This is a genomic window from Flavobacterium panici (assembly GCF_903819335.1).
Classification (GTDB): Bacteria; Bacteroidota; Bacteroidia; order Flavobacteriales; family Flavobacteriaceae; genus Flavobacterium; species Flavobacterium panici.
On record NZ_CAIJDE010000060.1, the window covers coordinates 1 to 57,671 of the forward strand.

47 protein-coding genes (1 of these 47 running past the window's edge) are annotated in these 57,671 nt (G+C 33.7%); 34 read left to right on the top strand and 13 right to left on the bottom strand.

Annotation, left to right across the window (positions count from 1 at the left end):
• From FLAPXU55_RS19490 to FLAPXU55_RS19510, 5 genes are all read right to left on the bottom strand, one after another.
• Positions 1 to 1,524: HAMP domain-containing protein (locus tag FLAPXU55_RS19490; RefSeq protein WP_180860442.1), on the bottom strand; the 1,524-nt coding region annotated here is incomplete at its 3' end.
• 117 nt (positions 1,525 to 1,641) lie between these two features.
• A complete protein-coding gene (locus tag FLAPXU55_RS19495; RefSeq protein ID WP_180860445.1) occupies positions 1,642 to 2,073 on the bottom strand; it encodes a response regulator in 432 nt (143 codons plus the stop codon).
• Positions 2,070 to 3,521 (bottom strand): sensor histidine kinase, encoded by a 1,452-nt coding sequence (locus FLAPXU55_RS19500; protein WP_180860448.1) that lies wholly within the window; start codon positions 3,519 to 3,521, stop codon positions 2,070 to 2,072. The genes FLAPXU55_RS19495 and FLAPXU55_RS19500 overlap by 4 nt, the downstream gene beginning before the upstream one ends.
• Before the next feature lie 109 nt (positions 3,522 to 3,630).
• Positions 3,631 to 4,008, bottom strand: a complete 378-nt coding sequence (locus FLAPXU55_RS19505; protein ID WP_053472714.1) for a response regulator — start codon at positions 4,006 to 4,008, stop codon at positions 3,631 to 3,633.
• A 155-nt stretch (positions 4,009 to 4,163) separates the two neighbouring features.
• On the bottom strand, positions 4,164 to 4,316 hold the full coding sequence (locus FLAPXU55_RS19510; RefSeq protein ID WP_165590693.1) for a hypothetical protein: 153 nt from the start codon (positions 4,314 to 4,316) through the stop codon (positions 4,164 to 4,166).
• 138 nt (positions 4,317 to 4,454) lie between these two features.
• Here FLAPXU55_RS19510 and FLAPXU55_RS19515 point away from each other — a divergent pair, with 138 nt between their 5' ends.
• From FLAPXU55_RS19515 to FLAPXU55_RS19535, 5 genes are all read left to right on the top strand, one after another.
• Positions 4,455 to 5,267, top strand: coding sequence for a helix-turn-helix domain-containing protein (locus FLAPXU55_RS19515; RefSeq protein ID WP_180860451.1), 813 nt, complete (start codon positions 4,455 to 4,457; stop codon positions 5,265 to 5,267).
• 80 nt (positions 5,268 to 5,347) lie between these two features.
• Positions 5,348 to 7,009 (top strand): serine hydrolase domain-containing protein, encoded by a 1,662-nt coding sequence (locus FLAPXU55_RS19520; RefSeq protein WP_180860454.1) that lies wholly within the window; start codon positions 5,348 to 5,350, stop codon positions 7,007 to 7,009.
• Positions 7,010 to 7,123: 114 nt separating this feature from the next.
• Positions 7,124 to 9,304, top strand: coding sequence for an HAD-IIB family hydrolase (locus FLAPXU55_RS19525; protein ID WP_180860458.1), 2,181 nt, complete (start codon positions 7,124 to 7,126; stop codon positions 9,302 to 9,304).
• A gap of 268 nt (positions 9,305 to 9,572) precedes the next feature.
• On the top strand, positions 9,573 to 11,093 hold the full coding sequence (locus FLAPXU55_RS19530) for a glycoside hydrolase family protein (protein WP_180860461.1): 1,521 nt from the start codon (positions 9,573 to 9,575) through the stop codon (positions 11,091 to 11,093).
• 268 nt (positions 11,094 to 11,361) lie between these two features.
• Positions 11,362 to 11,610: a hypothetical protein gene (locus tag FLAPXU55_RS19535; RefSeq protein ID WP_053472709.1), complete on the top strand. Its 249-nt coding sequence runs from the start codon at positions 11,362 to 11,364 to the stop codon at positions 11,608 to 11,610.
• 79 nt (positions 11,611 to 11,689) lie between these two features.
• Here the strand turns inward: FLAPXU55_RS19535 and FLAPXU55_RS19540 are convergent, their stop codons facing one another.
• Entirely contained in the window at positions 11,690 to 11,914 is a 225-nt protein-coding gene (locus tag FLAPXU55_RS19540) for a hypothetical protein (RefSeq protein WP_053472708.1), read from the bottom strand.
• A 439-nt stretch (positions 11,915 to 12,353) separates the two neighbouring features.
• Here FLAPXU55_RS19540 and FLAPXU55_RS19545 point away from each other — a divergent pair, with 439 nt between their 5' ends.
• The 13 genes from FLAPXU55_RS19545 (at position 12,354) to FLAPXU55_RS19605 (ending at position 32,551) form a co-directional block, all read left to right on the top strand.
• Positions 12,354 to 12,911, top strand: a complete 558-nt coding sequence (locus tag FLAPXU55_RS19545) for an RNA polymerase sigma-70 factor (protein ID WP_180860464.1) — start codon at positions 12,354 to 12,356, stop codon at positions 12,909 to 12,911.
• Positions 12,912 to 13,026: 115 nt separating this feature from the next.
• Complete coding sequence (locus FLAPXU55_RS19550) at positions 13,027 to 13,950, top strand: FecR family protein (protein WP_180860468.1); 924 nt, start codon at positions 13,027 to 13,029, stop codon at positions 13,948 to 13,950.
• A gap of 94 nt (positions 13,951 to 14,044) precedes the next feature.
• Positions 14,045 to 17,434 carry a SusC/RagA family TonB-linked outer membrane protein gene (locus FLAPXU55_RS19555; RefSeq protein WP_180860470.1) on the top strand — a complete coding sequence of 1,130 codons (3,390 nt, stop codon included), beginning with the start codon at positions 14,045 to 14,047 and terminating at the stop codon, positions 17,432 to 17,434.
• A gap of 18 nt (positions 17,435 to 17,452) precedes the next feature.
• Positions 17,453 to 18,988, top strand: coding sequence for a RagB/SusD family nutrient uptake outer membrane protein (locus FLAPXU55_RS19560; RefSeq protein ID WP_180860472.1), 1,536 nt, complete (start codon positions 17,453 to 17,455; stop codon positions 18,986 to 18,988).
• A 432-nt stretch (positions 18,989 to 19,420) separates the two neighbouring features.
• On the top strand, positions 19,421 to 21,244 hold the full coding sequence (locus FLAPXU55_RS19565) for an alkaline phosphatase (RefSeq protein ID WP_180860474.1): 1,824 nt from the start codon (positions 19,421 to 19,423) through the stop codon (positions 21,242 to 21,244).
• A gap of 885 nt (positions 21,245 to 22,129) precedes the next feature.
• Complete coding sequence (locus FLAPXU55_RS19570) at positions 22,130 to 22,711, top strand: RNA polymerase sigma factor (protein WP_180860476.1); 582 nt, start codon at positions 22,130 to 22,132, stop codon at positions 22,709 to 22,711.
• A 378-nt stretch (positions 22,712 to 23,089) separates the two neighbouring features.
• On the top strand, positions 23,090 to 23,941 hold the full coding sequence (locus tag FLAPXU55_RS19575) for a FecR family protein (RefSeq protein ID WP_180860478.1): 852 nt from the start codon (positions 23,090 to 23,092) through the stop codon (positions 23,939 to 23,941).
• A 102-nt stretch (positions 23,942 to 24,043) separates the two neighbouring features.
• Complete coding sequence (locus tag FLAPXU55_RS19580; RefSeq protein ID WP_180860481.1) at positions 24,044 to 27,286, top strand: TonB-dependent receptor; 3,243 nt, start codon at positions 24,044 to 24,046, stop codon at positions 27,284 to 27,286.
• 521 nt (positions 27,287 to 27,807) lie between these two features.
• Positions 27,808 to 29,124, top strand: coding sequence for a hypothetical protein (locus FLAPXU55_RS19585; RefSeq protein ID WP_180860483.1), 1,317 nt, complete (start codon positions 27,808 to 27,810; stop codon positions 29,122 to 29,124).
• A 69-nt stretch (positions 29,125 to 29,193) separates the two neighbouring features.
• Positions 29,194 to 30,042, top strand: a complete 849-nt coding sequence (locus tag FLAPXU55_RS19590; protein WP_180860484.1) for a T9SS type A sorting domain-containing protein — start codon at positions 29,194 to 29,196, stop codon at positions 30,040 to 30,042.
• Between the two features lie 46 nt (positions 30,043 to 30,088).
• Positions 30,089 to 30,871 carry a hypothetical protein gene (locus tag FLAPXU55_RS19595; protein ID WP_180860486.1) on the top strand — a complete coding sequence of 261 codons (783 nt, stop codon included), beginning with the start codon at positions 30,089 to 30,091 and terminating at the stop codon, positions 30,869 to 30,871.
• Between the two features lie 24 nt (positions 30,872 to 30,895).
• Positions 30,896 to 32,251 carry a S41 family peptidase gene (locus tag FLAPXU55_RS19600; protein WP_180860487.1) on the top strand — a complete coding sequence of 452 codons (1,356 nt, stop codon included), beginning with the start codon at positions 30,896 to 30,898 and terminating at the stop codon, positions 32,249 to 32,251.
• A 27-nt stretch (positions 32,252 to 32,278) separates the two neighbouring features.
• Complete coding sequence (locus FLAPXU55_RS19605) at positions 32,279 to 32,551, top strand: hypothetical protein (protein WP_180860488.1); 273 nt, start codon at positions 32,279 to 32,281, stop codon at positions 32,549 to 32,551.
• A 26-nt stretch (positions 32,552 to 32,577) separates the two neighbouring features.
• On the opposite strand, the gene FLAPXU55_RS19610 is transcribed toward FLAPXU55_RS19605, so the two are convergent.
• The gene (locus FLAPXU55_RS19610) at positions 32,578 to 33,102 is read right to left on the bottom strand and encodes a tetratricopeptide repeat protein (protein ID WP_180860489.1); all 525 of its coding nucleotides are present in this window, start codon (positions 33,100 to 33,102) and stop codon (positions 32,578 to 32,580) included.
• A 251-nt stretch (positions 33,103 to 33,353) separates the two neighbouring features.
• On the opposite strand from FLAPXU55_RS19610, the gene FLAPXU55_RS19615 reads away from it, so the two are divergent.
• From FLAPXU55_RS19615 to FLAPXU55_RS19645, 7 genes are all read left to right on the top strand, one after another.
• On the top strand, positions 33,354 to 33,944 hold the full coding sequence (locus tag FLAPXU55_RS19615; RefSeq protein ID WP_180860490.1) for a Crp/Fnr family transcriptional regulator: 591 nt from the start codon (positions 33,354 to 33,356) through the stop codon (positions 33,942 to 33,944).
• 75 nt (positions 33,945 to 34,019) lie between these two features.
• Positions 34,020 to 34,607 carry an NAD(P)H-dependent oxidoreductase gene (locus tag FLAPXU55_RS19620; RefSeq protein WP_180860491.1) on the top strand — a complete coding sequence of 196 codons (588 nt, stop codon included), beginning with the start codon at positions 34,020 to 34,022 and terminating at the stop codon, positions 34,605 to 34,607.
• Positions 34,608 to 34,634: 27 nt separating this feature from the next.
• Positions 34,635 to 34,856 (top strand): 2TM domain-containing protein, encoded by a 222-nt coding sequence (locus FLAPXU55_RS19625; RefSeq protein WP_180860493.1) that lies wholly within the window; start codon positions 34,635 to 34,637, stop codon positions 34,854 to 34,856.
• 20 nt (positions 34,857 to 34,876) lie between these two features.
• On the top strand, positions 34,877 to 35,605 hold the full coding sequence (locus tag FLAPXU55_RS19630) for a putative quinol monooxygenase (protein WP_180860496.1): 729 nt from the start codon (positions 34,877 to 34,879) through the stop codon (positions 35,603 to 35,605).
• A gap of 52 nt (positions 35,606 to 35,657) precedes the next feature.
• Positions 35,658 to 36,482, top strand: a complete 825-nt coding sequence (locus FLAPXU55_RS19635; RefSeq protein WP_180860499.1) for a DJ-1/PfpI/YhbO family deglycase/protease — start codon at positions 35,658 to 35,660, stop codon at positions 36,480 to 36,482.
• Positions 36,483 to 36,496: 14 nt separating this feature from the next.
• On the top strand, positions 36,497 to 37,606 hold the full coding sequence (locus FLAPXU55_RS19640) for an alkene reductase (protein WP_180860501.1): 1,110 nt from the start codon (positions 36,497 to 36,499) through the stop codon (positions 37,604 to 37,606).
• Between the two features lie 126 nt (positions 37,607 to 37,732).
• Complete coding sequence (locus FLAPXU55_RS19645) at positions 37,733 to 38,785, top strand: adenylate/guanylate cyclase domain-containing protein (RefSeq protein ID WP_180860503.1); 1,053 nt, start codon at positions 37,733 to 37,735, stop codon at positions 38,783 to 38,785.
• Here FLAPXU55_RS19645 and FLAPXU55_RS19650 read toward each other — a convergent pair.
• From FLAPXU55_RS19650 to FLAPXU55_RS24215, 4 genes are all read right to left on the bottom strand, one after another.
• Positions 38,766 to 39,125: a hypothetical protein gene (locus FLAPXU55_RS19650; RefSeq protein WP_180860506.1), complete on the bottom strand. Its 360-nt coding sequence runs from the start codon at positions 39,123 to 39,125 to the stop codon at positions 38,766 to 38,768. The two genes, FLAPXU55_RS19645 and FLAPXU55_RS19650, sit on opposite strands and share 20 nt — an antisense overlap.
• Before the next feature lie 99 nt (positions 39,126 to 39,224).
• Complete coding sequence (locus FLAPXU55_RS19655; RefSeq protein WP_180860509.1) at positions 39,225 to 39,845, bottom strand: DNA-3-methyladenine glycosylase; 621 nt, start codon at positions 39,843 to 39,845, stop codon at positions 39,225 to 39,227.
• A 131-nt stretch (positions 39,846 to 39,976) separates the two neighbouring features.
• Positions 39,977 to 40,369 carry a hypothetical protein gene (locus tag FLAPXU55_RS19660; RefSeq protein ID WP_180860512.1) on the bottom strand — a complete coding sequence of 131 codons (393 nt, stop codon included), beginning with the start codon at positions 40,367 to 40,369 and terminating at the stop codon, positions 39,977 to 39,979.
• 17 nt (positions 40,370 to 40,386) lie between these two features.
• Positions 40,387 to 40,515 carry a hypothetical protein gene (locus FLAPXU55_RS24215; protein ID WP_256379806.1) on the bottom strand — a complete coding sequence of 43 codons (129 nt, stop codon included), beginning with the start codon at positions 40,513 to 40,515 and terminating at the stop codon, positions 40,387 to 40,389.
• Between the two features lie 246 nt (positions 40,516 to 40,761).
• Here FLAPXU55_RS24215 and FLAPXU55_RS19665 point away from each other — a divergent pair, with 246 nt between their 5' ends.
• Complete coding sequence (locus tag FLAPXU55_RS19665; protein WP_180860515.1) at positions 40,762 to 41,058, top strand: hypothetical protein; 297 nt, start codon at positions 40,762 to 40,764, stop codon at positions 41,056 to 41,058.
• A gap of 117 nt (positions 41,059 to 41,175) precedes the next feature.
• Here the strand turns inward: FLAPXU55_RS19665 and FLAPXU55_RS19670 are convergent, their stop codons facing one another.
• Both FLAPXU55_RS19670 and FLAPXU55_RS19675 read right to left on the bottom strand, forming a co-directional pair.
• Positions 41,176 to 44,655, bottom strand: a complete 3,480-nt coding sequence (locus FLAPXU55_RS19670) for a hypothetical protein (protein WP_180860518.1) — start codon at positions 44,653 to 44,655, stop codon at positions 41,176 to 41,178.
• Positions 44,656 to 44,681: 26 nt separating this feature from the next.
• On the bottom strand, positions 44,682 to 45,467 hold the full coding sequence (locus FLAPXU55_RS19675; protein ID WP_180860521.1) for a hypothetical protein: 786 nt from the start codon (positions 45,465 to 45,467) through the stop codon (positions 44,682 to 44,684).
• A 561-nt stretch (positions 45,468 to 46,028) separates the two neighbouring features.
• Between FLAPXU55_RS19675 and FLAPXU55_RS19680 the strand changes: the two genes are divergently transcribed.
• The 8 genes from FLAPXU55_RS19680 to FLAPXU55_RS19715 all read left to right on the top strand — a co-directional run.
• A complete protein-coding gene (locus FLAPXU55_RS19680; RefSeq protein WP_180860524.1) occupies positions 46,029 to 48,416 on the top strand; it encodes a TonB-dependent receptor in 2,388 nt (795 codons plus the stop codon).
• Between the two features lie 187 nt (positions 48,417 to 48,603).
• Positions 48,604 to 49,230 carry a LuxR C-terminal-related transcriptional regulator gene (locus FLAPXU55_RS19685; protein WP_180860527.1) on the top strand — a complete coding sequence of 209 codons (627 nt, stop codon included), beginning with the start codon at positions 48,604 to 48,606 and terminating at the stop codon, positions 49,228 to 49,230.
• A 171-nt stretch (positions 49,231 to 49,401) separates the two neighbouring features.
• A complete protein-coding gene (locus FLAPXU55_RS19690) occupies positions 49,402 to 50,934 on the top strand; it encodes a pyridoxal phosphate-dependent decarboxylase family protein (RefSeq protein WP_180860529.1) in 1,533 nt (510 codons plus the stop codon).
• 6 nt (positions 50,935 to 50,940) lie between these two features.
• Entirely contained in the window at positions 50,941 to 52,272 is a 1,332-nt protein-coding gene (locus tag FLAPXU55_RS19695) for a lysine N(6)-hydroxylase/L-ornithine N(5)-oxygenase family protein (protein WP_180860532.1), read from the top strand.
• Between the two features lie 2 nt (positions 52,273 to 52,274).
• Positions 52,275 to 53,390, top strand: a complete 1,116-nt coding sequence (locus FLAPXU55_RS19700; protein WP_180860535.1) for a heparan-alpha-glucosaminide N-acetyltransferase domain-containing protein — start codon at positions 52,275 to 52,277, stop codon at positions 53,388 to 53,390.
• Positions 53,391 to 53,607: 217 nt separating this feature from the next.
• Positions 53,608 to 55,995, top strand: a complete 2,388-nt coding sequence (locus tag FLAPXU55_RS19705; protein ID WP_180860538.1) for a GNAT family N-acetyltransferase — start codon at positions 53,608 to 53,610, stop codon at positions 55,993 to 55,995.
• Positions 55,996 to 56,005: 10 nt separating this feature from the next.
• Positions 56,006 to 56,596 (top strand): GNAT family N-acetyltransferase, encoded by a 591-nt coding sequence (locus FLAPXU55_RS19710; RefSeq protein ID WP_180860541.1) that lies wholly within the window; start codon positions 56,006 to 56,008, stop codon positions 56,594 to 56,596.
• Positions 56,597 to 56,612: 16 nt separating this feature from the next.
• Positions 56,613 to 57,671 carry the 5' portion of an IucA/IucC family protein gene (locus tag FLAPXU55_RS19715; protein WP_180860543.1) on the top strand. The gene runs 744 nt beyond the window's last position, so only the first 1,059 of its 1,803 coding nucleotides appear in the window; it begins with the start codon at positions 56,613 to 56,615; its stop codon lies beyond the right edge, outside the window.

The window sequence follows — 57,671 nt, forward strand, 5'->3', positions numbered from 1 at the left end:
TCCGGTTAAGTTGGACGCCATCTGATTAACGGAATCGGTTAAATCTTTCCATGTTCCACCAACACCTTTTACTTTTGCCTGACCTCCCAGTTTTCCTTCTGAACCTACCTCACGCGCCACACGAGTTACCTCAGAACCGAATGAGTTTAGCTGATCCACCATAGTATTGATGGTATTTTTTAGTTCAAGAATTTCTCCCTCAACGTTTACGGTAATTTTTTTAGATAAATCTCCTTTTGCTACGGCTGTTGTTACCTCAGCAATATTACGTACCTGACCGGTTAAGTTGGATGCCATCTGATTTACAGAATCGGTCAAATCTTTCCAAACTCCACCCACACCTCGTACTTTTGCCTGACCTCCCAGTTTTCCTTCAGAACCTACCTCACGTGATACACGAGTTACCTCAGAAGAGAAGGAATTCAGCTGATCCACCATGGTATTGATGGTATCTTTTAATTCCAAAATTTCACCTTTTACGTCAACGGTAATTTTTTTAGATAAATCTCCTCTTGCTACGGCAGTTGTTACATCGGCAATGTTACGTACTTGTCCGGTAAGATTCGATGCCATTTGGTTTACCGAATCCGTTAAATCTTTCCATGTTCCACCCACACCTTTTACCTGCGCTTGTCCGCCCAGTTTTCCTTCTGTACCAACCTCACGCGCCACACGGGTTACCTCAGAAGAAAAAGAGTTCAGCTGATCCACCATGGTATTGATGGTATTTTTTAATTCTAAGATTTCTCCTTTTACGTCTACGGTAATTTTTTTAGATAAATCTCCTTTTGCCACCGCTGTTGTTACATCGGCAATATTACGTACTTGTCCGGTAAGATTCGATGCCATTTTATTTACAGAATCGGTCAAATCTTTCCAAACACCGCCCACACCACGAACTTTTGCCTGACCTCCCAGCTTTCCTTCTGTACCAACCTCACGCGCCACACGGGTAACCTCCATCGAGAAAAGGTTCAGCTGTTTCACCATTCCGTTTACCTCTTTTGCAATTCTAAGGAATTCTCCCTGAAGCGGGTTTCCTTCAATAGATAAAGGCATTTCCTGTGATAAGTTTCCTTTTGCCACCGATGTAATTACGTGGGCAATTTCGATAGTAGGGTGAACCAGGTCAGAAATCAGGGTGTTTACAGATTCAACACACGAACTCCACGAACCACGTGCACCGTCAAGAACCACGCGATTGGTTAGTTTTCCTTGTTTACCAATGCTTTTTCCAACCTTTTGAAATTCAAAAACCATTCTTTCGTTCAGGTCAATGATTTCGTTTAAAGTATCGCAGATTGATCTTTTTATTCCGTTTTGATCGGTTGGGAAACGCTGCGAGAAGTTTCCGTTTTTAACTTTCAGCAAAATCTTTAAAAATTCGGCATCGTTAAGAATAGATTCTTCGGGTTCGATTTTTTTTACTTTGGTTCCAGATGGTTTTTTTTCATCTGTTATGATTGGCAGTGCGATCAAAACCTCATTTTCTGGTGCTTTATCGGTGTGTTTTGCTTTTTTCATAATTGGCGGCTTGGTATATTTTTGATTTTAGAGTTCAGATTTTAGATTATTTCTGATTTCTAATCTTTGATTTTTGAAATTGTGATTGCAATTGATATTTTAAAATTTCTATTAAATTTAAGTATTTTCATTTAATAAAATTTTCCTTAGATGAAATTGTACAAAGGCATCCATTGAATCGGGTCTTTTTGTATTGTCATTGTAATTCAATGGTTTAATGATATATCCTGAAATGCCTAGTTCTTCGGCGGTAACCCTGTCGTTATTTTCAGAAGATGTGGTCATAATAAAAACATTTAAGTGTTTTAATTTTTCGTCGGTTCTTATAATGCTGAGAAATTCAATTCCGTTCATTCTGGGCATATTAATGTCCAGAAGAATCACATCCGGCACAAGCGGATTTTCTGGATCTCTTAATAGTTTTAATGCTTCAAGTCCGTTGTAGGCGGTATGAAGAATATATTTGATTTCTAATTTTTTTAAGGAACGTTCTACCGATATAGTATCCAGTTCATCGTCTTCAATTAGTAAAATGTTTGGCTTTCTCATACGGCTTTATTATTTCTCCAGGTAAAGGTAAATTCTGCCCCTTCGCCTAGTTTTGATTGTACATTGATGGTTTCACCTTGTTCGTCAATTATTTTTTTGACAATGGCGAGGCCAATTCCGGTGCTTTCCATTTCATTTTTTTCTCTCAGGGTTTGAAATATTTCAAAGATTTTTTGATGGTATTCAGGATCAATTCCAATTCCGTTATCTTTTATCGAAAACTCAAAAACGTTCATTATTTTTTCGCATTTTATTACGATGCGTGGATTTTTTGGATTGGAGTATTTTACAGCATTACTGATTAAGTTAGAAAATACCTGCTCGAGTTTTAAACGTTCTGTAAAGATTACGGGAAGATTAATAATTTCTAACTTGAATTTCCTCGGAACAATAGACTGTGCAATTTCATCAACCATTATATTGGTATCCACTAATTCAGGAGTTGTTTTTCGGTTGATTCGGGCATAATCCAAAAGACCGTTAATTAAGGCTTCCATGCGCTGCGTTCTTTTCGGAATTATGCTCAGATAATTTTTTAGGGCAGGAGAAAGCTCTTCTGATAAATCTTCTTCAATCCAGCTGATAACATTATAAATACCGCGAAGAGGCGCTTTTAAATCATGAGAAACCACATAGGCAAATTTGTTAAGTTCTGCATTTTTGTTTTCCAGGTCCTGAATGTTTTTTTCCAGTCGGCGCGACATAATGTTTAAAGAGGAAGAAAGCGCACTTAATTCATCCTTTCTATAATCTTCAACTATGGTAAATTTTCCTTTAGAGATTGTATCTGCCACACGAACCATAGAGTTGATTCGGTTGGTAATCATAATAACGATATAAGCTGTACTTGCAATACCAACAAATATGGTTAAGGATAAAAATATGAGCGAAAATGTTCTGGTATTTGCTAAAGACTGCAGTAACATATCGCTGTGGTATTTTCGTGTTTTATATTCGATTTTATCAAACCGTTTGAACTTTCTACTAATAGCATCATTGATATTTTTGCCTATATGTTTTTTGAATTTAGTGTCAATAAGGTTTTGATAAACTACGGGATTATTGTTTCTGGTTTCGATTAATTCTGATGTATATACAAGCCACTCAATATGCAGGTGTGTTATAGAATCTATTATAGACCGTTGTGTATTATTAATGCCAATAAGAGAACGTTGTTCTCTAAGATATTCCGGTACTTTTTTTATTCCTCTATTATATTCTTCTAAAAATGTGGTGTCATTTGTTAAAAAATAACCTCTTACGGCACTTTGCATTTCAAGAATGGCCCTGTGGGTTTTATTAGAATTTCTAATTACGGCTTCAGATTTTGAAAGAAATTGAGAATTAAGCTGTACTTTTTTAGACAGCCTGTAATTCGTATAGGAATCTGCTACAGAAAGTAAAATGATAAGCGTAAAAGCTACAAGTATTTGAGTTGATAATTTCATTGTCTTTCTGTTAGGAATACCAAAGGAACCAGGGTTTAACAATAAAAAAAAGCAAAAAACGGCACAGCGCAGTAAACGGTTTGAGCAGTATAATTAAGCACAGTACACATTATGCGATATAATGACTTAGTATTTTTTTTAATTCATTGAAATCACTTGGTTTTGAGATGTATTCATCTGCTCCGTATTTTTTGGCTTTAAGCTTAATTTCTTCAAATTGTGAAGTTGAGAAAATAATGATAGGAATATCTTTAATGATTTCCTGCTTTTTAATTTCTATTAAAAATTCTAAGCCGGACATAACCGGCATATTAAGATCCAGAAAAATAACATCGGGATTAATTTTTTTGTGGATCAGTTTATTGAGTGCTTCTACAGGGTTTTGCATCGATACATAATCAGCACTGGAAACTGCCTGAAGCGCTTCCATAAAAAAATCGCAATCGTCAATATCATCGTCAATTTGTAATATGTTTTTATAACTCATATAAATATTGGGGTGTTTATAAAAGATGATATTTCGTTAAAAACGAACGGCATGACAATATTTTTCTTACTCAAATGTAAAAATAATATTGCCAATTTTAATCTCTTTTGATCTGTTTTTTGAAAGAAATTTATTAAAATTCTTAAAAAAATATTTTAATCGATAGTCGCTTCTAATGTGTCTGTTTTGTGAGTTGAAGCTTCTTTATGATTGCTTCTGGAATTATCATCTTCGCAAAGCGATTCGCAGCTGTAGTTCAAAATTGAAATTAGGATAACAATTAAGAAGATTGGTAAAAGTATTTTCATGGATTTATGTTTTGGTGAAACATTTATAAGACTGAAAAGTATAACTATGCCCTAAAATTTTCTTACACAATTTTTAAATATTGTTCTATAATTCTCATGCCAAAATAATGTACATTAGTTTTCTGAAATTTTGTAACGATGAAACATTCAAAAAAAGGCGAATTTTACGGCGATACAAACAAGACTATTTATCTCGACGGAATTACTTTAACTGATACCGTTTACACACATCCAAAAGTGGACTGGCATTACCATGAACATGCTTATTTTACTTTTATTCTGGAAGGAAATGTTATTGAAGGAAATAAAAAAGAAGTCTACAATTGTTCTCCCGGAAGCCTGTTGTTTCATAACTGGCAGGATGCACATTATAACATAAAACCAGACGGATTTACGAGAGGTTTTCATCTTGAAATTGAAAAGCACTGGTTTGAGAATCTGAGTTTAAACAGCGAAAATCTGGAAGGAAGCAGTAAAATTTTAGATCCTGATATTAAATTGTTGATGTACAAAGTTTTCAGGGCTTCAAAAATAGAGGATAATAGTACTGATATTTCTACTCAAATATTACTGCTCGAAATAATTTCACGTTTACAAAACAATTTTAAAGCGGTTTTAGATAAAAAGCCAAAATGGGTAACAACGCTGGATGAAATCCTGCACGAACAATTTGCAGAACCTCTTACGTTAGAATATTTAGCCTCGATATTAAATATTCACCCGATACATTTGTCGAGGGATTTTTCTAAATATTTTCATTGCAATCTGGGCGAATATATTAGGAAATTAAAGGTTGAAAAGGCGCTTTCGCTGATGTCTTCCCAAAATCAGTCTTTTACCGAAATTGCTTATCAATGCGGGTTTTCAGACCAAAGTCATTTTAATCGCTGTTTTAGGGAAATGAATGAAATTAATCCATCTGAACATAAAAAAATACTTTTTAAGAAATAACCGCAATGTTAATTCTGTACAATTTTTAGTGAATGGAACGATATAGTTTTGCTTTTCAAATATTTATAAAAACTAAAATAATGACACGAATAATATTGTTTCTTTTACTGTGTTTGTGCGGTAAAATTGCGGCCCAAAATGATTTATATAAAGCAGACGAAATCACTTATGATATTCATAAAGCCAATATTGGCAAGGTTACTTTTATGAATGGAAATATTCCGCTGGCTGAATATAAAAAGACGGATATTTTAAAATCATTTGAACTTAAACCCAGATCCGATTTAAATATCAGGGTTTTTATGGATAATTCAGTAGTGAATTATTTACATCAATTAGCTCCTGAACTTTCTGCAGAAACACTTTTAAAAACCGGAAATCTTCAGTTTTCTTTTTATGTTGACGGTAAATTGATTTATACCGAAAATATTCATCACGGCTGCAATTTTGGATCTGGCGGAAACAAAAATACATCGACAGTATTTAGAGTTCCGCTAACGAGTACAAAAGGAGAAGACTGGTGGGCCATGAATATGTGGGAACGATTTAAAAATAATGGCGGAGAAAAAGTACTGAACACAGGAACGCATGAACTCAAAATAGAACTCAGACCTTATATAAAAATAGACGACACTATAAAAACAGGAAATTTAATTGCCGAAGGTCAGTTAAAGCTGCTTATAAAACCCATCGTATTAACTAAAAAACAAATTGAAGTTCAGCAGATTCAGCCGGGAAGCGATTGGGAAATTTCAAATCAGTCTTTTGATAAAAAGAAAATTGAGGAATTAAATTCAGCTATTGGCAATTATAATTTAAAGGAAATTACAAGCGTCGTTGTCATACATAATGGTAAATTACTTCTTGAAGAATATTTTAATGATGCCAATAGAAATACGCTGCACGACACGAGATCTGCCGGAAAATCTTTTGCTTCTACAATGATGGGAATTGCGATTGATGAAGGTTTTATTAAAAATGAAAATCAGACTTTAAATACATTTTACAATTTAAAACAGTTTACTAATTATGAACCTAAAAAAGACAGCGTAAAAATAAGAGATCTACTTACAATGAGTTCTGCTTTTGAAGGTTCTGACAGCAATGGAAATTCTCCGGGAAATGAAGATAATATGTATCCTGCTGAGAATTGGGTAAAATTTGCGCTCAACCTGCCTATGGATAAAACCAAAACAAACGGCGGTCAATGGGATTATTTTACGGCTGGAGTTGTTGTTCTTGGTGATATTATAAACAAAACGGTTCCTCAAGGTTTAGAAAAATATGCCGATGAAAAGCTTTTCAAACCTTTGCATATTACGAATTATCAATGGCAGTATACGCCTCAAAAAGTGCCTAATACGGCCGGAAGTTTACAAATGACTTCGCTGGAATATGCTAAATATGCGCAATTGTATAAAAATAATGGTTTGTGGAACGGAAAACAAGTTTTAAGCCCGGAATGGGTTTCTAAAACTTTTACAAAACAAATCCAGATTCCGGAACGAAATAATGAATTCTACGGTTATTTGTTTTGGAATAAAACTTTTGCTTTTGAAGGAAAAAATTATGAAACGTTTTATTGTGCCGGAAATGGGGGAAACCAGTTTATAGTTTTTAAGGAACTTCCGTTAGTGATCATTATTACTTCAAAAGCATATAATAAACAATATGCACATCCTCAGGCAGAAAAAATTGTAAAGGATTATATTTTGCCGGCTGTTTTAGATTATAAACGGTAATGTTTTAGGTTAAATTATCTTTCAAATGTGGGAAATATGTAAATTTAAACTGTAATTATTTCTTTACAATCTTCGCAGGCATGGTAAATTGGGCTTTCAAAATAACAATGCCCGATGATGAAAAAATTACGAATCTCAATTATAAATATACACGGACTTTTAAAGGGTTCCGGTCTTGAAATTGGCCGGGATGCAGACAACGGCGGACAAACTAAATATGTCTACGAACTTGCCGAATTTTTATCCCAGCACAAAGATGTTGAGCACGTACATTTATTTACACGATTAATTGACGATCCTTTGCTTTCGCCTGAATATGCAGTTCCTGTGGAAGTAATTAATGATAAATTAGATATAAGACGAATTCCTTTTTTAGGAAAAAAATACAAATCGAAAGAACTGCTTTGGGAAGATCTTGATACGTTTGTAAACGGAGCAATGCAGCATATTAAACTGCACAACATTTATCCGGACTGGATTCATTCTCATTACGGAGATGCTGGTTACGCTGCCGCCGAATTATCTGCGGTTCTCAATATTCCTTTTGCGCATACCGGACATTCTTTAGGATTTTATAAAAAGAAAAAATTGCTTGAAAGCGGATTTACGGAAGAAGAACTGGAAAAGAAATTCAAGTTTAAAGCCAGGATTGCGGCTGAGGAAAAGACACTTGAACTTTCGGAATTTATTGTTACTTCTACCGAACAGGAAATTGAAACCTATAAAGCGTATAAAAATTTTGAGTTAGGAAAATACCACGCCATTTCTCCGGGAATTGATACCAGAAAATTTGTTCCTTATTATTTTCAGGAGCCGGATAATGATAAACATTTAGAAGAAACGCAGCGGAAATACTGGGTTTCAGAAACGATTTCAAAATTCCTGACCAATCCGCATAAACCTTTTATACTGGCACTTTCGAGGCCTGACCGACATAAAAATCTCCATACACTTATTGATGTTTACGGTAAAGACAAAGAATTGCAGAGCATTGCAAATCTGGTCATTTTTGCCGGAATCCGTAAAGACATTGCCAAAATGCCGGAATCTGAAAAAGATGTTCTGACGGATTTATTATTGCAAATGGACAAATACGATTTGTACGGAAAAATGGCCATTCCGAAAAAGCATGATGTGGAGAACGAAGTTTCGATTATTTATCGTTATGCTGCCGAAAAAAGAGGTGTATTTGTGAATTTGGCTTTGCATGAAAATTTCGGCTTAACCGTTATAGAATCTGCCAGTTCAGGACTTCCGGTTGTGGTTACCAAAAATGGCGGACCATCAGAAATTATTCCAGTCTGCCAAAACGGAGAATTGGTAAATCCGCAAGATGAAAATCAAATTAAAAAAGCACTTCGAAATATTTTAACTGATGAAAATCAGTGGAAATATTATTCGAATAACGGCGCCATAAATATTCAAAAACATTACAGCTGGTTAAGCCACGTTAACCAATATGTGGAATTGGTAAAAGAAAATTTATCCTTATCATCCGGAGCCGGAATCAAAAAACAGCATTATCCAAATATCAATATTGACCGATTGAAAAGAAAGATCGAAAACTTATTGGTTTCGGATATTGACGGTACGCTGATCGAACCCAAATTAAATAATCCCGGATTAAAGGAATTAAAAGCGCACTTAACAAACCGTACGGATAAGATGGCTTTTGCTATGGCTTCGGGAAGAAATTTGACTTTGGTTAAAAAAATCATTGATGAAGAGGAATTCCCGCTGCCGGATTTTATTATTTGTTCGGTAGGGACAGAGATTTATTATACTAATGGGGAAGATTATATTCTCGACAAAGGCTGGGCAAAATTCTTAGCCGGAAGATGGAAAAGAGAAGATGTTGTCGAACGTTTAAAAGAAGTGAAATGGATCAGGCTTCAGGAAGAAGAAGCTCAGAATGCTTATAAAATTTCCTATTACTACGAAAAAGAAGATTACGATCACGACGAATTAATCAAGGCTTTAGGAACGGGCTGGTATAAAATAAATATTATTCCGAGCCATGGACAATATCTGGATTTTATTCCGAAGCGGGCTTCAAAAGGAAACGCTATAAAATTTTTATGCCGAAAATGGAATATTTCATTATCGAATGTTATTGCAGCCGGAGACTCGGGAAATGATGTCGATATGTTCAGAGGCTTGGTAAAAGGTATTATTGTGGGAAACAGAAGCGCAGAACTGGCCGATTACGAAACGACCAAAAGTGTTTATGTTGCTAAAAATTCGGCTTCTGAGGGAATTTTAGAAGGATTGAAATATTATAAAATAATTAAGTAACGTGTTAAGATTATTTAAACACATAGAAACATAGGTTATATTCTAAAATTAAAAAGAGTATAAAAAGAAACTAGTTTCTCACACATAGCTTTGTGGCAGCTTTGTCAAAGTTTTGAACTTTGACAAAGTTTTACACTTACGCAACTATGTTTGTTTTAAACAAGTGAAACACCTTTTTTAAGCTTCAAAAACCTATGTTTCTATGTGTTTAAATTAATATAGATATGCATTTAAAATAATTATACTAACAGATTAAATAAGTAATAAAATGTATTCAGGTTCAGGATTTAGCAATTGGGAAATTGGAGATGTTGATGTATTTATAGATGAAAAAGGAATGCATCATTTGTTTCATTTGATTATTCCCAATCACGATTATATTGCGCACGCAGTTTCAAAAGACGGTCTTTCTTGGAAAAGAGTAAAAAATGCTTTGTTTGTAGGTGATCCGGGAGAATGGGACGATGATATGTTGTGGACAATGCATGTAAGCAAAAGATCGGATAAAAAGGGTTACGAAATGTATTATACCGGTTTGAAACGTCAGGATAAAGGAATTGAGCAAAAAGTAGGCAGGGCAGTTTCGGCAGATTTAATTCATTGGGAAAAAGAAAATTTTGAAGGTCTGCCTTTTAAAAGTGAAGCACCACATTATGAAAGTTTTTCTAACAATCCACGGGAATGGATTAGTTTTAGAGATCCTTTTAAATACACGTATGAAGGCGAAGATTATTTATTGATTTGCGCCCGAAGTGCATCCGGACCAATTTACAGACGCGGCTGTATTGGTGTAGCCAAAAGAGAGAAAGAAGGTTTTGTGCTGCAAAAACCGCTGCATTTCCCATATGTATATGATGATGTTGAGTGTCCGTGTGTTATAGAAATAAAAGGAACTCATTATTTACTTGGCTCCATTCGCGAAGATGTTAAAGTACGATATTGGTCCGCGCCGGAGTTTAAGGGAGAATATTGTGCTTTCCATAATAATGTATTGCTTCCGCAGGGGAATTATGCAGCGAGAGTTGTAAAAGACGGCGCGCATTTTTTAGTTTATAATTTTTATTTTGCCGATGGAAATGTCAATACACACCGAGTAATTCCGCCGCCAAAAGAATTGGATATTGACAAAAGCGGCAGACTTTTATTAAAGTCTTATTATTACTGGGAAAAGCTCTACCAAAAAACAATTTTGCAAAAAGATTTACCGCAGCCCTTACCAATTCTGGGAAATCCAACTGCTGATTTTGTTCAGGAAAATGAAAACAAATGGAGATTTGGATGCCGAAGCGGTTATGAAATTTACTGCTTCGAAAAACCTTCAATGGATTTTGTGTGGGAAGGAACGCTTGCGGTGGAAGGAATGGGAAAAACAGGATTTGTAATTGAATGTGATAAAGAAGGAACAGCTTATTATATTTCGATTGATTTTGTAAACGGATTTGTTCAGTTCAGGGCTTGGGGATTTAATGAAAAAGACGTTAAGAATAATTTTATTTTTGAAAACATTCAAACCAATCAATTTGAAATTCAGGATAATAAACAAATCTATTTTAAGATTATCCGTTACGGAAATTATTATGAACTTTCTATAAACGATGTCGTAAAACTAACTTTGCTGGATTTTAGGTATAACGAAGGCAAAATAGGAATTTATGTCTGCTCGGCCGTTATATCCGTTAGTGATTCTAAAATTCATGTAATTCCCGAACCGGAAAATGAATACGCAGCATCAGACCCGGAAAAATATTCTAAAGATTACAGCCGGATGGTGCAGATTAATCCGAGTTAAATTAGAAAAAGCCATATCGTTGTTGATATGGCTTTTTTGATGGTTCTGATATTTCTTTTAAATAATCTTTTTTTGAAGGTTCATTAAAACTACAGCAAACATTGCTTTCGAAGGTTTTAATGTTTTAAATTTAATAGTATAATTCTGAATTGTTGATAATATGCTGATAAACAGTTAATAACTACTGCATTGATTATTATATACTTAAATAATCGAATGTTTATATTTGATAAAGGAATAGTTAAGGAATTAATTTAAATATTAATATATGGAACGAGCTATAAAACTACAAGTACGTAAAGAATTAGACGGACGTCAACAATTTAATGTAATTAAGTTAAAAGGCAGTTTAATCTCCAAAGGCTACACTGAAATAATACATATATTAGATCAGGACGAAAATTATCACATTAATTCTTTTGCCACTTCGGCAGAAAGCAGGAATGAAGTAAAAGATTTTATTGCTGATTTTATTTCCAGCCAAAATCTTACTGATGCAGTTACTGTTTTTAAATAAACAAATCATTAACACCAAAACCAAAAAAAAGCTATCTGAATTCAGATAGCTTTTAATGATTATTTATTATTTGAGAGATTTACAATGGTCGATCATAGCTCTCTAAAGTTTCCTCTTCATCTTCGTAATAATTGTCTTCTTCCTCAAGGCTGTCATCTTCATCATCCCAGGAAACATTCTTACTCTGACCTCTAAAATATCGACTTATTTCCTGATCGTCGCATATTGTTATCGAATCATACAGACAAAAAGATTCTTGTTTTCTAAATGTGGTTTCGTCATTTTCATTGCCTTCAAATTTCATGATATCAGTATTTAGAGGTTAATAATTGCTGTTTAAATTTAGTTCTTGCAGATTTTTACTACGGGAATGTAAATGTAGAATTGTTAATGGGAAAATATTTTATAGTTTAAATTGTAAAAGTTATATAATTCACATATACAGTTTGTTAACAGAAAAATATTTAAATTCTTTTACTAAGTTGTCCCTAATTTTTATTCTTCCGGATTTTTTTAAATGTATTGGTAACAAACCAAACGAAATGTTAATACAATGTTTCATAATCCTGCTGTTTTATTAATGTAAACGTAACCTAACCGACCTACCCTCAGTTTTAATTTTGAAGACATATTATTAAACAAACTATTGCAGTATATGTCATTTTTCAAAGTAAGCATACTTCACCAAATAAATGTTTTAATAGACATTATTTTCCCAGTCAATAATAATAAAGTGAAGTATTATGTATAAAGGTTATTCTGATGAAGAACTTGTTGAATTATTAAAACAAGGAAAAGATAAAGCTTTTGATGAGCTGTATTTTAGATACCGTGATGTGCTGGTGCGCTTCGTTTATTTAAGGATGAAATCGGTTCCTATTTCTGAAGAAATTGTTCAGGAAGTTTTTACCACCATCTGGGAACGCCGTAAAACGATCGTAATTCAAAAAAGTTTTGCAGCATACATCTACACTTCCGTTCGTTACACAACTTTAGATTATATAAAATCCCACACCGTAACAGATCAATATATTCAGGAAGTTTTAGATAGAAATACCGTTTCTTATAACAGTCATAATGCAACCGAAGATTCTATTTTTTATGATGAATTACAAATAGCGGTTGACAAAGCAGCTTCGTTACTTCCAAAAAAATCAAAAGAGGTTTTTATTCTCAGCAGAATCAAACATTATTCGAATAAAGAAATTGCTGATGAACTTAACGTTTCGATCGATACGGTAAAATATCATATTACATACGCATTAAAATTCATGCGGACTTATTTAGGAGAGTTTAATTGATTTTAATATTTCCGAAAATGATAAGCCGACTTTTTCTTAACAAAAGCGTAACCTTTTCAACCTACCTGAATTTTCAATTCTCAAGACATACTATTAAAGACATAAAGAAATTATAATGACTGATAAATTAAAACAAGAAATAAAACATTTTTTAGGGGGAAATTATTCTCCAAAAGGACAAGAAATGTGGAATAAATGGTACGATCGTACTGATGAAGCTTTCGAGAATATGGAGACCATAAAATCAGATCGTTCCAAACTAAAAAAAGAATTGAGACAAATAAAGAAATCAAACGAGGTTATATTTCTTCAAACTAAATATTGGGCAGCTGCGGCTTCCTTATTAGTATTATTTGGTACATCATTTTTCTTTTACCAAAAAGCAATAAATGATGTTGAAACTAAAGAATATGCGGCAAAGTTAGGCGAACATGCAAAACTAACGTTAAGCGACGGAACACAAATTTGGCTGAATGCCGGAAGCCGTTTAAAATATCCGAAAGAATTTAAAGGAGATACTCGCGAAGTTTATCTAACCGGAGAAGCTTTTTTTGATGTTGCCAAAGACAAAAAACATCCATTTATAATCCACACCGATAAAATGGACACCAAAGTATTGGGAACGAGCTTTAATGTTCAGGCATATCCGGACCAAAGAACACAGGAAGTTTCTGTTATGACCGGAAGAGTAAATGTAAAATCGACTGTTACAGAAGAAAATGTATATGTAACGCCGGGTCAGAAAGTAGTTTTTAAATCCAAAAACAACAAACTCCAAGCCTTTAAAGATGTTCCTGTAAACACGATTTCATTGTGGCGAAAAAATATTATTGTTTTTGAAGATACGCCGCTGCCGGAAGTTATCGCAACCATAAACAGAAACTACAATGTTGCCATCGAACTTAAAAACAAGAATCTAAACGCACTAAAAATAAACGCCTATTTCAAAGAACTTCCTGTAGATCAGGTTGTCGCCTTGGTTTGCAATATAGTAAACGCCGAATATAAGGTAGAGGACGGGGTTTATAAAATTCAATAGTTGTGAAAAGTGAATAGTAAAAAGTAATTAGTAAAAAATCTAAAATCTGAATTCTAAAATCTAAAATTAAAAGCCAATCTAAAATCCAAAAACTATGAATGAAAAACAAAAGCGGTACGTCGTAAAGTTTCAAAGCATTAAAAAAGCTATGTGGGCAAAAGTAATCTTATTTATTGCTTTGTTTTTTACCGGATTAATAAATGCCGGAAATATTGATTTTGATAAAAAAGTAACCTTAAAGGTAGAAAATGAAAGCTTGAAGAATGTTTTTCAAAAAATTGAAAATCAGGCTGGCGTTCATTTTATGTACGAATCAAATCAAGTTAATACGAACCAGAAAATCAGTTTAAAACTTACGAACGTTAAACTGGAACAGGCATTAGATAAAATATGCAGTAATTTTTCACTTCGATATGAAATTGTAAGCAACAATATCGTAATTAAAAAAACGCAGAAAATAGCCGGTTTAACGGATGATCAAAACAAAATTATTGTTTCGGGAACTGTTTTTGGCGGAGACGATAATATGCCATTGCCGGGAGTTGGAATTAAAGACAAAGGTTCTAATACAACAACGGCAACAGACTTTGACGGAACTTTTAAAATGGAAATAACCGCCTCTGAAGCAGTACTTATTTTCTCTTATGTTGGTTATGTAACACAAGAAATAAAAGTAACAAAATCAGAAAATATCACTGTAAAATTAGCAGCCGATATGAAACAGCTTCAGGAAGTTGTGGTTATGGGTTACGGTAGTGTAAAAAAGAATGAAGTTTTAGGATCTGTAGGATCTGTTTCTATGAAAGAAGCATCAAGCAGAACGTATAACAATGCGGGCGAATTATTACAGGGAACTGTTGCGGGTGTTACGGTTATCAACGATGGAGGAGATCCAACAGCTTCGCCAACAATTAATATTCGTGGTATTGGATCTTTAAACGCAGAAACACCGTTAATTGTTTTAGACGGAATTATCTACAGCGGTTCGTTAAATACGATTAACCCAAATGATATTGCTTCGATCAGCGTTTTGAAAGATGCGGCATCAGCAGCGATTTACGGAGCAAGAGCTTCTGGAGGTGTAATTTTAATTACGTCTAAAAAAGGAATTTCAGATAAAATTAATGTAAACGTTAATTATCAGGGAGGTTTTCAAAATGTGGCTAAAAAACTTGATGTTTTAAACGCTGCAGAATATGCTGATGCCATGAACACAGCAAGAGATAATGCGGGTTTACCAAGAATTCCTGCTTTTGATCCTGCTTTTGAACCAACAGCAAGAACAACAAAAACAAACTGGATGGATGAAATTTTCCGTACAGGAGAAATTCAGGATCTATCTCTTTCGATAAATGGAAAAACAGAAAAATCAAATTTCTTTCTTTCAGGAAGTTATAGAAGAAACGAAGGTATTTTGCTAAATACTTTTGGAAACCGTTACACCGTAAGAGCAAATACCTCTTTTAAACTGGCGCCAAATTTTACACTTGGAGAAAATTTATCATATTCCTTAACAGATGGTCAGTCTGCTAATACTTCAAGCGCTTACACTGGAGCAATTTTAGGAGCAATTTTTTATCCGCCAAATGCAACAATTTACAGAGAAGATGGTTCTGGACAATTTGGAGGAGTTCCTGAAAAATATATTGGTTCTTACGGAGACGTTATCAATCCGGTTGCTTACTTAAAAAGATTAGACAACAGAAATCCAATTTCTACAGTTTTAATCAATCCTTATGCAGAATGGGAAATTATTGAAGGTTTAAAAGTGAAATCAAACTGGGGTTATACAAGAATACAAGATAACGCAACAGATTTTACGGTTAAAATTACAGAACCCGGAAAAATATTCGACTTTAACAGATTGACTAAGAAGTCAATGACAACAACTGATTTATTGAGCGAGCAGACTATTTCTTATGAAAAATCATTAGGAAAACACAACTTCAAAGCTTTAGCAGGATATACGTATCAGGAAACAAAAAGAGATTATTACACGGTTGAAGGAACTGGATTTGATAACGAAGATCCATCCCAGCGTTATTTGTTGAATGCTAAAGTAATTCAGCAGACAGGAGCAGGTTTATCTGATGAAATTATTTCTTCTTATGTGGGAAGGTTAAACTACGATTTCAATCAAAAATATTTATTATCAGGAATTGTACGTCGCGACGGAACTTCAAAACTTTTACAAAATAACCGTTGGAAAGTGTATCCATCAGTTTCGGCAGGATGGTTAATTTCTGAAGAAAGTTTCATGAAAAGCATTAATCCAATTGTAAGCAATTTAAAACTTCGTGCAAGCTGGGGACAAATAGGAAACTTAGGAAACCTTGGGCCTTACCAGTTTAGTGTGCCTCTTACGCAGACATCAGCTTTAATTGGAGCAACTCCGGTAATTAATTACGGTTATGCTGAAAGTGAATTATCTAACCCTAATTTAAAATGGGAAAGTTCTGAGCAGACTAATATAGGTTTAGATTTTACAATGTTCAATAATACAATTGTAGGATCTGTAGATGCTTATGTAAAAACAAACAAAGATATGTTAGTTCGCGATCAGCTTCCTGGAGTTTCCGGAACACCTCTTGGCAGAATCGTGAATTCTGGAGATGTAGAAAACAGAGGTCTTGAAGCTAGTTTAACATATCAAAAAACACGTGGAGAATTTAAATTTGATGTAACGGCAAATGCTGCATTTTTAACAAACAAAATTGTTTCTATTAAAGATGATTTGACTTCACTTGAGCCTTTAAACTTAAGCCGAGTTCGTAGTTTGCCATTAGCAAATATTTATCAGGTTGGAAGCCCGGTTGGTGCTTTTTACGGATATGCAACTGACGGATTGTTCCAAAGTACTGCAGAAGCAAAAGCGTATGTAAATGCAAACGGAGTGGCGTATCAGCCAAATGCTGTTGCCGGAGATATTAAATTTAAAGATGAAAACGGAGACGGTGTTATTAATAACAGCGATAGAGTAGTACTAGGAAGTCCGTTTCCTAAAACAACTTACAGTTTAAATGCCAACTTCAAATACAAAGGTTTCGATATGAATATCTTTTTTAACGGAGCGTCAGGGAACAGTGTTTTCAATGCTGTAAAACATACAGGTTTAAACGGTTCTTTCCCGGGTTACAACTTATTGGCTGAATCTAAAAATGCCTGGTCACCAACCAATACAGATACTAATATTCCGGTTCTTTCGTCAACAGATAACAACAATAACTTCGGAAGAATCTCTGATTTCTATATTGAAGATGCTTCTTTCTTAAGATTGAAAAACGTGTCAATAGGATATACAGTTAAAGAAAACTGGTTAAACGGAAAAGCAAAATTAAGATTCTTTATTTCTGGACAAAACTTGTTTACCATCACAAATTATTCAGGAATGGATCCGGAAGTTGGTCTTAGAAACTTTGGAATGGATGTAGGTAAATATCCGCTTTCAAGAATTTATATGACTGGTGTAAACGCTACTTTTTAAAAATATAAAATAAACAAAATGAAAAAATTAAGTCTTTTATTATTGAGTTTTGTGCTATTGGTAACCACCACAGCTTGCGAAAGTGAACTTGATGTAATTCCGCAGGGAGCGCCGTCAAGCGGAAATTTCTGGAAAACTCCGGCAGATGCACAAGCAGGAGTAAATTCGATTTATGCTTTGTATTCTGATGATAATATGTACGGTCGTGGTTTCTTTTGGTTAAACAACGCCAGTGATGACATCGGAACAAAACCAAGACAAAATGCAGAACGTATCAAAAATTTTATTGTTGACGGAGCTGAGTCGGATACAAAAGATATCTGGAGACTTCATTATGAAATTATGAAACGCTGTAACGACGTAATTCGTAATATTCCGAATATCCCTTTGGATGAAAAAACAAAAAACGGAATGCTGGGCGAAGCTTATTTTAATCATGCTGTAATGCATTTAGAATTAGCATATCATTATGGAGACGATCGCGCCGGAATTCCTATTCAGGATAGACAAAACTTTACAAACGTTTACGTTCCGCGTGCTAAAAACGTTGGAGAAAACTACGCTTATATCGCCGCCGATTTAAAGAAAGCTGCTGATTTACTGCCTTATTTTAATGAGCTTACACCAGACAATTATGGACGCGCGCACAAAACGGCTGCCTGGGCTTATTTAGTTCGTACGTACTTGTATGCTAAAGATTGGGATAATGCTATAAAATATGCGAACATGATTGTAGCAAGCGGAAAACATAAACTGCTTGACAATTTTGAAGATGTGTTTAAAATTAAAAACAACTGGTCTACAGAATATATCTGGTCTGTAACTTCTAGTGCAGAAAATACAGGTTTGGGTTCCATTTTTCCTGGAGTTTGTTTAGAAGATAAAGGATGGGGAGCTTACAATGGCTGGGGAAATTTTTATCCAACAAAAGAATTGTTTGATACTTATGATCCAACAGATAAAAGAAGAAGCGCGACAATACTTCAAAAAGGAGATAAATTCGTTTATTTTGGACAAGAAGTAACATTTAACGAAGGAAACTATATTGTAAGTTCAAGTAACAGAACTGGTTATCAGTTTAAAAAATACATGGAGCCGTTTAGTTATCCAAAAACGAATTCTGGAGCGGTAGATATTCGTTATGTAAATGCAAACGGAGACAAACCTTCAACTGCTTTAAATGTTCCGCTTTTACGTTATGCTGATGTACTTTTAATGCTTGCTGAAGCGAAATTAATGAAAGGTCAAAACGCAGATACTGAAATCAATTTAATTCGTCACCGTGCTGGTCTTGGCGATCTTTCCGGAGCAACATTAACTGATTTAAAAAGAGAGAGAAGATGTGAATTAGCAGGGGAGTGGACAGACCGTCATTTTGATTTAGTGCGTTGGGGAGATGCAAAAGATGCTTATGCAAAACCGCTTCACCATTATAACGGAACCGTAATTTATCCGGCTCGTAATTTCAATCCTGCTATTCACCACGTATGGCCAATACCACCAGATGAAATCGCTGTGAGCAAAGGAGCTTTGACTCAAAACCAAGGATGGTGATTTAATGGTTAATTATGAATTGTTAATGGTTAATTATCAATTAGTCGTGAACCATTAATCATTTATAATTAACAATTTACCATTAACAATTAATTAGTTTGTTTGTTTATTTTTTTTTACGCTGCAGGCTTGTTGTGGAGTCTGCAGGCGGTAAAAAATAATTTGCAGTATCAAATATTATAAAACCAGTCTTTTTTTGAAGGACTGGTTATTATTGTTTTTTTAGCCACAGATTAAAAGGATTAAAAAGGATTTTTTTTTCGCCACGAATTGCACGAATTTCCACAAATTTTATTCGCAGCAATCAAAAAAAAAATTAGTGAAAATTCGTGCAATTCGCGGCAAAAACCTTCACACAAAGTAATTCAAAAATCATTTTAATCCTTTTAATCTGTGGCAAAAAACAAACAGCATTAATAAAAAACATTTTCAATGAAAAAAATATTCACCCTTTTCTGCCTTCAATTCTTCCTGTTTGTGCAAGCACAGGAATACAGTTCTTCTAACATTCATTCGCATAATGATTATGCAAGTCCGCTTCCGTTTTACGGAGCGTATTCAAACGAAACCGGCGTTATCGAAGCCGATGTTTTTGTAGTAAATAATGAATTGTTTGTAGCACACAACTTCAAAGACATTACGTCTCAGAATACATTAAAAAGTATGTATTTTGAACCTCTTTCTTTAAAATTAAAAAGTTTAGGAAGTAAAGCTTATCCAAGCAGCAAACCTTTGATTTTAATGATTGATATTAAATCAGATGCCGATGCTACGCTGAAAGTTATTGCGCAGCAGTTAAAAACATTTCCTGACATTATAGTAAATAAAAATATTAAAGTTGTTATTTCAGGAAACAGACCAAATCCTGCACAATGGAAAGACTATCCTGAATTTATTTATTTTGACGGAAGACTTAACGAAGAATATTCTGCTGAACAATTAGCTCGTGTTGAAATGATCAGTGAAGATATAAAAGTCTTTACGCCTTGGAACGGTAAAGGTGTTTTAACACAAGCCGATTTAGAAAAAATTCAGGCAGTGATTAAAAAAGTCCACAATCAAAATAAAAAAATAAGATTTTGGGGCACGGCAGACAACGTAAATACGTGGATGACTTTAATGAATTTAAAACTTGATTTTATTGGGACAGATAATGTTTCTGAGTTGACACATTTTATCAATAATATTAAATCAACATTTTATCAAAATACAGAATTTCACCAAGCATACGTTCCTAAAAATGTTTCGGCTTTCGCCAAAAAGAAGTCTAAAAACGTAATTCTTTTAATTGGTGACGGAATGGGATTAACGCAGATATATGCAGGTTATACAGCCAATAAAGGACAGTTAAGTTTATTTAATATTCCAACGCAGGGACTTTCGATAACAAAAGCTTCTGACAGCTATATTACAGATTCTGCAGCCGGAGCAACAGCAATGGCAACGGGACATAAAACAAACAACAGATTCATAAGTGTTGATGAAAGCGGAAAACCTTTAGAATTAATTACGCAGCAATTGGCTAAAAAGAATTATAAAACAGCCATTATTTCGGCAGGGAATATTACAGATGCAACTCCGGCCGCTTTTTACGCACATCAGCCGGAAAGAAGTTACAACGAGCCTATTGCAAATGATTTCTTAAGCAATGCGTCAGATATTTTAATTGGCGGTGGAACAAAAGAATTTAAATCCAGAAAAGACGGGAAAGATTTATCTAAAGCATTAATGGAGAAAGGATATACTTTTTTAGATAAATTCAGCGCTTTAGATACTATCAAAAATAGCAAATTTGTTATTGCAGATGATGCGGCGGTAGTTTCAATGAAAAATGGAAGAGGAGATTTCTTAACTAAATCTTTTGCTAAAACGGTAAGCACTTTTGCAAAATCAAAAAATCCGTTTTTTATCATGGCCGAAGGTGCACAAATTGATTACGGCGGACATAGTAATAATGTTGAATATGTGGTTCGCGAAATGCTAGATTTTGACAAATTAGTAGGGCAGGCAATGGAATTTGTAGATAAAAATCCTGAAACTCTTTTAGTTGTTACGGCAGATCACGAAACAGGAGGACTTTCGTTAATCGACGGAAGTATTGAAAAAGGTTATGTTCATGGAAGTTTCAGCACAAATGATCATACAGCAGTTCCGGTTCCGGTTTTTGCTTATGGAGCAGGAGCTCAAAATTTTGCAGGTGTTTATCAAAACACTGAAATTTATACTAAAATAATAGAAGCGATTACTAAAAAGTAATGTTCTAAAAAAAGCAAAGAGGCTGTCTCAAAAGTCGGGACAGCCTCTTTTTTATTTTACATGTTTGCTTGTTCCGTAGGAACATTTCATTGGTAGAAAATTATATTGTATTATGGTTTACGTTCCGTAGGAACGTTTGATTTCGACATTGTTTTTTAATAATCTGACCTGTCAAACGTTCCTACGGAACGTAAATGTGTCTGATCTTTATTTTTTTTCTACCAACGAAACATTCCTAACGGAATGATAAGTCGGATATCAAAAAGTGGTCAATTAAGTCACTAATAACAAACAAAATAATTATAGTGAAAAGCTGCATTGACTTTTGAGAGAGTCTCTTTGGTTATTTTATATATTTCCATGTTCCGTAGGAACATTTCATTGGTAGAAAATTATATTGTTATGATGGTTTACGTTCCGTAGGAACGTTTGATTTTTGACATTTTTTTTTAATAATCTGAGCTATCAAACGTTCCTACGGAACGCAAATGTTGCTGATCTTTATTTTTTTCTACCAACGAAACATTCCTGTGGAATGATAAGTTTGGGTTTTCTCCCAAAAATAGGTATCACTGTCAAAGTAAGGGATGTCTAGTTTTTTGGATAAGGCTTCACCAGCTGTCGTTACACCGCTCTCGGATGCGCCAAAAATATGAATTTTCATTACGAGGAGTTACTTGCTGATTTATACATCAAAATTACAAATCTTTTAATGATTTGCTAATACAGCGATTTTTAGAAATGCGTGAGCCTCTCGTAAATCCCTTTAAACACAGGAAACTGGTTTCAATATTAATAAATTATTAAATGACCAAATTGTAAAAAATACCAATAAATGTTTATTATACTTTTGTAAGGCTCTTCTTTAACATTTAAAATTGCATTATGAGTTCTAATTTGATATTAAGGTTGCGTGCTGGAGATGATTCTTGTTTTAAGGAAATATATGAATTGTACCATTTTAAAGTTTTTTGTTTTGTCAAAAAATATACAGCGCAGCTCGCAGATTCAGAAGATGTGACGCAAAATGTATTTATTCATCTTTGGAAATATCGGACTAAATTAGACCCAAATGTTACGCTGGAAGCCATCTTGTTTAAAAGTTCCAAACAGGAAATCTCAAAATGGTACAAAAAGCAAAACCGAATTTTTTCTGTAGAAGACGATCAGTTGATCAAAGAACTTGACAGCGCTGCCGAACCAGATGAAGACATCAGTTCGCAGCTGGAAAAAATCGAATATCTGCTTAATAAAATCCCAGAAAAAAGAAGAAAAATATTCAGTCTTCATAAATTCGAAGATCGCAGTTATAAAGAAATTGCGGTTGAAATGAATATGTCTCCAAGTGCCGTTGCCAATCAAATCTCTAAAACTTTACAATTTTTAAAGAAAAATTCGGTAAAGAATCATGAGCTTTATTGGTTTGCGCTTTTCTTTATCAGTCAGACTGAATTTATTGCATATTAGTTTGTCATTTCGAAATTCAGATTAGCAGAAAAGAGCCGAAGGGTCGGCCTATATTGTAGGGCCGGATTTTAATCCGGTTTACAAAGATTGGCGACAATATTGTCATTTCGACCGAAGGGAGAAATCTCATGTGTAATTCGACAAAAGATTGGTGACATTCTGCACGGATTCCCGCGTGCGATTTACTTCGTCTGTTCGCTATCGCTCGGGTCTCCTTTCGGTCGAAATGACAAAAACACGTTTTATGCTGCCAAATCTTCTCGCAGATTAAGAAAACGTTAATAGTAACAATACCCCGTGACATTTAAAAGAATGAAAATCTAATGTAGTTGAATCGGGGAGATTCGCGCATGATTTTTCGATTCTAAATAAATCTAAATGAGAAATAAAAAATTAAAAGAAGAATGGAATGCTATACCCAACAGAGGTATTCTTCCAAATGATACGGAAGCCCGAATGTGGGATAATATTCGAAAGGCGACAATTCATAAATATAGAAACCTTTACAATTGGGTTGCTGTAGCTTGTGCCGTAATTGTTCTTTCTATTGGAAGTTATCATTCTTTAAACCGATTAGATTTATCTAAGCCTAAAATTACTTCAACCATAACTTTTAAAGATGATATACGTCTTATAACGCTGCCAGATGGTACAAGAGTCTGGCTGAACCAAAATACAGAAATTGATTATCCTGCAAAATTTTCAAAAAAGGAACGAAATGTAACGTTAAGAGGAGAAGCATTTTTTGAAGTAAAGCGAGATGTTACACGTCCGTTTATTATTACTTCAGGCGCTGTAAAAACAACTGTTTTGGGAACTTCATTCAATGTTAAAGCCTACAATGATAATGATGCACAGGTAAGCGTAAGAACAGGAAAAGTAAAAGTAGAAAGTACACAAAATACGGTTTTCCTTGAAAGAGGTTACAGAGCCATATATGCCGAAAAAACGGCTACAGTTAATAAAGAGAAAACAAACAATTTTGAACCAGAGTGGAAAAAAGTATTGCTCTATGTTGACGGTTTAACCCTAGATGAGGTTATTACAATACTGCAGCGTGATCATAAGTTTACGGTGAATTATCTGGATGACGATTTAAAAAATCTAAAAATTCAGGGAACTCTGGACACGCGACAAGGCTTTTATGAAACACTTCAAACTATTGCTTTTGCTTTAGAAATACATATCAGTCCGGCGGGAAACAGCATTTATATAATCGGTAAAAAATAAACAGCAATTTACTTGTCTTACACAGCCATTATTTTAAAACTACAAAATAATTAACGCAAAATATCTCATTAAAATTAATTACATAAACTAACAATTTCAACTATGAACAATGATTTTTCCAGGCATTATTTTATTGCCATCTGGATTTTGCTTTTGGGATTTTTTCTCGGAACAAACACTATTTATTCGCAAACAGGAACCGTATCGGTTGATTTTAAAAACTCTTCGCCTCAAAAAATCATTGATAATTTAAAATCACAAACACCTTATCAATTTGTTTATCAAAAAGACCTTGACCTGAGTTTTCCGCTTGTTACCTTAAAAAAAGATAATGTAACAATCGACGAAGTTTTGAATGATTTACAAACCTTAACCAATTTAGATTTTAGAAGAACGGACAATAATATTGCGGTTAAAAGAAACGAAACCGTTAAAAAAAAAAGGAGAGGGAAAATTGTAGGAAAGGTGGTTGACAACAACGGACTTTCGCTTCCGGGAGCCAATATTAAAGTGGTTGAAACAGGTTTTGGCGCACAATCAGATATTGATGGTAGTTATATTTTAGAACTTGAAGCAGGAGAATATACCATCGAGATAAGCGTGATTTCTTTTCAAACCCAAAAAATTACTCATGTAAAAGTTGAGGAAGGAGAAGATACGCCGCTGGTTGTTTCTTTAAAGGAAGATGCACAATCGCTAAATGAAGTAATCATTGTGCAAAATTATAAACAGGCCACAGCTTCGGTTGAAGGAATGTTAATTCAGCAAAAAAAGGCAGCACAGTTTTCTGATGGTATTTCGGCAGAACAAATCGCAAGAACACCGGACAGAGACGTAGTAGCTTCCTTAAAACGTATCACGGGAGTTACAACTGTAAATGATAAATATGTTGTAGTACGCTCCATGGGAGAAAGATGGAACCAGGCCGTTATGGATGGAATCGCTTTACCAAGTACAGATGCTTATCAGCAAAACTTTTCGTTTGATATAATTCCAACAGCAATGGTAGAAAGTATCGTTGTAAGCAAATCAGCAACGCCAGATATGTACGCTAATTTTGCCGGAGGATATGTAGAAGTAAAAACAAAAGATATCCCAAAAGAAAACTTTACCAATTTTTCTATTAGTAATTCTTATAACAGCAAAAGTACTTTTAAAGACAGACTAACAAGACAAGAAGGCGATTATGATTATTGGGGATTTGATGACGGAAGACGTGATTATCCTACTAATCATACAACAATAGATCCGCCAACAAGCTTAGCGACATCAGGGCCTTTTATTGATTATTCTAAACAATTTACCCAAGATAATTTTAGTACTTATAAAACATATGGAGCACCGGGAACTACGCTTCAGTTTGGTTTAGGGCGTGTTTATAAATTGAAAGACAATAACAAATGGGGGTTTGTAGGTTCTTTTATTTTTAAAAACACGCAGGAAACCTTAGAAATTGAACATACTCAAAGAGGAAGTTACCAAATGAATTCTGAATTTACTCCAGAAAAGGACAATTCAAGTTATTCGACTTTTACAAAATACGGATTTAGAAATTCAGGAAACAATTATAATTATAATTCAACATTAGGCGGAATGTTTAATGCTGCAATTCAGTTGGACAACCATAAAATTACAGTGCGCAATACGGTTATGCATATTTACAATAATCAGTTAACACAAATTAGCGGCTGGGCAGATGGAGCTTATTCTATTCTGGAAATACTAAGCGGAAGCATTTTACCAACTACATCAGAATCTAATTATCCTGTTTACACCACTTTTATTCAAAATAAAGTGGAAGGAAATCACAAATTCGACAAACTCGAAGTGAATTGGTACGGAGCATACGGAAATGTTACAAAAGATACTAAAGACGCCACATTTGTAGCCATAGGAAAAGGAAAAGTAGGTGATGATATTATAACAAATTATAGTGTCGATAACAATGGAAACAGGTTTCCGTTTAGCCGAAGTTATTTTACAAATGATGAAGTAGATTACAACTGGGCAGTCAATTTTAAATACACTTTTAATTTTAGAGAATCTTTTACAAACGATATCAAAGCAGGATATTTTGGTACTTATAAAAAAGCAACCAATCAGCAGGAATCGGCTAAATTAATTACAGTTGGTCAACCTACTGCTTTTGCAACAATTTATGAGCCGCTTTCGGAATTTCTAGACGGATCAAACTATTATTATGGTGGTTTTGGCTGGCAGAAATATGGCATCTACGGAAACAAATATGTGGGAGACGTAAAAATACATTCACCTTATTTAATGCTCGATGATAAAATTGGTCAATATGTAAGATTGGTTTGGGGAGTAAGAGCAGAAAGTTATTTATATACTCAAATAGAAAGTCAGTCTGAAACTCCAGATGGTTTCTCAGAAGCCCAGGGAGATGATAAAGTGTGGCAATTTTTACCATCTGCCAGTTTAATTATTAGTCCAACTAATAAAATGAATGTAAGATTGGGTTACAATAAATCAGTTTTACGTCCGCAGTTTGCAGAGCGATTAAGTATTCCATATTACGACCCGCTTCGCGCCGCTAAAATTTATAATTATACAAACGGGATAGTTTCGAGCGTTGCAAATAATTATGATTTAAAGTTAGAATGGTTTCCTTCTGGAGGTGAGATTTTATCCTTTGGTGTATACCATAAAGACATAGATAACCCAATTGAAGCCGTAGGTTATTTAAATCCGTCTGGCGTTAGGGATATCTATAATATTAACTCAAACAAAGCCAAACTTTGGGGAGTTGAATTAGAGTTCTACAAAAATCTTTCTTTTTTAGGAGAAGGTGATCTTTTAAAACATTTGTTTGTTTACGGAAATGCTTCTGTAAATGATACCAAAGTTACTTCATACGTTAATCTGGATGGTACCGGAGGACTTTATGAAGCAAACAGACCACTTTACGGGCAGTCGCCTTATACTTATAACTTAGGAATGGATTATGTAGGCGACCGTTTTGGGTTCAGCCTTAGACATAATGCCGTTGGAGATCAGTATATTTTAGTTGGGTTTGATTATTCGGCAGAAGAAATCCGCATGCCTTACTCACAAACAGATGCACAGCTGAGTTATAAATTCTTCAAGAAGAAAGACCTGCAGTTTAAATTCAGTATCAAAAACATGTTTGATACAGGCGTGCAAACCTACAACAATACAAACAGCTACAGTAAAATAGAAGATGTTCCTACAGGATCTAACCCAAGATCAAGATTTAGCCTTGGAGCAAATGCAACCAATAAATATGACCCGGATATCGATCAGGTAGTTTTTAAATCATTTGCCGGAAGAACGATTAGTATTTCTTTAAACTATGATTTTTAAAATTAGCTATTGTTAATACTAAATTCATAATCATAAGTATTTTCCTGCTGAATATTAAGAAAAAGTTAACAATAAAAAACACCCATGATATTCTGTTATTTCAAAAGCTAATACTAATAAATAAAGAAGTTGGGTAAAAATAAAAACTCTTTTTGCTGAGAGTATTTAAAATGTTCTTCGAAAAATTTAAATAGATAAAAGAATGAAACCTGCAGATATACGGAATCTTCAATTTAAGCCAAAACAATAAAAGAAGACAAAGGCATTAGGTTTATCATATCCAAAGACATTTATCTTTTTGTGTATTTAAATTTTAAAGGGAATCGAAGTTGATCCTTTCATTGAAATGAAAAAATCCTAATAGTGAAAGATGGAAGTTAGGTAAGCTCCCCGGACGGTAAAACGGATGCGTTTGAAAAAACAAATTTACCAAAAACGAGAAAGACCTAAGGAAAGAAATTTTGCTGCTCTCTCCAAAGGCCTAGTTTAATAGCGGCAAATATAGCAATAATTAAATTATTATGAAAAAATTTTTTATGTTCGCAATTGTAGCTCTACTTGTGAGTTCTTGCCAAAATGATGATTCTTCTGCTGATTCTTCTTTTTCTATGAAAGCTGCTGGGGCTGACTACAGCGGATATCCTGCAACAGTACAAACTGTAAGTGGAGATATTACAACTAACACAACTTGGACAAGTGACAAAGTTTGGGAAATTAACGGAGTAGTTCGTGTAAAATCTGGAGCTACATTAACAATCCAGGCTGGTACTTACATTAAAGCAAAACCTCTTGCTGCTGGTGTTGCTACAGGAGTTCTTGTAATTACTAAAACTGGTAAAATTAATGCACAAGGAACTGTAAATGCTCCAATTATATTTACAAGTTACAATCTTTTAGATGGTAACGCTTCTACAAAAGGAGCTCCTGGAGATTTTGGTGGTCTTGTAATTTTAGGTGATGATCAGGTTAATAACGGATCAACTACTAATATTATCGAAGGATTAGGTGATCAGCCAAATGTTTCTGATTTCTATTATGGTGGATCTAATGCTTCTCACAATGCAGGAACAATTTCTTATGTTCGTGTTGAATTTGCTGGTAGAATCTTAGATGCTGCAACTGGTGTTGAAATCAATGGTGTAACTTTTGGTGGAGTTGGTGCTCTTACTACAGTTAACCACGTTCAGGTTTCTTACGGTAGAGACGATTCATTTGAATTTTTTGGAGGTAGAGTTAATGCTACTCATTTAGTTTCTTTTGCTCCGGATGATGATAACTTTGACTTCGATTTAGGATACACAGGATCAATCACAAAAGCAATTGCACTTGCTGATATTAATTCTACTCACAGTACAAGTGGTACTGCACCAAACTTGGTTCCAGATTCTAATGGTATCGAATTAGATAACAATGCTGGTGGAACTTCTACAACAATTATCACACGTCCTGTTATTTCTCAATTATCTATTATTGGTGTTAGTTCTGCAACAGCTGCTAACTCATACGAAAATGGAATCCACGTACGTAGATTAGGGCAAATCAGCCTTACTGATGCTACTGTAACAGGATACAACAGAGGAATCAACTGGGAATCTCCTTCAGTATCAACTGGTTCTACTTGGTCTGCAATATCTATCCACGGATATGTTAATCCAGTATTGCCAACAACAGTTGCTTTAGGTTTTGGAAACGCTACATCTACTGTTGCTCCGGGAACTAAATGGTCATTAACTCAGCCATTCTTTAATGATGGAGCATTAGACTTTACAGGTGCTACAGGTGCATTCAAAACTGAAGCACTTTGGACAGCTACTTGGACTAAGTTTTCAAATTTCTAATTAGTTAGGTTAAGCAATATTTAATTCAGCATGGGCAGCATTTCTGTCCATGCTTTTTACAAATAAAATATGAAAAAAATTATACTATTATTTTTATTACTAATGATTACAACTGTATCATCTGCCCAGTTTACAATTTGGGAAGATGATTTTGAGGATGGTGACGTTTCAGATTGGACTTTATTAGACAAAGATGGCAACAGTAGTAACTGGAGTGCCCGAAAAAACATTCAATTTGATGAAAGTACAGGTGGAATTAAAGATGGTAATTTTAATGTATTAGGTACTTATAATATTGATTTAAATTCAGGTGCGCCGCTTGATATAATAGAACAAAACTGGGCTATGCTGCCAGCAATAGATTTATCGTATTACAGTGGAAAAATTGAATTAGATTTTACAGCACAAATGGCAATTTTCGGCGGAAGCAAAAATATTTTAGTGTACGGAGGAACATCTCCAGATCTAGCTTCAGCCACACTTTTAGGAACTATTTATATGGAAAGAATATCACAATTAGATCCGGAATTTAAAGATTATGTTTTAGATATTTCGCAGTTTGTAGGCAATCAAAACGTTTACATTTCCTTATTAAATGAAAACAGCAATTTTGTTGGATACGAAGTTGAGAAAGTGTGGATCACTGCCGAAGCACTATTAGGTGTTGATGATTTCGATAAAAATAATACAATTCGCCTTAAACAAAATCCTGTTGCCGAAAATTTAGAATTAGAAATAAGCGAACAATTTCTAAACGAAGATTTTGCAGCAAAAATTTACAATTCCTCAGGATTATTAGTTAAAAGTAATGCAGATTTAAAAGAAAATATTTCAGTAGCAAATCTTCCGCAGGGAATCTATTTTCTGGTAATATCAAATAATACAACTTCCAAAAAAATAAAATTTATCAAAAAGTAAACAGATAATTATTTTCAGAAATAATTATTAAGACAAAATATAAAATATGAAAACTAAAATTGTTCCAATACTTTTATTTTCAATTGTACTTCTCCTTTGCCAGGCATGCATTAATGAAGATATGGTTCCTTATTATGAAGAACAGCAGCCGGGAAAAGTGGTAATACATGGTTACAATGCACAAAAAGATTCTATACAAATAGCGGTAGATGGAAAAATCCTTACAGAAGGAAAGAAAAATGCTTACATAAAAAAAGTTGATAAAAATTACGAATTTGTATTTTATTCAAACAAAACAAAATTGGTTGAAATTACTAATAAAGTAAGCAATCAGCTTCTTTATTCTTACCAACTAACAACTGCAAAACCTATTGATACTATTTCTTTTTATACCAAAGAAGATTTATGGATAAATAATGTTTTGGCAACGAAACCCGGTAAAATAACACAGACAGGAAATGCCGGTTTCAAATTTATTTTCCCAACTCTTAATAAATATTCTGCCAGCGGTTATACCGGAAAACTAGACGGAATCATGCGCAAAGTAAACGGAGAAGTAGTAGGAGTAGTCAAAAACATTGGCAAAGATAACTTCAGCGATTTTATAGAATTTCCATCAAGTCTGCCTCCAATTATCAGAATGGAATTGGTTAAACATAATACAACCGAATCTTATATAAGCGGCAGACAAGTTATTACAGTTATGCTGATGCTGCCAAACAAATCAGGATTAATCGTTTTGGATGAAAGAAAAGATGGAAATGGCAAATTTCAAAGTGTTGATGCAAGTTTAAATCTGGTAGATTTTTTTGATTTTACGGCTCATTAAAATAATTAATTCTAAGATTATCCAATGAAAAACTGTTTGCCTATTAAGCTGTTTTCTTTTTTCTTTTTTACCCTGTTTCTTATTTCGTGTGAAAACACAGATGAGCCAGTAACGTATGAAGAAAATACAAATGAATATGTAAACGACTGGATGTACAATCAAATGAAAAGATATTACTTATGGAATAATGCAATAAAAAGCCAAGGTAATTTAGCATTAGATCCAAAAGAATATTTTAAAACATTATTGCAGTCTGAAGATATTTATTCCTACGCGATACATCCTGAAAAACCCGAAACTTCACCTAAAAGCCTTAGAAGTAAATTCGGGTTTGACGTAAGTTTTATAGCCTTTGAAGGAAAATATTATGGCGTAATATTATATGTTTTAGAAGATTCTCCGGCAAAAAATAATGGTTTGCAAAGAGGACAGCTTATAACTCATATTGAAGGAACAGAATTGAAATTGGATAACTACGATAATCTATATAATAGTATGCTTGCCGATACGCAGCTGGATTTAAAAGTCGTTTCGTATTCTGCTCAATCAGGTTTTTCTAATCCAAAAACAGTTTCTGTTTTGCAGGGTTTTACCTTTTTACAGCCCATTCCATATCAGGTAATCGAAAATAATAATACTAAAATTGGTTATGTAAGCATTCCGCATTTTGATGTTGGACAAGCACAATTGTATTTGCAAATGTTTCAGGAATTAAAAAGCAAATCGATAACAGAATTGGTTTTAGACTTAAGATATAATGGAGGAGGAGATGTTTCATCTGCGACAGCATTAAGTATAATTTTAGCATCCAATATTAAAGCAGACGATCTTTTTATAAAATTTGAAGGAAATCAAAACGGAGGAAATGTTGACCAGTCTTTTGCTACGGCTTTAAAAAGCAATGAATCTTCAGTAAGTTTTGATGCTTTACGCAATGCACATCCTGGAATTAATAAAGTTTATATTTTATGCGGAAAAAGGACAGCATCGGCATCAGAACTTATTATAAATAATCTAAAACCCTATATGGAAGTTATTACAATTGGCGAAAAAACATTTGGCAAAGACGTAGCAGGATTTCCAATTGTAGACGATCGCAATCCGGATAAAAGAGGCTGGATATTGTATCCTTCTATATATAAATTATTTAATGCCAGACACGAAGGGAATTATTCAAAAGGAATAAACCCTGAAATAGTTTTAAATGAATTACAGCAGCCGGAAGTATTTGCTTTAGGAAACCGCTCTGAAACTTTATTGCAAGGAGCTTTAAATAGAATATCAGGAAATACAAACAAAATAAAAACAGAAACTGTACAATCATTGCCGCTCAGCAAAATAAGTACAGATATTGACCCGCTTTTGCAAATTATACCATGAAAATTATAAATACATTGATCGTTCGTTATGCAGGGAATTGATAACATTGAACATCGAAAATTGCTGCAAATTTTTGAGAAATATAAAGATGAAGCTATTGCGGTACAAACAACATCAGAAGATGATCTTAAGATTTACCAAAACATGGAAGAACTCGATGTTTTGTACAATTGTTTTAAAATCTTATTGGCCGAATTACAAAAATGTACCAAAGATTATGAACTAAAGAAAAAATCAACCCGCAGCATTATTCATAAAAGCTTAAGGAAAATGAAATCTGAAACAGAAAAGAAATCATAAGAAGAAAATCTATATTTCAGGATTTATTACAATTGATAGCCCTTCTTTTTTATCTGGCGAAAAGGAGTCCTAATTTTATTTCTTTTAAGCCTTATTTTCTTTATTTGGTAAAAACAATCATTTAGTAATGCCTTTATTTCCAAATAAGAATTATGATGAAAAGAGCTGATATTGTATTTGAGTTTTTCGATATGGTTTCCTGCGTTTATTAAATCAGTTTCAAACGTTTTTAATAAACCAACTTCTATATTTTTATTCTTTTTGTAATAATGAATACAGTTATGAAGATCCTGAATTTGTCCCGTAAAATCAAAAACGGCTTTTTTAGAAACGGCTCTGTGGTAGTAATAAGAAAACTCTAGCGGATTAAATTCAATTACCTTATCAAAATCTTCAATGGCTTTATAATGATGTTCCAGTTTTTGAAAACAACTCGCCCTTAATTCATAAGCTTTCGAATCAAATTCATAATTGACAACATTATCTAAATGAATTATAGCTTCCTGAAAGTGGCTGGTGGAATAAAGCTGTTTTCCTTTCTCTAAATCCACAAAATTTTTTTTAAGGTTTGATTTAAAAAATTTGTCCTTAAATGTTGTTTTTAAAGTCACGAACCATTTCATAATTTTAAATTTAGGAAGTTACAATATTCAGCTGGCTAAATTTTGATGGGACGTTAAAGTTAATAAAAAATTAATACACAGCACATTATAAATTTTTATTTGTAGAAAATAATGGTTTGGTTTTTACATTTTACAAAAATATTCTTTTTAAATTAGAGGCTTCAAAGCAAATAATGATTATGAATTCGGCCAAAGAAATATTTCTAAAATCAGTAAAGGAAATTTGTCCTAATGTTACTGATGCTGAACTTTCTCAATTTGCTTTAAAAATTACTATTGAAGAATTCAACAAAAAAGACTTCTTTCTTCAATTCGGTAAAGTACAAAAATCAATAGGTTTTATAGCAAGCGGATTAGTGCGTTCCTCTTTTATAGACAACGATGGCAATGAAATTACCGTAGGTTTTTATGCCGAAGGTGAATATGCCACACATTATCCCGCTTTTATAACACAGCAGCCCAGTAAATATTCAATTCAGTGTTTAGAACCAGTAATTATGGTTTGTCTTTCGTATGAAAACATACAGTGGATTTATGAGCATTTACCGAGCTTTGAACGATACGGACGATTAGTTGCCGAAGAAATTTTAAAACGTCAGCAGACCCGTATCGAAAGCTTTATATTTCAAACCGCCGAGGAACGTTATCTCGATTTTATAAAGTGTCACTCAGAGCTATTTAACAGAATTTCAATTTCTCACCTATGCAGTTATCTGGGTATTGAAAGACAAACACTTACCAGAATTCGTCAAAAATTAGCGCACCAATAGTTTTTGACACATTTGTGTCAGGAAGTCCTTCGCATTATTTAAAATCTTTGCAGTGTCAAATTAAAATGATGCGCAATGAAAACGAATATCTTATTAATACTTGGTCATCCTTCTCAAAACTCATTTTGTAATGCCTTACTTAATGCTTACAAAAAAGGAGTAGAGCGTACAGGAGCAATTTGTAAAACCATTTATATTTCTGAACTAGATTTTGATGTAAATCTTGCCGACGGATATAAAATAGGAAAAACAGTACCGCTTGAAAAAGATCTAATTCAGGCTCAGGAACTCATTTCCTGGGCAGATCACATTGTATTGTCTTATCCTAACTGGTGGGGTTTTATGCCTGCCATTACCAAAGGATTTATAGACAGAATCTTTATGCCTGATTTTGCATTCAAACATCACTCAGGAAAAATCTTCCCCGAAAAACTTTTAAAAGGAAAAAGCCTTAGGCTGTTAATTACGATGGACACTCCAAAATGGTGGTTCTATCTCATCTACCGTGCTTCTCAGTATCAAATCCTCAAAGACATCATATTTGGTTACGTAGGATTCGATCCTATCAAATTCTCCACTTTTGGTTTTATGAGAAAATCAACAGAAGAACAGCGCCTTAAATGGCTGAAAAAAACAGAAAAATTAGGAACACAACTTATATAAAACAATCAATTAATAAAATTTAATATCATGAGACATCTAGCAAACGAGCATACAACTGCTCACATTGACCCTAAAAAAGGTTTCAGAATTCACTTATTAGTATTTGTATTATCAATTCCTGCCATTTGGACCATTTGGTTTTTAACAGACAGAACATATCTATGGCCGCTTTGGCAGACTGGTGCTTGGGCAGTAGGTTTATTATTTCATTATCTGGGCGTTTTCATCTTTAAAAATAGAAATAAATAATCTTTAAAAATTTAGAAGTTATGATAACAAAAGCAAAACTCACAGTTTCTAAAAAAGTCTTAGGGATTTTTACCGTTCTGTTTTCATTGCAAAGTGCATTAGCGACTGCACAAAATGAAAAAGCAAAGATTACACGCTACGAAGTAAAAGAGCAATATCTGGAGAAATTTCAAAAAGCCATAAGCGAGTACGTTCAAAAATCGCTTTCAAACGAAAGCAACATTATGTCTGAAGCTTATTTTGAACAAAACAACAAGACGGTTATCTGGTTATTTGAACGCTGGACGAGCAAAACAGCATTGGATAAAAATAATTCAAAATCTGTAAAAGAGCTTGCTCAAACTGCTTTAGTAAAACCTGAGGAAATAATCTATGTAAAAGATTTAGAACCTCTCAATAAAGAACAATGGAGAAGAACAAGTAAAAAAGAAGACAATCAGTTAACCATTATGCTTTTTGTAGATGCAAAAGCCGGAACAGAGAAAAACTTCATGGAAGTTTACCATACCGCAATGCCGCAGTTTAGAAGTGAACCCGGCGTAGTAACGTATCAGTTATCACAATTGGAAAATGATAAAACCCAATTTGTAACCTTCGAAAAATTCAGAAGCAACGATGCCTTTCAATATCATTTAAATTTTCCGCCAATTCAGCCCGTAATAGATTACCTGAATACGAGTATAAAAAAACAGCCGTTTCAGGATGGAATCCATAACCTAATCGAATTTGCACCGCTTACCCGCGAGTAACATTAAACAGAAAAAAATCAACACAAATTATTAATATTTAAAACCTAAAAAAATGAAAACAATTAGTAAAATCATTGCAGCAGGTATGACAAGCGTACTTGCTGTAGTAAATGTAGAAGCACAAGTAACCGTAAAAACAAATGAAATGAAAACAAACTACAGTCATGAATTAGAAGTTGTAAATCAATTGTCTACTCAGTCAGCCGTTGTAAATATGCCGGTGACAAAATTATTAAACGCACCAGGGAACGAAGCATTAAAAGATTTCTTCTTTACACCTGTAAAAAACAAAACAGCCCTAAAAGGGAAAAAAATTGCCGTAATCGTTGCCGATGGTTTTGAAGAAATTGAATTAACAGGACCAGTATGGTATTTTAAAGAATTAGGAGCTCAAGTTGAAATAGTGTCACCAAAATTTAATCCCGCTCCAGAAAGATACGGTTTAGTATTTCCTGAGATGGCAAATACACACGTTATGGCAATTCAATACTTACAACCAGTTGGATGGATAAAATTTGACCGTACTGCAGACCAAATAAAGGTAAATGATTACGATGCAGTATTTATTCCCGGAGGAGCCTGGAATCCGGATAACCTTCGTTATGACAAAGATGTAATCAAATTTATTCAGGATTTCAATAAATCAGGAAAACTAATTGCCGCTATTTGTCACGCTCCGGTTGTATTGGCTTCTGCCGATATTTTAAAAGGAAGAAAATTAACAGGATACTGGAACATTCAGGTAGATTTAAAAAATGCGGGAGGAACTATTCTTGAACAACCTGTAGTAACAGATGGAAACATTATTACCAGCCGTCACCCAATTGATGTGGCAGATTTTTCAAGAGCTGTTGAAAGCTGGTTAATTAAAAAATAAGAAAGCAGATTATTATGAAAATAGATATTTTTAAACCGGTTCAGATTGGTTCATTACAATTAAAAAACCGTATCTCGATGGCACCCATGACAAGAGCAAGAAATGAAGATGGTATTCCAAACGAAAATAATGCGGTTTATTATGAACAGCGTTCTGGCGCCGGTTTAATTATTACAGAAGGAACAGCCATTTCTGAAACAGCAAAAGGCGTACTTTATATTCCCGGATTATATACAGCAGAGCAAATTGAAGGCTGGAAGAAAGTTACAAAAGCAGTACATGAACAAGAAAGTAAAATATTTTCTCAATTATGGCATGTAGGCAGGGTATCACATACTTCAAATCAGCCTAACGGAATTGCTCCGGTTGGTCCATCCGATATTCAGGCGCAAAATACATCAGCTTGGGGGTATAATGAAAATGGAGTAGAAGGTTTTGTTCCGGCATCAAAGCCTAAAGCACTTTCTGTAAATGAAATTAAAAATGTTGTAACTGATTTTGCCAATGCGGCTAAAAATGCCATTAAAGCAGGTTTTGACGGTGTAGAAATTCATGGAGCCAATGGTTATTTGATCGAACAGTTTTTAAACCCTTTTGTAAACAATCGTAAAGATGAATACGGAGGAAGTATCGAAAATCGTTCAAGATTTTTACTGGAAATTATTGATGCTTCTGTTGATGCTGTAATCAATGAAAAAGTTGGGATTCGGTTAACGCCATACGGAGGTTTAGGAGACTTGCCGCATTATGATGAAATAGAAGCAACATATCAATATTTAGCCGTAGAATTAAAGAAAAGAAACATTGCTTATATCCATATCATGGATCAGCAGTCAAAAGGAAGTCATGCATTACCGGATGGTTTTATTGAGCGTTTCCGTTCTTGGTACGATGGCGTTATTATTCTTGCCGGAAGTATGGACAGAGAAAAATCAGAACAGCTTATTAATGCCGGAACTATTGACATTGCCGGATTTGGCGAACCGTTTATCTCGAATCCTGATTTAGTAGAACGTTTACAAAACAATTGGGAATTAACGCAGCCCAACCGCGATTTGCATTACGGATTAGGAACTCACGGTTATACAGACTGGGAAGTTTATAAGCAGCCAGTTGCAATTTAATATATTAGAAATAAAGTTTATCCCTGAACACATTCATGTTCAGGGATTTTTTTTGAACAGAAAAACTTCTGCGGTAGTTTATATTAAGATTTTATCTATTTTTATAAAGAACGAAAGCATCTTTATATGGAATTGCCTAAGCTGCCTTTTTATAAAAAATACGGTCTTGTTATAAAAGCCGCTATTGTTGGCGGAATCTTAGGTTTGCTATATACCTCAATTACAGATGCAGAATCCAATTTTGATTATTTAAAGCTTTTGCCCGGCATAGTTATAGGCGTCTTTATTGGTTTTATTATTATAATGTTTGAGAAACGGCTTATCAATTTAAACCGATATTCCTTTTTAGGCGCAATGCTTTTAAAAGCGCTGATTTACAGCATAAACATATTATTGTTTTTACTATTCTTTGTTCTGATGTTTTCAGAAATGTTAGGGCATCTTTCTTATCAGGAAGTTTTTATTAAATATGCTAAAGAACGTTTGTTCGAAGATTATATGTTTTCTCTGGGAGCGTCTATATTTTTAATTCTCTTTTTAGAAATCAGCAGTTTATTAAGTTCCCGTTTTTTCTATAATTATTTTACAGGACAATATCATCGGCCAATTCAGGAAGAACGAATTTTTATGTTTGTCGATGTAAAATCATCTACCACACTTGCCGAACAATTAGGAGATATTCTATACAGCAATTTACTGCAGGATTTATTCAACGATTTTACAGAAGCAATTCAATCTTCGCGTGCAGAAGTTTACCAATACGTAGGAGATGAAATTATTCTGACTTGGAAATCTGCTGTCGGACTAAAAGATAAACGATGCCTTTATTGTTTTTATCTTCTTAAACAATGTATAGAAAATAAACGCGAATATTATTTAGGAAAATATAATATCGTTCCAAAGTTTAAAGCCGGAATGCATATAGGAACCGCCGTAACTACCTGGGTAGGAAAAGTAAAAAAAGAAATTGTTTATCACGGAGATCTCTTAAATACAACTTCAAGAATTCAATGTGAATGCAATAATTTTAATCACGATTTTGTTATTTCTGAAACCATGAAAAATGCACTTCCCGAAGATCATTCGATAACCTATATTCAAAAGGGAGAAATACTTTTGCGGGGCAAAGCAAAACCAATGAAATTATATACTGTTGATTTTAGTTCAGTCGTTCTGTAGTTTCCAATCTCAAACAATGTTCTGTACCTAAAAACAGCGGATTTCCATGTTTTTCTGACCAAAAACCATCCAGTACATCTTTAGTAATGCATCGGTAAACCGCAACGCCTTTATACGTTTTATTGTCGTCGCCTTTGTAACTAAAATTAATAACCAGGATATTATCTTTAAAAAAACCATGACCTTTTTGAACCTGTGCATTATTGATGAACCATTTTGCAATAATTCTATTGTTATCGTCTAAGGATAAACTCAAAGTGCCTTTGTAAGTAACCTGATTGCTCTCTTCCTGATTACTTCCGGAAATGGAAAAATCACCAACTAAATCTTGTATTGTCATTTATTTTTTGATGGAGAAATTGAATAGATGCTGAGGTATAAATCACCTCAATAATTGCTGCAAATTTATAAAATTTTAAAGTTTCGAAAATTTACCGTTTTATACCTTATTGGGTTTGCTGACATATTTATTTCCTTTAATAAAAAATCGCCACGGTAAAAGTGCATCTTCCTGTGCATAAGCAACGCCCACACGAGGCGATGCTGCAATTTGATCTTCAGTATATCGAATGCCGTGATCTTCCAGCCAGATTTCTTCTCCGCCTAAATCCTTTTTATTAAAAGAACGGTCAATACCCAAAGCCTTTGCCGCAGAACCCGGACCAGCAGAAATAGCCCCTTTTGATGCCGACATATTTCGTCTGGTTTCCATAATATCTTTTCCGGTCAAAGGTTCAATCCCCCGAATCAAAACTGCATGAGGTTCACCTTCAACAGAACTTACAATATTAAAAAGATGATGAATTCCGTAGCATAAATAAACATAGGAAACGCCGCCCTGACTGTATAAAGTTTCCGTTCGATCCGTTCTTCGTCCGCCGTAAGCGTGAGAGGCTTTATCTTGTATCCCGAAATAAGCCTCTGTTTCTACAATTATGCCAGAAGTTATTTCGCCGTCAATTTGTGTACAAAGTACTTTTCCCAAAAGATCTTTGGCAAGGAAAATAACATCTGAATTAAGATAGTATGAAAACGGAATTTTAGTAGGAGATTCAGTCATTGCTGTTCAATTATAATTTGGATACGAAGGTCGAAATTTCGAAGCAATTTATAATTCTAATTTATTGATTAATTATTATTTGTGATTATAACTAAAAAACCGCCTGCAGTACAGGCGGTTTATTTTTAGTATTATAAATTTCGATCAGGATTTGTACCTTCTTCATCGTCATCGTCAACTTCTTCTTCATCGTCATCATCTATATCACCAAGACCCTCATCTCCGTAATCATCGTCTTCTTCAAATTCTTTATTGTTGTCATTGTCACTTGCGAATTCGTTTTGCTCAAACTCATTATTCCCAAGTCTTTCATTATCGAAAGATTCATTACCAAGATTTTCTCCTGATAATTCCTGATTGTCAACTTCTTCGGTTACCAAATCATTTCCATAATCCGGTTCTGCCGAATTGCTGATAGAATGATCTACTGGCGGCGCATCGATTGCATTATCTTGATATCCTTTTTCATTTTCTTGAAAATTCTGGTCGTCCTGACGGTAATTTTCTCTTTCATCTAAGCTCATACTATATTTTTTTAAAGTTATTTTTTAGTAGTTTTTTTATCCGCAGCAGTTTTAGAACCGCTTTTTGATGTTTCCTCTTTTTTATCAGTTTTTTTATCTGATGCTTTAGCACTCGCTGTGCTTGCTTTGCTTTTTGAAGTATTCATGGTTTCTAATTTTTTAGATTGTTATAAGTCAAATGTACGACGTCTGAAAATCAGAATCTTACAATTAAGAGGCTTGTCAATTATATAATTTACGGTTACTAACTCTAAACACAATATGTTATCTAAAATCAATTATAGAAAAGCTGTAATATTCTCCTAAAAAAGTATAATAAGAATCATTGTTTTTTGCTGAATTTTAAGAATTGATAAAAAAGAGTTCTTTAGTTCAATTTTAAAAAAGTAAATATGGAAACTAGAAACAGCAATAGCGATTTTTTTCATGATGAAAATGATCGCCACGAAAATAAAATTTGGAGCCCGACTGTAGATTCACGTTTACATTCTCAGGACAGAAACCCGGATGAAGATAAAGAGTACGGAAACACACACGCCAACGATCCTGCTCAAAAACCGAATACAGGTGATTGGGGAGACGAAAGTGATTTTGAAGAAAACGAAGAAACCGATGAAAACTTTGGAAACGATAACAGCGGCGGGGCTGGAAGCACCGGAAGCGAATCGACCAATAGCGGAAGTAATTAATAAAAAGCGGAAAATAGATTTTCCGCTTTTTTTGATTTCATTTCTAAGAAAAAGATCTTTAAAAATACAGATATAACATCCCGAATTCTAAAATTCGGAAAATTTAGTTTTTTTAATTTACAGACTCTTGTTTGCATCAAGGATTTTATTAATCAAAGCCAGTACCGTTACAACGCTGCCTCCCATTAAAGTTACCTGATCATAACTGTCTTTGTTAAGATACATTAATAAAACTAAGGCGCTGACTGCAATAATTATTATTGGAAATTTCAATTTACTGTAAGTTCCATTTTTGCTTTCATCTTTAAATTTCTGTACAAATAATTCATCACGTTTACTCTTAGATAAAATAAAAATCCTAAAACTCAGGCTCATCATTTTTAGTCTTCCCGTTAATTGATGGCAGTCAATAATTCCTCTTTCCATAAGGTTTATCAGAGTATCTTTATTTTTGTAATTTACAAAGTGATCCTGGGCAAAATCAAAAAGCACATACTGCGTTTCTTCAAGCAGGGATTCCCAGATATCTTCATACTGCTCACAAAATTGCTTGTGATTGATATTCAGTATAAAATCCATTCTTAAATAAGGGCTTATTTCATTTTTTTTATCTTTATAAAAAACCTGATCAATGCTAATTTCACGTTCAGGGCAGTCTTCATTACCGGTATATCTTTTGTCGGGTTGTATTTCGCAGCTATTATGATCAATTTGAATTAGTTTTTTAATATCATAATTATTTACCATAGGTATAAAAATATGATCGTTTGCTAATTCATTTTTTGTACACGGATAATACTTTTCATAATATGCCTGCATTAAATCATAAAAGAAGAAACGATTACTATAATAGTTTAATAATTTATAGGCTAAACTGGCAAGAAAAAACAAAGTAACCAACAAGAAAAAAAGTGTTAGGAACGAAAAATTATTGTTTTCGTTATGTAGAATTGCCAGCAGGCTTAGATAATATTTGCGGCTAAGTTCGTTAAATGTGAAATTTTTAATTTCGTAACTCGAAGGACGATCAAAAAAGCCAAGATTAGCCTTTTGCATAATTTGATCATTAGTTTGGTCTCTAGTTTGCTCCTTACAATTACAGTTGTAAGCATTGGTTATTCTGTCTTTTATAATAAAATCATTTTTATCTTTTATTTTTTGTTCTTTCGCGTCAAGTGACGAGCAGTAATAGCGCGCAAAATCATTCAATTCATTTACATAAAAAGCACTAACAAGAACAAACGGAAACACAACAAATTGATATAATAATCTTGCTGTTAGGAATCTGGTATAAGCTTTTCTGTTTACTCCTTTGTTTTTCTTTGCAAATACACTAAGTTCTGTTTTTTCTCTTTTTCTCCAGTTTTTATAATAGAAGATTATTAATAGAATATGTGTGCCAAAAAGCGCAAGAGCGGCAATAAAAACATTATAATAAAAGAACAAAACCATAGGCAGGCAAATTGCCGGAAGAAACAAAATCAATACTAGTTTAATAAGTTCTTTTTTAGGATTTAATGTGCGGATATTTAAAGTAATCAAATTAATAAATACAACATTAACGCCCAGTACGATACAAAAGATAAATGCCAATGAAGGAGAAGACTTAAAAGCAACTATTAGGGCCAATACAATAGAAACACAATTGACAATTAATAACTTTTTATATTCAGTAGTTCGGCTGCTGTCCGGGAAAAGATAATAGAAATGATGTTTTGATAATGTACCTATTCGACCATTGTAAAAGATTGTTGAATAGATATAATTAATTAATAATATGAAAAAGCCATATAAAAATGAAATCAGGAATCCGTTTGTAAACGTGAATATGGATAAACGATTGGTGTGTGACAAGTCGCGGATTGCCAGAATATAAACCGGAGATTCAGTTTTAATATCTAATTTTTTTGCACAGATCTGATAAGGTATTCCCATATATTCCATCTCAAATGACGGTATATCTACGCCAGCTAACAGACTTATAAATGCAGGATTGTTTTGAGATACATAAAGCAGGTTTTGATAGATGTTTTTTTTGGGATCGTTCTGCATTAATACATCTCCATCTTTATCGACAAGCATATAACCGGTTCCGGGCGGTAATTCTAATTCATTAGAAAAATATTCCCTAAACGCAATTCCTTTAATGCCATTACTTTCAGATTCCTGATTGATCTCTTTAAGAGTATCTTTTTCAGCATATATTAATTGATATCGATTATTTTCTCTTGAAAAAACAGCAGTAAGTACAGGATCTGTTTTTTTATTTTCTATATTTTTTTGCTGAAGCGCTTTAAAATACATTCTATCCGCATACTTTCTAGATATATCCGGAGCATTATTACTCAGGTTTTTTGTAATTAATGCTTTGTTGTCCATTCGGAAATAACCATCTAAATACTTAATTAACTTTGCGTTTTTCGTACCCTTTTTAAAATCAGTATTTCCATTTATAAAGCATTTTTGATCATCAGGCAAAGAATCTTTTTTAGTAAGAAGCTCTCCATTTAAAGCGGTTTTTTTTGAGCCGGTTACCAGAAATATTTTAGCAAATGAGTTTTTTTGGTTTTTCCATTCTTTCCCAAATAATAAATCCCTTTTTTTCCAGCTTTGATAAGCCGTAATTTGTTCTTTGAATGAAGTATCGATTTTATTTACCAACAGTTCTAAGTCATTTATATTTCTGGTTTTTATGGTATTGTTCCAATACGATAATGCTGCAAAAACCACAATAACAGCGACCAGTAATCCTATGGAAAACACAACACCAACCAGGTCAATTTGACTGAGTCTTTCTTTGTAACTGCTTATAATGGGTTTTATGAAATTAATGCCTAATATTAGAACAATAATTGAAATAAGACTAAAAATCAAAAGATTAGAGTTTATCTGCCGAACGTTGAGGTCAAAAGCAGATTTATCAATTCCTGCGGCTAAAAATAAAGTGTGATTGGTATGAGGAATATTGATTTGATCCGTATAATAATGTTTTGAAGATTTTTTGAAACTAAAAGGACCATTTTTTCTATTGTATTTAATTAAACTATCCTGATCAATAAGACTGACATTTTGGGAAAGAAATGATTTCTCAACCCGACATTTTCCTTTCTCAATAGGACAAATATAAAAGGAAGTAAAATGCGTGGTAGAATTAATTTTATTGAGAAATTTAGCCAGATCAATACTAATACTGTCTTTAATGATACTATCCTCTTTTTTGCGTTCTTTTAAAACTTTATGTATACCTGATAATTTAATTGTTCTTGAGAGCTTGATAGTTCCGTCTTGTAATTGCTGAAACCCTTTTTTATCAATTAAAATAGTATCAATATAGACATCAGCAGAGCCTTTATATTGTAAAAGCTTAAGACTCTTCATTTTTTCTTCACTAATATATTTTACCTGATCATCAATGTATCCAACTAAATGTTTTTCGATACCTTCCAGAATAGATATATTTTTTGCGTCTTCTTTACGTTCATTATTAGGAAGCACATAAGAGAGGTAACCAAACGTTAGCAGCGCAATAACCGCAGCTGTTACGATGGAATAAATATGTTTCTTAAATGATTCGTTTACGTTAGAAGTCAGTCCCATTGTATTTATTTCAAATGGTTAAAATATCAAGCTGTTCTAGGATCTCCTTTTAAATACGTTTTACTGAATTTAAAATACTCTGATGAGGTTCTTTCACCTGCTTTTCCGTCGACTCTTAATATACTTCCGGCTTTATTAAGCAGTATTTGCAGCTCTTTAGCTTCGTTGGTAACAGTTCCAGAATAATAAGCAGTTTTATTGCCCTGTGCCAGTATTTGTTCTACAATATGACCATTTGGAAGTGTTATGAGTTTTTGCTCACTCAAACGTCGCAGCAATACCGCAGCACCGCATTGTTTAGAAACTGCATTCGGATCATATTTTCCGTCTTTAACATACTTCCCTTTTGTATAATGATTCGAATAACTCCATAAATAAGGCGAATTAATACCTTGTCTATAATAACCTAAACCATTAAATAATTCCAGTTTATAGAGGATTCCGGCAATTTCCCAATTCGTCCATAAGTTTAATTTGTCAAAAACTAAAGCATCATTAGCACTAAATTCCCACGTAAAAGGAGGATTTCCTGTTTTTGGACGTCCAGCAGGAACCTGAACGGTACGTTTGGTAAGCGGATCGCCATTATGTAAATGAGTATCAAACCTTAAACTAGCTTCCATGCAATGTATTATTGCAATGACATACCAGGGAATGTTTAACGGATCTCCCACAGCTTGATATCTCGCTTTATTCAAAGCCATTTTCTCAACTAGTTTATCAATTTCAGGATATTTAGCCTCTCTGATAATGCAGGAAGCAAATAATTTTTCATAATTAGCCTTCTTGTCTGGTGGTACTATTGAACTCATAATCGTTGGTTTTTAATTTATTAATTCATTTGATATAGTTATTTTAATTTCAAAAGTTTTATAAATAAAAGGGCAGGGCAATGAATACGTTATGCTGCCTGATTCATGCAAAGGCATACGAAATAATTAAGCAGATAGTAAAAAGAAGGCATGTAGAATATTCTCTTTGTAGGTGCGTATGAGAATAAATAATTTACTGATTGTAAGCGTATTATGTAAATACGGATCAAATTTATCACAATATAAGAAATGAAAAAAGGGTATAAACACCCTTTTTTTAACCTAAAATCCCACAGATTATTGCACCGCATGATTCAGGATAAAATAAGGACATAAATACTTCAAAATAGTCGAATAATCTTTCGCAAACGTGTTTTTTATACATTAATTAATTGGCCGATTTTCGTTAAAAAAAAGAGATTCTTCTTTTTTATGTTTAAAAAATTGACAAATAAACAGTAAAATCTATTTATGTTATTATTATTTGGAATAAATACAAATAATTTGGTTTGTTTTAACACAACACATAAATTTGCGCTATTAAAAATAATTCTAAATAACATGAAAGTAAAAATACTACTTCCGCTATTGAGCTGTTTTATGCTGCTTATGGGCGCTGCTTCATTTGCACAGACAGGTACAATTAGAGGTACGGTTTCATTATCGAATGATGAAATTGCCGATAATATCTCTGTAACTTTAAAAGGAACAAAGATTGGAACCGTTACTGATGCTCAGGGAAACTACGAAATCAAAAACATTAGACCGGGTAATTATACACTAAAGGCTTCTGTAGTAGGGTTTTCACCTAAAGAAGAAATCATTACTGTTACAGCAGGAAAAGAACTTTTGGTAAACTTTACATTGATAACTACATCTGAAGCCTTGACCGAAGTATTTGTTAAAGGAAATGCAAACAAGTATACTAAAGCAGAAAGTCAGTATGTATCTAGAATGTCTGTTAAAAACCTTGAAAACTCACAAGTTTACAATGTTGTAACTAAAGAATTAATTAAAGACCAGTTAGTAACAAACCAGGACGAGGCTTTAAAAAACGTTCCGGGTTTATACCAATTATGGGCAGCTACTAACCGTGCAGGTGACGGAGCATCTTGGTATTCACTTCGTGGATTTACTACACAGAGTTTGGTAAGAAACGGTCTTGCGGGAAAAGTAAACAGTAATACAGATGCTGTTAACCTTGAAAGAATTGAAGTTATAAAAGGGCCATCGGCTACACTTTTTGGAAACGTAGTTTCTTCATACGGAGGATTAATCAACCGTGTGACTAAAAAACCTTTTGAAACTTTTGCTGGAGAAGTATCTTATCAAAACGGAAGCTATGGTTTTAACCGTTTAACTGCTGATGTTAATACTCCGATCAACGACGACAATACAGCTTTATTCAGATTAAATGCTGCTTTTGGAAATGCCAATACTTTTCAGGATTTCGGTTACTCAAAAAGCTTTTTTGTAGCACCATCTTTCTCTTATAAAGTAAATGATAAACTTACCATTTCTATTGATGCAGAAATAGGAAACCAGGATAACTCGGGTATGCCTCTAATTTATTTTGGTGCAGCTCCATCTCAGTTAGGAATAAGCAATGCTAAAGATCTTGACATCAACTTTAAAAGATCATTTTTAGGAGACGAATTTGTGATGAATACTAAAACATTAAATGTTTTTGCACAGGCTTTATACCAAATGTCTGAAAAATGGACTTCACAAACTGTATTTAGCAGCAGTTCTAATAAAGCAACTGGTTTGCAAACATGGTTTTACCTTTTACCAAACCAACAATTATCAAGAAATGCATGGGATGCAAATGGTAGAGATAATGCTATCGAATTCCAACAAAACTTTAATGGTGATTTCAACATTGGATCCATGAGAAACCGCTTTTTAGTAGGTGGTGATATTTATTACGGTTCAAATAATTTAGTATTCAAAAATATCAAAAATTATGCTGCGTATGATGTAATCAATTATACAGGAACTGCAGCTAATTATTATGACTTTAATCCAACAAATGTAAGGAATAGGATTTCTGGAAATGATAATGATCCATATACCAGCAACAGCGCGGTAACAACTTACAGTGCGTATGTTGCAGATGCCATTAACATTACAGAAAGATTAATTCTTTCGGCAGCAGTACGTTTTGATCATTTTGAAAATCAAGGATCATTTGACCCTCTTTCAGGTACAGAGGCTGGCAAATTTTCTCAAAATGCATTCTCGCCAAAATTTGGTGCTGTTTTTCAAATCTTAAAAGATCAGTTATCAGTATTTGGTAACTACCAAAATAGTTTTAAAAACGTTGGATTTGCAAGTGCAAATGAAGGAGGTTCTCTTGTATTGAAACAATTTGACCCTGAAAGAGCAAACCAGTTTGAGTTTGGTGTTAAAGCAAATGCTTTCCAAAATAAACTAAGTGCTACAATTAGTTACTATAACATCAAAGTAAAAGATATCGTAACTTCTGACCCAAGCTTACCAAATGCAAGCATACAAAACGGGACACAATTTAGTAAAGGTTTTGAATTAGAAATTACAGCAAACCCAATCCCTGGATTAAACTTACTTGTGGGTTATGCAAAAAATGATTCTGAGTTAAATGATCTAAGACCTATAACTGCTGGGCCGGAAAATTTAATCAACTACTGGTTTAGCTACAACCTTCAAACAACAAAACTAAAAGGATTAGGTTTAGGATTTGGTGGTAACTATGGAGATGCTACATACGTTTACAATGCTGGACCAACTGAAACTTTTGAACTTCCTTCATATTCTGTAGTAAATGCTGCATTGTATTACGATCAGCCTAAATACAGAGTATCATTAAAAGTAAATAACCTTACAGACGAATTATACTTTAATGGTTATTCAACAATAAACGTTCAGGCTCCACGTACATTAATGGGAAGCATAGCGTATAAATTCTAAGCGAATTTAAAAGCAAAATAATAGTAAAGAAGCCCGGACAATGTCCGGGCTTTTTTTGTTTTAGTACATTCAGCTTATCACAAAAAACTATTATGATTATAAGAAAAAAACTATTTTTTTACATTTAATAGATGCATAATATTCATTTTTATATTACTTTTGTTTAGACTAAATCTAAATAGTAAAAATGAAAAATTTCCTTTTGGCCGATTCCGAAAACCTACACATAATTGGACTGAGGCACACACTTAAAAAGCTGGTAAAAACACCCAGTTTAAAAGTGGCAAATTCAAGAGAAGAATTGTTTAAGTGTTTGGATAAAAATAATATAGAATGTTTGATTATTGATCCCAATAATATCTTTTTGTTTTATGATGATGATCTCAGGATTATTAAATCAAATTATCCCAAATGCAAAATAATAATCCTTTCGTATTTTAAGAATAAACAAACCATTGACAGCTTCTTAAAAGATAACATAAACGGCTTCATATCAAAAGATTGTGAAGAACAAACCATTTTTGATGCCTTATATAAAATTCAGCACGGAGAACGTTATATATGTCACAAAACCTTAAATACATTTATTGATGTTTTTGCTCTGCCAACTTCCCAAAGTGATGAAAAACTGACACTAAGAGAGTTTGAAATCCTAAAAAAAATAGCGCAGGGAAACAACGGAAAAAGTATCGCTTCGCAGCTTTTTATCAGCATTCATACCTTCAGGACACATCGAAAAAACATCATGAAAAAAACAGGCAGGCATACAACTCCTGAACTAATACTTTATGCATTAGAGAAAAAAATAAAGTAATTTTCGTATTATTTAAAAATATCTTATGCTTTGTTTCCTACTATAATTGAGGTATTTTAACTACCTCAATTATAGAAATAATTTTCCCTTTTTTATGGTATTGATTTAATTTTCGTACAAATCTACATTTGTGAAAATTATTCTTTAGAATCAATCTAAATAAATACCACAATGGAGGCACAAGAAAAATTAGAAACAATACTGCAAGAAGTCATAATTGAAAATGCGCACGATAAACATGTTTTTTCTAACAACAATAAATCAATCGGGATTTATAAGAAAAGCATGAAAAAGGCCATTAAAACAATTGGAAATCATTTAAAAGAAAGAGATACACCATTTACCGGAACCAGTATTTCGACAATTAAGCAAAGAATCGACAACATTTATCTTGAAGAAAATAAGAGAGGAAAAAGCCTGGATTATGTTCTGGATGAATTAAAAGATATTTATTTAGATGATTGTATTCATTTTCACAATCCCAAATACATAGCACATCTTAATTGCCCCATTCTAACGCCAACACTTGTGGCTGAAGCTTTTGTATCATCTTTAAATTCTTCGATGGATACGTACGATCAAAGTACTGGGGCGACTTTCATCGAATTAAAATTAGTGGAATGGACGCTTGATAAACTGGGTTATCCTGAAAATGCCGACGGAATTTTTACCAGCGGCGGAACGCAATCTAACATGATGGGATTACTTTTGGCGAGAGATCATTACATCAAAAAACATTTCGGAATTGATCCGAAAATGGACGGACTTCCTCCTGAAGCTTCAAAATTCAGGGTTTTATGTTCAGAAGTTAGCCACTTTAGTTTAAAGAAAAATCTAAGTCTTTTAGGTTTAGGACAAAATGCTGTGATTCCTGTTGCTGTAGATCCTGATTTTAAAATGAATACAAGTGCTTTAAAAAAGGTGATTCAGCAGCAAAAAGATTTAGGAAATATTCCAATTGCGATTGTAGGAACAGCCGGAACAACAGATTTTGGTTCTATAGATCCATTGGCAGAAATTGCTTCAGTTGCCAATGAAAACGATATTTGGTTTCACGTTGATGCGGCTTATGGCGGCGGATTATTAATCAGCAATCTTCATAAAGAAAAATTAAGCGGAATCGAATTATCAGATTCTGTGACAATCGATTATCACAAAACTTTTTATCAGCCCGTAAGTTCAAGCGGTTTTTTTATGAGAGATAAATCATTTGTAGATTATATCAAATACCACGCTGATTATCTGAACTCTAAAGAACAGGAAGACGAAGGAATTCCAAACATGGTAAAAAAATCAATTCAAACGACACGCCGTTTTGATGCCTTAAAATTGTGGTTTACGCTGAGAATGATAGGAACGGAAGGTTTGAGTTCTTATATGGAAAAAGCAATCTCAAACGCTCAATTTACTGCAGATTTACTAAGAAACAGAGAAGATTTCGAAATCATTCATAAACCTGAAATCAGTGCTATTGTCTTTCGTTATACACCTTTTACAGGAAACGGAAATTCGTATTGCGGCATCAACAGTTATATTCGTAAAGCTATTTTTAACGAAGGTAAAGCCATAATTACCAGCACAAAAGTCTACAACGAAGTGTTCTTGAAATTCACTTTATTAAACCCGTTAACAACCCCAAAAGATATTGAAGAAATCATCGATTTGATTGTATATCACGGAAATGAATATTCATTAAAAAATTAAAATAAAATGCAAAACAAAATATACGATTTCATAGCCGTTGGAGTAGGGCCTTTCAATTTAAGTCTGGCTTGTTTAACAGCACCAATTGAAAATTTGAACGGATTATTTTTCGATAAAAATGAATCCTTCAACTGGCATCCAGGAATGTTGCTGCAAGACACAACATTACAAATTCCGTTTCTGGCAGATTTAGTGACTTTAGCAGACCCAACGAGTCCGTTTAGTTTTTTGAATTACATCAAAGAACAAGGAAAAATGTATTCCTTTTACATTCGTGAAAATTTCTTGTTACTGAGAAATGAATACAACCAATATTGTCAATGGGCGATTAAAAAGTTACCCAATATTCATTTTAATACTGAAGTTACAAGAATTGAATACGATGAAAATCAGCAGCTTTATATTGTAACTACACTTTCTACAAAAACAAATGCTGCGACAATTTACAAAACCAAAAAGATTGTTTTAGGAACCGGAACAGCACCGCATATTCCAAAATCTTGTCAATCTTTAAAAGGAAAAGCAATTCATTCCTCAGCTTATATCCAAAATAAAGCTTCACTTCAAAAACAAAAATCAATCACGGTTTTAGGAAGCGGACAAAGTGCTGCCGAAGTTTTCAACGATTTATTACAGGAAATAGATGTTTACGGATATCAGTTAAACTGGATTACAAGATCGTCAAGATTTTTTCCAATGGATTACAGCAAGTTAACGCTCGAAATGACTTCTCCAGAATACGTAGATTATTTCTACAATCTTCCATCAGACAAAAGAGATCATTTGTTGAAGAATCAGAAATTATTATACAAAGGAATTAATAAAGATCTAATTGCCACAATTTTTGATACTATTTACAGTAAAAAAGTAATTACGGAGATTGATGTGAATTTAAGAACAAATGCGGCTTGTACTAAAGGAACTTACGATGAAATAAACCAATCTTTTGAGTTGGAATTGCATCAGGTGGAACAAGATAAAAGATACCGCCACAAAACCGATGCATTGGTTTTGGCAACAGGTTACGGCTACAAATTGCCTCAGTTTTTAGAAGGAATTGCGAACCGAATTCAATGGGACGAAAAAGGTCGTTTTGCAACGAACAGAAATTACTCAATTGACAATAATGGGAACGAAGTTTTTGTACAAAACGCTGAATTACATACACATGGTTTTGTAACACCCGATTTAGGAATGGCTTGTTACCGAAACTCATACATCATTAAAGAAATTACCGGAGTGGAGCATTATGCTGTAGAAACCAAAATTGCTTTTCAGGAATTTGGTGTTCCCGCAGCAGAAGTGATTGAATCTCCGGCATTTGAAACTATCGCATAATTATGGAAGCAGAACAACAAAAAAAGAGAGTTTTGGCAATAGATTTTGCCAGAGGAACAAGTGTAATCTTAATGATGATGGTGCACACCATGCTTATTTATGGTACAATCGCCACACAAACCAACACTGTTTTAGGAGAAATTATTTTATGGTTAGGCCGCGGCACAACTATGTTTTTGGTCAGTATGGGAATTTCTTTTGTACTATCAAGAAGACAAAGTTTTCTGGCCGTTTGCAAAAGGGCTTTATACATTCTGGCTGTTGGTTACGGAATGAATATTTTAAAATTTCTGGTTCCTGAATTTATTTTTGGCGGACTTCCCGAAGCTTTTATTTCGGCTTATGGCTTGCAATCGGGAACATTAGAAACAGGAATTTTCTTTTTGCTTTTAGGTGATATTTTGCAATTGGCCGGAATCACTTTGTTTATTATGGGGCTTATAAATCATTTTAGCAAAAGCAAATATGTTCCGTTAATCGTAGCTATAGCAATCATTTCGATTTCTAAAGAATTAAGCGGTTTCAGAGTCGGAATCTTGGGCATAGATTATATCTGCGATTTACTTTTCAGCAATCAGTTTAATGTTTATTTTCCTGTTTTCCCGTGGAGCGCTTTCATTTTAATCGGCATGTTTTTGGGAAGATGGTACAAAGAACTCAACGAAAATCAGGAAGTATTTTTTAAGAAAATGTTATTCGTAGGTTTAGCTTTTATCGCCGTTGGCGGAATTCTAAACTTCTCAAATCCAGAATATCATTTTGGAGATTATTACCATTTAGGACCTGGCGGAAGCATTTTATTACTCGGAACAAACCTTGTTTTATATTGGTTTGTGAACATCATTGTAAAGCTGTTTAACGAAAACAATCCAGTGTTTAATTTATTGACTTTCTGCAGTAAACACGTAACAAGTTTATACGTAATTCAATGGGTTTTGATCAATTGGGGCATGTATGTTTTAGGTTTTTGGGAACACGATCAATGGTTTGTTTTAAGTTTATTCCCAGTTGTAATTGCCACAAGTATAAGTATTCAGTTGATTTATAATGGAATCAAAACACTTTTTAAAACCAAATGGAGCAATAAAGACAGCAATGAATTAATTGTAAATAGTTAGAATCAAAAATTGGACGTAATTTATTTAAACACATAGAAACATAGATTTCTTTTTATTAAGATTGAAGCATGTTTTAGAAAATCTAGATTTTTTCACATAGCTATGTGTTTTATTTAAAGTGAAACGCCTTTTTAAGCTATGAAAACTATGTTTCTATGTGTTTAAATTACACGCAATGATTAAAATCTAAAATCAACAACCTAAAATCTAAAATCAAATGAGCACATATAAACCTATCTATTCAACCACAATTCCGGATTTTGGAGTGATAGATTTTCGCCCTTTGGAACTGGAAAACGACGCTGTAATAATTCATGATTGGGTCAATCGTAATTATGCACAATATTGGGGCATGCAGGGAAAAAATCTGGAAGAAGTTCGTTTAGAATATGAAAAAATAACCAAAGAATCGGATGTTTTTATCGGACTTGTTAATGGAGAAATTTCGTTTTTATTAGAACGCTACAATCCAAAACAAGATATTATCGGAAACTATTATACCGTTCAGGATTACGATTGCGGCATTCATATTATTGTAGCGCCATCAACAAAACCGGTGCATCAGTTTACATGGCATATTTTTTCGAGCATTATGAAATTTATTTTCAGGGATCTTACCATCGAAAGAATATTAGTCGAGCCGGACATTCGAAACAAAAAAATGTTCGATATCTGTCACCGTGTAGGTTTTGAAGATGCTGATGTTGTCAATTTACCACATAAAACCGCATTATTGGCTTTTTGTACAAGAGAGCAATTCATCAAAAAAATAGATTCATTTAACCTCAATTATACCGAAATGAATAACGAAAATCAATTAGAATTTCCGGAAAAAGCCATTACACATATTCAGCCCGAAGTTTGGGAAAAAGCCAATCGTTTATTGGTGAAAAAAGCGATTTGTGAGTTCTCGCACGAACTTTTAATAAAACCAACATTAGAATCTGGAAATACATATTCGTTGCTTTCTGATGACAATTCGATTAAATATACTTTTGAAGCAGAATTATTGGCAATGAATCATTTGAATATTGAAGTCAATTCAATTTCAAAATATAAAAATGAGAAATTAATAGCTTTAGATGCAGTAGATTTTATTCAGGAATTCAAAACCAGTTTAGGAATTTCAGAACAATTGATTCCGTCTTATCTGGAAGAAATTATCAGCACACTTTACGGAAGCTGTTACAAATTGTTAAAAGAAAATTCGACTTCAAAATCGCTTGCCAATTCTGATTTCCAAACCATTGAACAAGCCATGATGGAAGGTCATCCGGGTTTTGTTGCCAATAACGGAAGAATTGGTTACAACAGCATGGATTACAAAGCCTACGCGCCCGAAGCTGGAAACCCATTTAGGATTTTATGGCTTGCCGGACACCGCGACAGAACCGTTTACGCCGGAACTCAAAAACTGGATTACGATACATTAATTCAACAAGAATTAGGAGCAGAAACAATTGCAAAGTTCAATGCTACAATTTCAGAAAAAGGACAAAATCCAAACGATTATTTCTTTATTCCCGTGCATCCGTGGCAATGGTTCAATAAACTAGCTAATTTGTTTTCGCCTGAAATTGCTAAACAAAAACTGATTTGTGTAGGTTACGGACCCGATTTGTATCAGGCACAGCAATCCATTAGAACTTTATTTAACTTAAGCAATCCTAAAAAATTATATACCAAAACATCGCTTTCTATCCTTAATATGGGCTTTATGCGAGGTTTACCGGTTTTTTATTTAGGAACAGCGCCGGAAATGGCAGAATGGTTAGATCAATTATTAAGCGGAGATCAATATCTGCAAAAAGTAGGTTTCGGAATGTTGGGCGAAGTGGCTTCTGTAAGTTACATCAATCCATATTTTGAAAGCTTCGGAAAACACAATCCGTACAATAAAATGATTGCTTCTTTATGGAGAGAAAGCCCAGTTGCAAAACTCAAAAATGATGAACAATTAATGACAATGGCAGCATTTTTACATTTAGATAAAGATGGAAATTCGTTGTTATCTGAAATTATAAAAGCTTCGGGATTATCAATAGACAATTGGCTTGCCGAATATTTCAAAGTTTATCTGAGTCCTTTATTACATTGTTTTTACCAATATGATTTGGTTTTTATGCCGCACGGCGAAAACCTTATTTTAGGATTAGAAAATCATGTTCCGGTGCGCTCTTTCATGAAAGACATTACCGAAGAGGCCGTGATCCTGAATCCTGATGTTGTTGTTCCGAAAAACATTGACCGAATTTATGCTGAAGTTCCTGAAGATGTAAAATTACTTTCCATTTTTATTGATGTTTTTGATGGATTTTTCCGTTTCATGTCTGCAATTTTGGTTTCGAGTGATAATTATTCTGAAGATCGTTATTGGGAATTAGTGACAGAATGTATCTCTGATTATCAGGAACAAAACCCGCATCTGGAAGCAAAATTCGAGCAATACGATTTATTTGCAAATGAATTTCAGTTGTCTTGCCTGAACCGTTTACAGTTGAATAATAACAAAACCATGATCGATCTTGATGATCCTGTGGCGTTGTTACAATTTCAGGGAAAATTGCAAAATCCAATTGCTCCGTATAAAAAAATAATAGCCTAATTCCTTAAAGATGAATAGTATAATAACTCATCCTGAAAATGATGTTGCAAACGACGTTGTTTTTGTAAAAACAATTCCAGGTTTAGGCGTTTTTGAGCTGCGCCCGCTTGACATGGAACTTGATATTCCGCTGATTCACAATTGGGTAAATCGTGAATACGCCGTTTATTGGGAAATGAATGGATTTTCTGTAGAAGAAGTAAAAAATACCTACTATAATATTCAGGAAAAGGCGCAGGTTTATATTGGAAAATTCAATAACAATGTTGCCTTTTTACTGGAATGTTATAATCCTGAAGATGATATTGTAGGTAAATATTACGAATCGCAAAAAGGCGATAAAGGTATGCATATCTTGGTCGCACCGTCAGAAAAACCAATTCCCAATTTTACCTGGAATATTTTTACCGTGATTCTTGATTTTATTTTCAGTAATGGAAAAAATCAACGTATTGTGGTTGAACCCGATGCAAGAAATCATAAAATTCATTTGCTGAATAAAAGGGCTGGATTTGTTTTTCAGCGTGTTCTCGATTTACCGCACAAACAAGCACATCTCGAATTTTGTACGCGCGAGGATTATTACAAAGCTTTACAATAGGTTTAATTTGATACAAATGAAAATACCAACCCAAAATATACAGCATTTAACGAAAGAGAATTGGGACAAAGCGAATGCTATTTTACTAAAGAAAACGCTAAGCGAATTTGCACACGAATTATTGATTGTTCCAATAAAAAAAGCTTCAAAGTCATACAGTATTTCTTCGCCCGATAAAAAAGTCGAATATACTTTTGAAGCCAATATTTTAGCTTTAAATCACTGGTCAATTGCTGTAGATTCTATACAAAAGACAATTGAAGGAAAAAAATCATCTTTACGTTTGTTAGAATTTATTATCGAGTTTAAAGACACTTTAGGTATCAGCGAAAGCTTATTGCCAATGTATTTAGAAGAAATCACCAGTACGTTATACAGCACGGCGTATAAAATTGCAAATGAAAAATATACCTCGAAAAATTTATTAGAACTCGATTATCAAAAAATCGAACACGCCATGACCGAAGGACATCCGTGTTTTGTAGCGAACAGCGGTAAAAATGGTTTCAATATTGATGATTTTGAGACTTTTTCTCCGGAAGCCAATGCGCCTGTAAAATTATTATGGATTGCCGGACATAGGAGCAAAGCCACTTTTACAGCCATTGAAACATTAAATTATCAAAAAGTATTGGAACAGGAATTGTCTGCTGAAGACATTGCATTGTTTAAAAATGTACTTAAATCTCAGGATTTGAATATTGACGATTATTATTTCTTTCCCGTACATCCGTGGCAATGGTTCAATAAACTCGCTTTGATTTTTGCGCCCGATATTGCCGAAAATCATTTGATTTGTCTGGGTTATAGCGATGACGAATATTCGGCACAACAATCGATTCGAACTTTTTTTAATACTTCATCACCGGAGAAATTTTATGCAAAAACGGCACTTTCGGTAATCAACATGGGATTCATGCGCGGACTTTCTCCTTATTATATGGAAAGTACGCCGGCAATTACGAAATGGGTTGCAGATTTAGTTGAAAATGATTCCTATTTACAGCAAAAAGGTTTTACACTTTTAGGTGAAGTCGCAACAATTGGTTATCGCAATTTCTTGTACGAACCTTTA

Bases quoted from the DNA above. Each gene is read 5' to 3' on its own strand.
- FLAPXU55_RS19710 (WP_180860541.1), top strand. From the start codon at position 56,006: ATGAATAGTATAATAACTCATCCTGAAAATGATGTTGCAAACGACGTT.
- FLAPXU55_RS19585 (WP_180860483.1), top strand. From the start codon at position 27,808: ATGAAAAAATTTTTTATGTTCGCAATTGTAGCTCTACTTGTGAGTTCT.
- FLAPXU55_RS19690 (WP_180860529.1), top strand. From the start codon at position 49,402: ATGGAGGCACAAGAAAAATTAGAAACAATACTGCAAGAAGTCATAATT.
- FLAPXU55_RS19520 (WP_180860454.1), top strand. From the start codon at position 5,348: ATGACACGAATAATATTGTTTCTTTTACTGTGTTTGTGCGGTAAAATT.
- FLAPXU55_RS19505 (WP_053472714.1), bottom strand. From the start codon at position 4,008: ATGAGTTATAAAAACATATTACAAATTGACGATGATATTGACGATTGC.
- FLAPXU55_RS24215 (WP_256379806.1), bottom strand. From the start codon at position 40,515: ATGAATACTTCAAAAAGCAAAGCAAGCACAGCGAGTGCTAAAGCATCA.
- FLAPXU55_RS19595 (WP_180860486.1), top strand. From the start codon at position 30,089: ATGAAAACTAAAATTGTTCCAATACTTTTATTTTCAATTGTACTTCTC.
- FLAPXU55_RS19545 (WP_180860464.1), top strand. From the start codon at position 12,354: ATGTATAAAGGTTATTCTGATGAAGAACTTGTTGAATTATTAAAACAA.
- FLAPXU55_RS19635 (WP_180860499.1), top strand. From the start codon at position 35,658: ATGAAAACAATTAGTAAAATCATTGCAGCAGGTATGACAAGCGTACTT.
- FLAPXU55_RS19685 (WP_180860527.1), top strand. From the start codon at position 48,604: ATGAAAAATTTCCTTTTGGCCGATTCCGAAAACCTACACATAATTGGA.
- FLAPXU55_RS19525 (WP_180860458.1), top strand. From the start codon at position 7,124: ATGATGAAAAAATTACGAATCTCAATTATAAATATACACGGACTTTTA.
- FLAPXU55_RS19675 (WP_180860521.1), bottom strand. From the start codon at position 45,467: ATGAGTTCAATAGTACCACCAGACAAGAAGGCTAATTATGAAAAATTA.
- FLAPXU55_RS19645 (WP_180860503.1), top strand. From the start codon at position 37,733: ATGGAATTGCCTAAGCTGCCTTTTTATAAAAAATACGGTCTTGTTATA.
- FLAPXU55_RS19515 (WP_180860451.1), top strand. From the start codon at position 4,455: ATGAAACATTCAAAAAAAGGCGAATTTTACGGCGATACAAACAAGACT.
- FLAPXU55_RS19555 (WP_180860470.1), top strand. From the start codon at position 14,045: ATGAATGAAAAACAAAAGCGGTACGTCGTAAAGTTTCAAAGCATTAAA.
- FLAPXU55_RS19560 (WP_180860472.1), top strand. From the start codon at position 17,453: ATGAAAAAATTAAGTCTTTTATTATTGAGTTTTGTGCTATTGGTAACC.
- FLAPXU55_RS19510 (WP_165590693.1), bottom strand. From the start codon at position 4,316: ATGAAAATACTTTTACCAATCTTCTTAATTGTTATCCTAATTTCAATT.
- FLAPXU55_RS19660 (WP_180860512.1), bottom strand. From the start codon at position 40,369: ATGAGCTTAGATGAAAGAGAAAATTACCGTCAGGACGACCAGAATTTT.
- FLAPXU55_RS19495 (WP_180860445.1), bottom strand. From the start codon at position 2,073: ATGAGAAAGCCAAACATTTTACTAATTGAAGACGATGAACTGGATACT.
- FLAPXU55_RS19620 (WP_180860491.1), top strand. From the start codon at position 34,020: ATGAAAACGAATATCTTATTAATACTTGGTCATCCTTCTCAAAACTCA.
- FLAPXU55_RS19605 (WP_180860488.1), top strand. From the start codon at position 32,279: ATGCAGGGAATTGATAACATTGAACATCGAAAATTGCTGCAAATTTTT.
- FLAPXU55_RS19695 (WP_180860532.1), top strand. From the start codon at position 50,941: ATGCAAAACAAAATATACGATTTCATAGCCGTTGGAGTAGGGCCTTTC.
- FLAPXU55_RS19640 (WP_180860501.1), top strand. From the start codon at position 36,497: ATGAAAATAGATATTTTTAAACCGGTTCAGATTGGTTCATTACAATTA.
- FLAPXU55_RS19600 (WP_180860487.1), top strand. From the start codon at position 30,896: ATGAAAAACTGTTTGCCTATTAAGCTGTTTTCTTTTTTCTTTTTTACC.
- FLAPXU55_RS19705 (WP_180860538.1), top strand. From the start codon at position 53,608: ATGAGCACATATAAACCTATCTATTCAACCACAATTCCGGATTTTGGA.
- FLAPXU55_RS19580 (WP_180860481.1), top strand. From the start codon at position 24,044: ATGAACAATGATTTTTCCAGGCATTATTTTATTGCCATCTGGATTTTG.
- FLAPXU55_RS19565 (WP_180860474.1), top strand. From the start codon at position 19,421: ATGAAAAAAATATTCACCCTTTTCTGCCTTCAATTCTTCCTGTTTGTG.
- FLAPXU55_RS19630 (WP_180860496.1), top strand. From the start codon at position 34,877: ATGATAACAAAAGCAAAACTCACAGTTTCTAAAAAAGTCTTAGGGATT.
- FLAPXU55_RS19655 (WP_180860509.1), bottom strand. From the start codon at position 39,845: ATGACTGAATCTCCTACTAAAATTCCGTTTTCATACTATCTTAATTCA.
- FLAPXU55_RS19615 (WP_180860490.1), top strand. From the start codon at position 33,354: ATGAATTCGGCCAAAGAAATATTTCTAAAATCAGTAAAGGAAATTTGT.
- FLAPXU55_RS19625 (WP_180860493.1), top strand. From the start codon at position 34,635: ATGAGACATCTAGCAAACGAGCATACAACTGCTCACATTGACCCTAAA.
- FLAPXU55_RS19670 (WP_180860518.1), bottom strand. From the start codon at position 44,655: ATGGGACTGACTTCTAACGTAAACGAATCATTTAAGAAACATATTTAT.
- FLAPXU55_RS19665 (WP_180860515.1), top strand. From the start codon at position 40,762: ATGGAAACTAGAAACAGCAATAGCGATTTTTTTCATGATGAAAATGAT.
- FLAPXU55_RS19590 (WP_180860484.1), top strand. From the start codon at position 29,194: ATGAAAAAAATTATACTATTATTTTTATTACTAATGATTACAACTGTA.
- FLAPXU55_RS19530 (WP_180860461.1), top strand. From the start codon at position 9,573: ATGTATTCAGGTTCAGGATTTAGCAATTGGGAAATTGGAGATGTTGAT.
- FLAPXU55_RS19550 (WP_180860468.1), top strand. From the start codon at position 13,027: ATGACTGATAAATTAAAACAAGAAATAAAACATTTTTTAGGGGGAAAT.
- FLAPXU55_RS19680 (WP_180860524.1), top strand. From the start codon at position 46,029: ATGAAAGTAAAAATACTACTTCCGCTATTGAGCTGTTTTATGCTGCTT.
- FLAPXU55_RS19575 (WP_180860478.1), top strand. From the start codon at position 23,090: ATGAGAAATAAAAAATTAAAAGAAGAATGGAATGCTATACCCAACAGA.
- FLAPXU55_RS19570 (WP_180860476.1), top strand. From the start codon at position 22,130: ATGAGTTCTAATTTGATATTAAGGTTGCGTGCTGGAGATGATTCTTGT.
- FLAPXU55_RS19540 (WP_053472708.1), bottom strand. From the start codon at position 11,914: ATGAAATTTGAAGGCAATGAAAATGACGAAACCACATTTAGAAAACAA.
- FLAPXU55_RS19500 (WP_180860448.1), bottom strand. From the start codon at position 3,521: ATGAAATTATCAACTCAAATACTTGTAGCTTTTACGCTTATCATTTTA.
- FLAPXU55_RS19535 (WP_053472709.1), top strand. From the start codon at position 11,362: ATGGAACGAGCTATAAAACTACAAGTACGTAAAGAATTAGACGGACGT.
- FLAPXU55_RS19700 (WP_180860535.1), top strand. From the start codon at position 52,275: ATGGAAGCAGAACAACAAAAAAAGAGAGTTTTGGCAATAGATTTTGCC.
- FLAPXU55_RS19650 (WP_180860506.1), bottom strand. From the start codon at position 39,125: ATGACAATACAAGATTTAGTTGGTGATTTTTCCATTTCCGGAAGTAAT.